Source organism: Sphaerospermopsis aphanizomenoides BCCUSP55 (assembly GCF_001586785.1).
Lineage (GTDB): Bacteria > Cyanobacteriota > Cyanobacteriia > Cyanobacteriales > Nostocaceae > Sphaerospermopsis_A > Sphaerospermopsis_A aphanizomenoides_A.
The window spans coordinates 1-57671 of the sequence record NZ_LUFH02000004.1 but is presented as its reverse complement, the minus strand read 5'-3'; the positions used below and the strand labels follow the sequence as shown (position 1 = coordinate 57671).

Sequence of the window (57671 nt, the reverse complement as noted above, 5' to 3'; positions counted from 1 at the left end):
ACTTTTAAAATTTTTTAGCAATATGATTAATTACATCAAATTCAAATCTGTATTTTGGGTCAGTTTCTCCATAAATATTAAATGTAACTGTTGGTTCTTTACTAATTGACTGCACATGATGTATTGTCTCCGGGGTAAAACTAATTAAGTCTCCGGGATATAAATCCAGTTCTCCTACTTTCTCAATTTGATCAGGATGTTCTGGTGTAGGATTTCTTCGCCAAAATGTATTTTTTTCCTGGCCTTTTAATATGGCAACTATTCCCCATGTTCCATGATTATGAATATTAGAAGTTGTCCCTGGTGCAAATGTGACTGTTTGCACAGTTAAGGGAAATCCTAATTCATCGTATAATAATAAAACTGATGTTCCGGTTTTTGGATCGGGTTGTAAAAATTGACTTTGTATCCAATAGGAATTGACAATTAATCGCCTAACTAAGATTCTCAGTTCTGGGAGACTTGTTGATTCATCCTCAACATGATTAAGGACATCTTCAACCTCGGTCAGAAACCGATATAGGCGATAATTATCACGTAATAAATCCCATTCTCTCGCTGATTTACAGACTTGATGCTGTCCATCTCCACCGACAAACCAATCCTTACCTTGCATAATTTCTACAGCGTAAATTTTGAATAGTTAGGTAAATAAAGGATAGGAGGATTGGTTTGAGGGTTTTTAGTTACAGGAGTTGAGGGAGTTTCAGGCAATCCGGGGAAGAGAATATTATTATTAGTGGATATTGACAAAGTGTAACCAGAAATTCGGGTAGAAAACCAATTGTTCATGATGATTAATTCGGTGATTAGGTAATAAAGAATAGTTTTTACGAATTACGAATTACGAATTACGAATTATTCGTCTTCTTCTGGTGGACGGGTTAAAATATCTAGAAGAATACCAGCACCAAAATCATTTTTGTTATCAATACCTTTAATTCTGGTACTGATTTCTTTAGCTTGTTCTATTTTTCCTAGTTTAGCTAACACTAAACCAGAAGCAGCATAAGCATTTAAGAACAATCTGATTTGGGTTTCTTGTTGTCGTTGAACTAAGATAGGTTTTAGTTCTTCCCACTTATCGGGTAATTTCTCGACTGCTCTAATTTTAGCAATTATTTTCTCTGCTGTTGTCAGTGCTAAACAATAATTATTTTTGTAATAAAAATATCTATAAGCCGCAACTAAAATATCTGTGTTATCTCCGGTTTTAGCTAAAGCTTGCTGCATATATTTTTCTGAAACTTCTGAATTTTCCCAGGTTTGTGCAGCTAATATTAATAATTCCTTGACATCATCGGATACGTCAAACCAGGAGAGTTTGTTTTGGTTAGTTTGCATAATCTTGAAACATGATAAATTGTCTGCATCAGGATTTACAAGATTTAAATATTTTCAGAATTTTGATTTTGTCAGAATCAGGATGTCCAGGATTTAAGGATTTACAGGATGTGATTGGATGATGTTTTAATAATTGTGAATGATGTATGAGAAGGTAAGAGGTAACAGATGCATAATTACCAATTACCAATTACCTATTACCAAATTAAAATGCGTTGAGGATGTAAACCAAAGTGAAGAGAACAATCCAAATGATATCAACAAAGTGCCAGTAAATTTCTGCCATTTCTATGCCAGTGTGTTTAGTAGCAGAATAATGACCACGACGGAAAGAACGCCATAACACACCCAAAATTAATAACAGTCCCACAAATACGTGCAACCCGTGGAAACCTGTCATTAAATAAAAGCAATTAGCGAAAAGATTGGTGGTTAATCCATAACCCAAATTCATGTATTCATAAACCTGGCCTGCTAAAAATACAGCACCCATAACTGCGGTAATAAAATACCAAAACCGCATCCAACCCACACTATTTCTTTTAATTGCCATATCACCAAAGTGAATGACAAAACTACTAGAAACAAGAATGATAGTGTTAATTGTGGGTACAAATAATTCTACCTCAGTTCCTTCTGGTGGCCAAACTGCAGTAGTACCTTTAAAAAACAAATAAGTGGCAAAAAATCCGCCAAACATCAAAGATTCAGAAACCAGAAAAGTCAACAGTCCCCAAACTCTTAAATCTGGATGATGTTCGTGTCCATCTTCGTGATGTTCACCTGTTGTAATTGCAGTCATTTCATTTACCTAATAAATTATTATTTCTCTTCCACAATCTCCGTCAGGAGAACCCGCAGGATAAGCGCAAAGGTAGAAAAAATAATCCTCAAAAACACTCCGCGTACCTCTGCGCTAACCTCCGCGTACCTCTGCGTTTTAAACAGCCTCAGTCACTGACGAAGATTGATCATGAATTTGACCATAGTCATAAGGACCATGAGTGACAACAGGTAAAACGTCCCAGTTTTCAATCATTGGAGGAGAACTAGTAGTCCATTCCAAAGTTAAACTTTCCCAAGGATTATCACCTGCAAATTCACCTTTTTTCCAGCTAGTAATAGCGTTCCAAGCAAAGGGAATTACAGAAATACCCAAAATGAATGCGCCAATGGTACAAAGCTGATTTAAGCTAATAAATTGGGGGTCATACATAGCAACTCGGCGAGGCATTCCTTGTAAACCCAATTCATGCATGGGTAGGAATGTTAAGTTAGTACCAATTAAAGTCAGGGCAAAGTGAACTCTTCCCCAGGTTTCGTTCATCATTCTGCCGGTCATTTTGGGGAACCAATGATAGATACCTGCGTAAATACCAAAGACGGAACCACCAAATAAAACGTAGTGGAAATGTGCGACTACATAATATGTGTCGTGGACATGAACATCAAAGGGTGCTGTTCCCATTGTTACGCCGCTTAAACCACCCATGACGAACATGGATAATAAGCCAATGGCAAATAACATGGCTGTGGTAAAACGGATTTTTCCACCCCAAAGGGTTGCAACCCAACCGAAGATTTTTACACCTGTGGGAACGGCTACTATTAATGTAGAAATGGTGAAAAACATCCGCATCCAACCGGGTGTACCACTGGTGAACATATGGTGTACCCAGACAAATAAACCAACGACGCAGATAGCGACACTGGAATAGGCGATCGCTTTATATCCAAAAATTGGTTTGCGTGCATGGGTGGGAATTACTTCTGACATGATCCCAAAAATTGGCAGAATCATTAAATAAACCGCCGGATGGGAATAAAACCAGAATAAATGTTGGTAAATAACGACGTTACCACCAGCATCTGGTTTGAAGAAGGAAGTGCCAAAGTTAATGTCAAATAACAGCAGAATTAAACCTGCTGCTAATACTGGTGTAGATAAAAGTGCGAGGATAGAAGTTGCTAAAATTGCCCAGCAAAATAAAGGAACTTGATCCCATTTCATACTGGGAACTTTCATCATCAAAATGGTGATGACAAAGTTTAATGAACCTAAAATTGAAGAAGTTCCTACCAACACAATCGCCAAAATCCACATCGTTTGCGCGGTGTTGGCAGTGATTAAACTTAAAGGTGGGTAAGCTGTCCAACCTGATTGAGAACCACCAAATATGAAACTACCTAATAATAGTAAACCTGCGGGTGGGTTTAACCAAAAGGCAATGGCATTTAATTTCGGGAACGCCATATCTCTAGCACCTACCATTAGGGGTACTAGATAATTACCAAATCCCCCAATTGCACTGGGAACAATCCATAAAAATATCATGATTGTTCCATGATTGGTCATGAAAGCGTTGTACAGATTTGGATCAATAAAATCTGCTTCTGGTGTGGCTAATTCGGTGCGGATAGCAATGGCCATCAACCCACCAATCAAATAAAATACAAACGCCGTCACCAAATATTGAATGCCAATAACTTTGTGGTCAATATTAAAGGTGAAATAGTCCTTCAGTTTCCAAGGTGCGAGACGTTGAGTATGAGCAACTACCACAGTTTTTTGTTGACTCTCTTCTGGTGGTGGATCTTGAGGAAATTCTATGTGTGTCATTCGATGTTGGATTTTAGATTTTAGATTCGGGATTGGGAATTTGGGATTTTCATTTATCAGTGGAAAAAGGCAAAAGTTTAATTTACCTATTCTCTATTCCCTATTCCCGATAACTAATGACGCAATATTTTCTTTACTCACTCCCATATCCTGAATGTATGGAGCAAGAAATTCAGAAGTAGATAAATTAGCAGGATTTACAGCCACAACTTGAGGTTGTCCTTGCTGTTGTGCAATCTGATTTTCTGTTATCCAAGCTTCAAAATCTTCTTGAGTGTGGACAACAACCTGCGATCGCATTGCACCATGATAACCACCACATAATTCCGCACAAACTACCGGATATGTACCTGGTTTTGTAGCCACAAAACGCAATTCAGTAGCGATACCAGGAAGCGCATCTTGTTTGAGTCGAAATTGGGGAACCCAGAAGGAATGAATGACATCATCTGCTGATAAATTCAACTGCACATCAGCACCAACTGGAACGTGCAGTTCTCCCGCAGCAATACCAGTTTCTGGATAGTTAAATAACCATGCAAATTGAATCCCTTTGACATCAACTACCAAATCTGCTGGTTTACCTTGAGTTTGGGGACTTCCACCAATACCAATATTGGGAGCAGTTAAAGATTGAGAACCATCATTCATACTAGCAGCCATCGCTGTACCGGAAACATGAGCGACATGGCCATGAGGATGACTACCTGGTTCTAAACCTCCCATTTGGTTATAAATATTGACGCTGTAAATACCCAAACCAACCACAATTACAGTGGGTACTGCTGTCCAAAAAATTTCTAAGGCTAAGTTACCTTCTATCGGTGTACCATCACTATTGTCACCGGGGCGACGACGATAGATAAACAAGAAAATTAAAATCGTTCCTTCTACTACTAAAAAAAGAGCGATCGCAATGGTAAACATGATATTAAAAAATCCGTCTACCAAAGGCGCTTGTTGCGATGCTTGTACTGGAAGTAGATGATGATTTTGACCAATCCAAATACTAATCGGGGAAATTATCATCCCCGCTAACAGCGTCCACAACGACACAGGAACTTTTTGCATACTACCTACTTTTTCTTAGTTATCAGTTACCAGTGATCAATAAGGTACAGGATCTAAATTCAACGCTGGACAAAAAGCCAGTTTTACTCCTGACTCCTGACTCCTGAACTCTGCTGTATTGTTCACTGATTTAGGAGATTGCATCCTGTTGTTGATATTTATCCCTAGCCAAAAATATCAAAAAATTTATTCATGGCTACTAGGTCTAACAATTTCAGCGGTGTTTTTGATTTCCACTTATTCAAGTTCTAACTTGTACATCACCAAAAATGGGGTAAACTTCCAGATTTTTTCATAACCTTTTTTCTGAAAATACTAATATTCCCGATTTTCTAAATAAATCAGGAATATGGTGGCATGATTGTGTTTAAAAATAACAATTGACGATTTATATTTTTGTTTACTATGAACTTTTACTTACTGATATTAAAAATAAAGTATTCCCCTCTAATCACTTCTTTCGTGTATTTACGGAATTAAACAATGTCGCTAATTCCCACAAGTATTAGTTGTCTAATGTTGTATGAGAATAACAGTTCTTGGGACAAATTCTCGAACAAGCTTCACAACCAATACAGTTTTCTGGATGTGCAACTGTCATGACTTTGCGTTCAATTTCTTCATCATCTTCATCTTCTACGAATTCACCTTCTTCATTCAATGCCATCAAGCCTAATACATTGTGACCACATACTTTAATACATCTGCCACAACCGATACATTTATCTTTGTCAATTTCTTGGGCAAATTTAGGTGTCCAAGTCTTACCGCCAAATGTTACGCCTGTCAATGTCGCCATGAATCTATCCTCAGCAATTTCGCTTATAAATTAGTTGGTGATTTAATCTTAATACTAGCCTAAGATTTGAATATTTTGATGACAAAAATTAACTTTTTTATCAAGTTTTGCTGACTTGCTAAATAATATCAATTGATAGGAATTTATCCAAAAGGATAACTGCTAATTATTATTAATAAATAGAATGGCTACACATCTTGCTATCCGGCTATATCTAAAGAATTAGATTGTTAATCAATTAAGCCAAGCAATAATTTATGTTTTGATATTATGTCGCAAATATAATCTGGAAAATATGAAGTGAAAATATCATACAACCGTATTTACAGATACAACATAAGTTTTAGTTACTTTATATGCAAACATCTATACAAATGCAATGAGAATAAAAGTTATATTTTTGCATTAACTAAGTTGATGCCAAAGAGTTTATTTATGATCAAAAATGTAATTTTTATAACCAGGCACAAATTTATATTAACTGTCAAGAAAATCAAAATACTAAATTAAAACAATTTGACCTTGGTGAAATGTTATCTGAAAACACTTTCAGTGAGGATTTCCAGTCAACAAACAACACAAATATTAAGAAATCTCCCTAAGCTCATTCTGAACAAACTTAGCGAAATCTTTATGAAATGTATAGTTAATAAAGAAGCAATGAAGCCCTAATTTCCAGGATCTAAAATCAGTGACAGAAAATACAACAGAATCGAGAAATCAGCAGTCAGTAAAGCAGGATACTCCCACGCAGAAGTAAGGAGAAAATAACTAATTATATAGCTGTAGACAAGGCGATTAGGACATTCTCAAAAGCTAAAAACTAGTGATAGATAACAAGGGTTTTACTTTTGCCTTTTGCCTCTTGCCTTCCGCTATCACTGACAACTGATGATAACTGATCACTGGTAACTGATAACTGATAACTGATAAGTGAGGCGAGAAAAACTTTTCTTGTCATGGAGATAATTTGGTAGCAAGTTATGAATCAAGAGGAGACATCGAGGGGAGACTTGAGCCAAACATCTCAGCAATTAGACTAGGAAGAAGCCTTATGCCTTATACTATTCCTAACAAAAATTGCTCTGGATGTGATAACTGCCGCCCCCAATGTCCTACGGGTGCAATCAAAATCGAAAATAATGAATATTGGATTGATCCTTGTCTGTGTAACAATTGTGAGGGTTATTATCCAGAACCACAATGTGTAATTGCTTGTCCAAAAAACGCTCCTATCCCTTGGCAAGCGAAAAAAGGCAGATGCAAAGTTGAAGCGCGAGAACCTACCAGTCCTGATTTGTTTTCCAATGGCAAGAATACCCCATTTGCTTCGGCAATAGTTATTTGGGAAGCTTGCAATCTACTAGCGCAACGTAAATCATTAAATTGGGAGACAGATGCAGGAGGTAATTTACATTATAGCCGACAAGTTAATCAAGGTCGGGGGGCAATTTCTTTTCACATCCAAGACCCATTTCAAGTTAACAATCTGGCTCAAGATTTACAAGCTGTCGAAAATCTCGATATTCGATCTGCTGGTATTCATCTGATTTTTGCTGCCCATGCTACAACTTTAGAGCAACCTTGGGAACAGGAGTTTGTCATTGATGAACGCCAAATTGAAAAATACTTGGGGTTAGAAAAACGCAAAGACCTAAATAAAGTTGCCAAGCTATGTTTAATTAAGAACATCGTTCAGCAAGCTTGCTCTTTGATTGTTTCTATTGACTGGCTGCCACGGGGTAAAGTTCCCGGATTTTCTGCCACAAATAGTCGCCTATGGCATTTAATAGATATTAAGCACCATTTTCAAGAAGATGAATTAGGGTGCAAATATCTGATTGGCCTAACATTTAAAATTAAAGCTGGCATCTGGGCGCAACATTTCTTAAATAAACAAGGCTGTAAAGAACGTACCGGATTCTATCAATATGGTAGTCTACCCAAAACGTTATTAACTACAGTTATGAGTCTTTGGCAGCAACATGAAGGTGCTGTTAGACTAATGTTATGGTTGTTATTTAAAACCAAAATGGGTAGAGAACAACGCATTACCGTTCCTACTTTACTGCGTGTTGCTTATGGTGAGGAAAAAATGAACCTCGCTTCCAGATTAAGAGATGAACGTAAGCGCCTATTACGAACATTTGAAAACGATTTGGAAGTTCTCAATCACTATGGCATCAAACCTGTTTTTGACCCAATTACCTACCCACCAGAAATTCAACCTTTGTGGGCGAAATTAGTTGATATTCCTGAAGATCCAGATGAGGCGTTGGAATTTTGGATTAATGATGGTGGTGGTGATCATCGTCTGACAGATAGTGGACCCCGTGGTAAGTGGAATTTACTGATGAATGCCAGGATTTTATCCTTTGAACTGCCTCTAGAATGGCAACAGCAAAATTCAGTAGTAGAGAAGAAAAAACGCCGTACCATTATTACAAATAAACGAATTCTCAAACCCACAGATGATTTATTAGCTGAACAAGTTCTGCAAGCACGTAAAAACCTGAATATTTCTCAAAGAGAACTAGCAAAACTCACGGGTAAAAGCCAAAGTTGGATTCGTGATGTCGAAAATGGTCGTCTCAAACCCAAAATAGAAGACCAGGCATTATTGCGGAAAGTTCTAAATATACTTTAATGGGTAATGGGTAATGGGTAATTGGTAATTGGTAATGGGTAATGGGTAATTGGTAATTGGTAATTGGTAATTGGTAATTGGTAATTGGTAATTGGTAATTGGTAAATTTTCTCCCCTCAACCCTACACCCTACACCCCTACACCCTACACCCCTAAACCCTGATACAAAGTATTTCGTTGCTGGTAAGGTCTGTTAAGGGAAGCGATCGCACTTTGTAGAGTTTCGACTTCCATGCACGTACCACCGATCGCTCCTGCCATTGTGGTAATGTGTTCTTCCATCAATGTGCCACCAATATCATTACAACCCCAAGTTAAAGCTTCTGTCGCACCCGCAAGACCCAATTTTACCCAACTGGGTTGATGGTTAGGTATGTAGTTTCCTAAGAATATCCGCGCTACCGCAGTTAATAAAAGCGCATCTGCTAACACTGGTTGATCTCTTCCTACCCGACGACGTAAAGATTTAGGCGCTTCTTGACCAACGAAGGGTAAGATGATAAATTCTGTTATTCTGGCTGGATATCCTTTTTCTAAGGCTGTTTGTTGGAGCGATCGCAATTTTTCTAAATGTGCAGTTTGCTGTTCTGGAGTTTCAATATGCCCAGATAACATTGTACTGGTGGTGGGTACACCTAGTTTGTGAGCCGTACTGACAATTTCTAACCAAGTTTCAGTATCAATTTTTTCGGGACACAATACCCTTCTGACTTCATCATCTAACACCTCGGCTGCTGTTCCCGGCATCGAACCCACACCTGCATCCCGCAAAGCTGCTATCACTTCAGTGTAGGAAATTCCGTCAAGTCTGGCAATAAATTGCACTTCCTGGGGAGAAAAAGCGTGTAAATGTAGCTGAGGAAACTCCTGTTTAATGGTTTCTACTAACTTTATGTAATAGGGTAAGGATTTACCGTTGATTTGCGCTTGTGGGTTTAATCCCCCTTGCATACAGATTTCTGTTGCACCTCTATGCACTGCATCTGTAGATTTTTCCAAAATTTGCGCCCAATCTAACCAGTAAGCATCCGTATCACCATCATCTCGTCTGAATGCACAAAAACTACAGTGCTGCTCACAAATGTTAGTAAAATTAATATTACGGTTTATTACGTAAGTTACGGTCTCACCAGCTTGTCTTTGTCGCAGTTGGTCAGCTGTAGCCCGAATAGCATTTACAGCTTGGGGGTCAGTTTGTTTTAATAAAACTACTGCCTCAGATGGTGATATATTAGACCCTAGCAAGGAACGATCAAGAATAGTATCCAAAGTTATATTAGTCACAGTCTATCAAATTTTTATTACCGTATGAATAAATTAAAAACCAATGCACCATTATTAATCATTTTATCAGGTGTGATTTTCTCTTTATATTTACTGTCACAAGTTCCAGATGATCTTTACTTTAGTGGTGATGGTGGACTCAAGGCATTGTTAGCTCAACAACTAAGTTCTGGCAATCTACACTTTGATTTAAATCTACAAGTACCGCCATGGGTAAAGACGATCTGGAATAGTGGATTATACCCTTTTGAGCCACCGTTTAGCTACAAAATTAATAACCTCTATTATATCACATTTCCGTTTACATTTCCCCTGGTTACGTCTCCATTTTATGGCATTTTTGGGTATAGAGGTTTTTATGTAGTTCCTTTAATTTCTACATGGCTAATTTGGTTAAGTTTTTATCGTTTATGTCAGTCTTTTAAAATCAATCAGTTAATCACCTCCATAGGTTTGATTACCCTAATTTTTGCTTCACCACTGACTATGTATAGTGCCATGTATTGGGAACATACACTGGCAGTATGTTTAGCCTTTACTGGTTTGGTGGTGATCTTCTCCAAGCAAGAAAATGACTTGAATAACAAAGAAGCTATTCTCAGTGGTATATTGATTGGTTTAGCCGTGTGGTTTAGACCAGAATTTCTAGCTTTAGTAGCTATTTTAATCATATTAATAATGGCCTCATATCTAACTAAATTAGATTTATTTACTATCATCAACAATAAACAAATAATATTTTCAGTGAGTTTAATAATTACAGTATTGTGTTTCTTCGCCTTGAATAAAATGATTTATAATCATCCCTTGGGCGCTCATGCATTCCAAGTTGTAGAAAATTTTTCTCTGTCTGAAAGATTATTAAAATCCTGGAAGTTTTTCAATGAACTCAAAGATAACTTATTAAAACATTTTCCAGTTATATACTTTGCCTTGGCGATTTGTGTAATTTCCATATTCAGAATAAATTTTAGAATCAACCCTGTTGCGATCCAAATCTTACTAATATCAATTTTATTTTTGTTGATAGTACCTATACTTATTCCTAGTGATGGTGGTAAACAGTGGGGTCCGCGGTTTTTATTAATTCTCATCCCATTAGTTAATATCATCGCCATATCGGGTTTAGATAAAACTTGGGAAATTAAGCAGTTTGGGATTAGATATATTAGCATGGCAATTTTAGCGGTGCTGTTTGTATGGGGATTTAATCTTAATATAATTGCAGGTACAAAAACTGCTTATCAAAAAGATAAACAAGAAAATGTAGAAGTTCTTGATTTTTTAAGGAAAGATAGCAATAAAATTGTAGCGGTAGCTAATCAGTATGTAGGTCAAAGTTTTGAAGCAACTTTCAATCAAAAAATATTTTTTCTGACCAAGAAACCTAATGATGTTAGTAAATTAGGATTGGCATTGCATGAACAAGGATATACAAAATTTCTGTATATATGTCCTGTATATGACAAATGCTTTGCATCTCCCCAAATACCTAATAAATTAAGAATATTTGCCAGCCCGAAAAAATTAACTATTCAGCTAAAAAACATCAAGGAAAATAAAAGATACAGAATAGAAGAAGCGACTATTGTTCAAGAATAAAACACAATCATATTCAACCTGATGAATAATAATGAAAACTAACTTAGCAAGTAATAACCTCAAACAACAGCTTTCCCTAGAAAAATTAGCATTGATAACAATAGCTATAGGAGTCATCCTCAGAATTATCAATCTCGGTACTAGAGAATTTTGGTATGACGAAGTTTTATCATTACTACTGTCTACCAGTAAAAATGGTATTTACAAAACTCCTGGAGATGTGCCGGTAGTATTGGCAGAATATACATCCTTATTAAGCTTACCCAAAGAAGCAAGTTTAGGGGATTTTTTCCAAACTATCATCGTGTTAATTAAAAGTCTTTTGGGTGGAGAACCTCATCCACCAATATTCTTTTTGAGTCAGCATTTTTGGTTACGTCTTTTTGGTAATAGCGAAGCAGGAACAAGGAGTTTAAACACCTTATTTAGCATTGCGGCTATGGGTGGTGCTTATGGTTTAGGTAAGTTATTTTTAGGACATCGTGGAGGACTATTATTTACAGCATTGGTGGCAGTTAGCCCATTTTATTTATTTCATTCTCTGAATGTACGAATGTATGCACCCCTGGTTTTGTGGGCAATTTTGAGTACATGGGCGCTACTATATATTATTGAACAAAAAAATTCCGACATTAGCCAAAGTCGTCGCAGTCAGTTGTTATGGAATGGACTTTTAATTATTTCTATTACTGCCGGTTTGATGACTTTTTATTTATATGCCTATTGGCTAATAGTTTTAGGAGTATTGGTACTTTATTTAGATAGAAGAAATTGGTTTCAACATGGCTTACGCTTAGGTACTGGCGTTTTATTAACCATGCCTTGGGTATTGTGGGGTACAATTAAACAACTGCGGAATGCTGACTTAGACCGTTTTGGTAAAGCCAAGTCTACATTACCTCCTTTTTTAAGACATTTACAGGATTTTACCAATACTTTGGGTACTGACATATTAATAGGAGACTGGGCAACTAGTTTAGATCCCATTGTCGTTACTTTAGCTGGTTGTTTAGTAATTTTGGCATTTTTAGGTTTTAGTATTCATTTGTGGAAACAAAATGAACATAAAAATTTAATTACTGTTTTAATATTAGGAATTTTACCTATATCACTAGCATTAATAGTAGACATTGCCACGAAAAAGTTTACCTTGGGTTTTGGCTTTGGCAGAACAATGATTATTATTCTCCCAGGCTGTTTATTATTAATAAGTTTGTGGTTAGAAAAAGCTGTTGCTAAAGAATGGCGTACCCTTGTAGCTGCTGGTATATTACTGATATATCTAACTATTAGTATCGGAGATTTTAGTCTCCGAAATCGTGTGGTTTTTCGATCAGTTGCAGAATTGATGGCTAAAGATGGAAATCAACCAACTTTAATTGCTATGAACTCTAAAGCTTGGGGTCATGTTATGCGTGTGGCTTATTATATTCCTAGTTCTTACCCTGTGATGCTTCTATCCCAAAAACCTTCAGAACTAGCAAATTCTTTAGAAAAGGTTCTCAAGGAAGAACCAGGTAGATATTCCCGAATTGTTTGGCTAAATAGTGCTAATCCTTTGTGGTCACGGTTGAAAACAGAAGCGGAAGTAAAGCAGCAAGAAGAGAAAATTCAACAAGTTTTGTCTTCTGGGTTTAAATTACAAGAAACTCAAAATCTTTCCGGGACAATGACCCTTGATAATTTTACGGCTAATCTTTACACACCCTGACCGGGAAATTAAATTGACAATTAGTGATTAAATGTAAAGTTACGATGAATTAAATGAAAATACTGACACCAAAAACTTTTTCAACACTTAACATTAAAACTACACAATTGCCAAGAGAATAAAATAAACATAGGAAACAGTAAAAAAAGTATATAGTATATCAAGATACCGCGCCATTAAAAGTAAAATTTTACACCTAGATACTGAAATTTTAATTTATGGATTTCCATTCCTCAAATTCCTTATTAGCAGTTCCCACTGGGGCATTAAAGATTTCTGAACATCCATCAGCAGATGAGTTTGGAGACAAGCCCATTCTTCTGTCTCTAGTGATTCCTACTTATAAAGAACGTGACAATATTGAGAAGATCGTCAATATCCTCAGTGGGTTACTGGATGAGGCTATTCCTGGTAATTATGAACTCATTGTAGTGGATGATGATAGTCCAGACTTGACTTGGCAAGTAGCACAATCTTTGATACCAGATTATCCTCAGTTGCGGGTAATGCGTCGTCAAGAGGAACGGGGACTTTCTTCAGCAGTGATTCGCGGTTGGCAAGCTGCCACAGGGCGGATTTTAGGTGTAATTGACGGAGATTTGCAGCACCCTCCAGAGGTATTGTTCCAACTGTTGCAGAAGATAGAACAGGGGGCAGATTTGGCTTTGGCCAGTCGTCACGTAGATGGTGGTGGTGTCAGTAGCTGGAGTGTGATTAGGCGCTTTTTGTCTCGTGGAGCGCAGGTCTTAGGGTTAATTATTTTACCAGGTGTACTAGGAAGAGTTACTGACCCGATGAGTGGTTATTTTATGGTGCGACGGAGTGCGATCGCAGGTGCAACCATGAATCCTGTAGGGTATAAAATTCTCCTGGAGGTAATCGGTCGTGGACAAGTGAGGGAAATCGCGGAAGCTGGTTATGTATTCCGTGAACGCACAGAAGGCGAAAGCAAGGTCACGTGGAAGCAATATGTAGAGTACATTCAACACTTAATCCGCTTACGGGTATCTACTGGACGGTTAGGAAAAATTAGCCGGAAGATTGATTTTCCCATTGGTAAATTTATCCGCTTTGGTTTGGTAGGACTAAGTGGGGTATTTGTAGATATGGCGGTACTGTATTTACTCAGTGATGATTCTACTTTAGGTTGGAATTTAACTCGCAGTAAAATCATTGCTGGTGAAGTTGCCATTTTCAATAATTTCCTGTGGAATGATGCTTGGACATTTGCAGATGTGTCTATGCAGCAAAAAGGATGGAGACAACGCATTAAAAGATTTCTCAAGTTTAATGTGGTTTGTTTAGCAGGGTTGGTAATTAATGTCTTGGTTTTGAATATTGTTTATAATTTCTTGATTCGTAATCAGTATATTGCTAACCTGATTGCGATCGCAGTTGCCACAATTTGGAATTTCTGGGTTAACCTGAAACTCAGTTGGCGGGTAACTGATGTGAAATAATCAGATTGGATGCAATCAAAAACCTGAGTTCAATTATTGATATTAGGTCTTTTTTTCTGATTAAATAATCCTGACATACTCATACCTGTCACCAGCAAACCAATCAGTCCAATGCCGTTCAAAATGGGGTAAATTGCCTGTAAATGGAAAATTTCCCCTGTATGAATTTTCAACATTAATCTAGATGAAAGTCCAATATTTATCGGCCATTCTTGGGCAACAGTTGCTAACATTCCCGTTAAGACTGTTAATAGAAGTGGTAAACAAATAATAATACCAATGATGCGGTGATACTTGCGGAATGCTTTTTTCATACTCATCCTCCAGAATAATTATTTAGTGTTACTGAATTTATGAGATGGCGTAAACACGAAACATCAAGCAATAATCCCCTAAACACCACTTGATAGCATAAAATAAACAAAGTAAAGAACTAGTAAAGAACCCTGACAGCTGAGAGAAATCGGTTTTATATTCACTCAAAAACTGGTAACTTCACCCGAAAACAACTACCCACACCAAGTTGACTCTTCACAGAAATTTCCCCACCATGAGCATGAGTAATAGCTTGAGCAATAGCTAAACCCAAACCAGAACCACCATGACGACGAGAACGAGCTTTGTCAGCACGCCAAAAGCGATTAAATACTAAAGGTAAATGTTCACTAGCAATACCAATACCAGTATCTGCCACTTCAATCATCACAAAATTATCCGATTTCATAATTTTTACCTTTACTAAACCACCTCCTGGGGTATATTGCAGGGCATTTTCTAGCAAATTTACGAATAGTCGCTGTATTTGATTTGCATTTCCCTTCACCCATACTTCATCAGTTTGAGGATTTTGGATTTTCCTTATATCTGAATTTAGTTGATAGACATGAGGGAAAAATTTGTTGTTTGGTTCGGAAAGCTGGAAACCATTTTGAGCTTTAGTAAAATCAGACTCCAGAGAAATTTCTAGGGTAATTTTATTTTCCTGTGCTTGCGGTTGTAAACTAGCTATTAAATCCCATAAAATTTCATCTATAGGTATAGGAATTGCAATTGTTGGCAAATTAACATCAGCAGAATCGTTTCTTGCTAATAACAGTAAATCTTCCACCAAGTGCGTCATTTGTCGCGTTGCACCTTCTATAATGGCAATTTTTTTGCTATCACTGGGATGGCGTTCTGGATGACTTTGCATCACTTCTACAGTTGTTTTAATCGCCGTCAGAGGACTGCGTAATTCATGGGACGCATCCGCAGTAAATTGTTGTAACTTCTGGAAACTCTGCTCAATAGGTTGCAAGGCTTTACTCGTCAACCACCAGCCTGTACCACCAATTAAAACCATTCCCAAAACACCGCCAAAACCTAAACCTATCAATAGTCTATTTAGTTCTTTTTGTACTTCTGTTGTCGATGCACTCACACGCACATAACCTAAAACTTGGCGATTTTTTTCGGAAAAATAAACTGGAATAGTTAATGTACGGATCTGATTTTTATGCCATGATTGAAAACTAGTCACAAATGGTACCTGCGGAAATTGTTTTCCCGCTTTTCCTAATAATTGCTTTTTGTGATCAAACCATTCTACACTTTGATTATATAGCCGCAAATCTTGCCAAGGAATATCTAAATCTCCATCATGATCCAAAATTCTGGGCATTTTCCGATGTACCGCTGTCCTATCTGCTTGAATAGACGATAAATTATGAGCCGCAGCATCTGCTAAAGTCAATAGCTGATGATCTAATTGTTGATACAAACTGTAAGCGAAAAAATGATAAACTCCCATTGATGATAGTCCCATCACTACTATCATCGCCAACAAATAAGATAACAATAGCCGCGAACTGGTAGCACGAAATTGGGAGTTAGATAAAATATTTCTCCACCGCCAAGGTACAATATATTTTCTGGATAAAAATCTGGTTTTGGTTCTAAAAGTTTTGGTTAAGCCGATACCCAAGCCCATAAACAGTTTCGATAAAATCATGTTTTGCTCCTGCGGCTTTGAGTTTTTGACGTATTCCCCGAATATGCACTTTGACTGTATCTTGTCCTGGTGTGTCAATAGATGACCACAGGTGGTCAAGTATTTGCTGACGACTGAGGACGTGACCATGATGACGAAGAAATAATTCTAATAATTGATATTCTTTTGGTGTTAATAATAATAATTGTTGTTGATAAGTAACGGTACAATTAGCAGGGTCAAGTTGCAGTTCTCCCCACTCTAAAAAGTTTGATACTGGCATACTTCCACGACGCAGCAAAGCCCGAATTCGTGCTAGTAATTCCTTTAAATCAAAAGGCTTGATGACGTAATCATCAGCACCAGCATCTAAACCTATGACTTTATCCGCACTGCTATCTTTCGCTGTCAACATCAGCACTGGCAGTCCATAACCATGTCGCCTTAATCTTTGACACAATTCTATACCATTCAATTTGGGTAACATCACATCCAGCAGAATTAAATCATAGCTGAATGCGGTAATGAAGTCCCATCCTTCTTCTCCGTCAATAGCTACATCAACGGCGTAATTGTTATCAGTTAGGGCTTCTGCAAGAGATGAAGCAATTCGTTCATCATCTTCTACTAATAAAAATTTCATCCAGTCATCACCCAGATAAATGTGTAATCTAAATTTGAATTATGACCTTCAAAAATTGGTCATAAATTAATCATGTCTGATTTTCAAGTCTTGGTAAGATAGTTTTGAATTCATCTTGGTTAAGAGTTGCCAAATAAAGCTCAACATCAATATCAGGATAGCGGTTGCGAATTAACCAATAAGCTCGATTTAAATAATCTGTATGTACTTGCAATTCTCGCTCTGGATCTTTGCTTAAATTAGGATCAATCATCATTGCATAAGCCCCACAATCTTGATGATCAATCACAATCACTTTCTGAATATGATGTAGTCGATAAGATATATCTAGTTGATCCCAAAATGCTTCCGCATCAGATGGGTGAGGAAAACCTGTTATAGCTAGAGAAGCACCTGCTAAAGCTGTCCAATCATATTCACCAAGAAGATGTTTATTCCTGAGAAAATAGCGTTCTGCTGTCAAAAACCGAAAATCAATACAACTAAGAACTAAAGCTTGAGGTTGATGAGTTTCGGCTTTAGCTGGTGCGGTTGATTGTAAGATACCAAATGCTACTGCTGCGGGCAGGAGAGATTTGAGAAAATGACGACGAGCAGTCAAAGGATGACAACAAAGACATTGAGTTACTTTTGATTGATTGGTAATATGATTCATCTTCTATTTTTCCGGCAAGTGATAATTGTGGTTGTTATCTTTATCTAATTGAATTTGAATTATTTCTAATATTCTACTAAATTATACTGTTTCCCTCTCCTAACTATGAAATTTATTTGGCACGACTACTTAATTGATGAGAAAACGTACTTCTGTAGATCAGTGCTACAAACAAATATTCTGACTCCTGACTACTGACTCCTGACTCCTGACCCCTGAATTCTTACACATATTTTGAATTTGGTCATGCATCTTTCCGAGTTCTTTACTTTTGCTGTTTTATTCTAGGAAACAATCAGGGTGCAAGTCATATATTTGCAGTTTTATCAACCAAGGAGTAGACAATGAAGCGTTTTCAGCCAATGTTAATTATTGCAGGTATCAGCTTACTGGCTTTAGTAGGTTGTACCAATGGCGAACAAGCCACTATCGAAACTACCCCTGCGGCAACTTCTAATAATACTTCTAATACTAATGTAGCAGGCAGTCCAGCATCAACAACCACACCAGGTAATGATGGTTTGTTAGCTGTAGTATCTAAAACTAAAACCGCAGTTACGTCTGGTGATTTTGTTCAAGCCAAAAAAGAATTTGATAAATTTGAGGATGTTTGGAAAGAAGTAGAAGACGGAATCAAAGCTAAATCTCGTGATAATTATGAAGCGATAGAAAAAAGCATGGATGACATCTCTGGAGAACTCAAAGCATCTAAACCCAAAAAAGACAAATTGTTAACAGAATTGCAGTCATTAGAAAAAACCATCAATGCCGTTTCTAAGTCTTAATTTTAATATTTATTTGATGGTAAATTGAGCGTGTAATTACTCTGAAGATTAACTGCTTTTTGTCATCTGCATATAACGGTAAATCGCTGCAATATTCCGGGCATCATCAATTCCCCTGTGATGTGTTCCTTGTAGTTCCATTCCCAATTTTTCAAGAGCTTGTGCCATACCAAATTTATGAGCTACACCCAAATATTCAGAAAATTCTTTTTTGATATTTCTGTGTTCTGATCCAAAGGGATATGGCACATGATGAAATTTACAATCTTGTAAAAATTGTGATTTGTCGTAATTTCCCCAAGAGCAAAAAATATAATTAGGAAATGAAGTCATCCATACTGTTAATTTGGACATGACTTCAGGAAAATGAGGTGCTGCATCAACTTGTTCCTGAGTAATGCTCGTTAAATTGGTGCAGAATTCTGTCAGGTGGGGATTTCTCACAGGTTTAATAAATTGTTGAAACTCAGAATCAATTTCCCACGTTTGGCGATTTAACATCACCGCACCAATTTCAATAATTTCCATTTCATGACGGGGAAAAGTACCTTTGTCACAGCAAGTAGCTTCTAAGTCAATGATGAGAAAATAGTGAGTCATAAATAATTCAAAATTCCGAGGAAAATGGTTTAACCCAACCCAGTAACATAGCTGTATCCAGCATAAGCGCCGCTACAGTAAACCACAAGACACTTTCCCCAGCTAATATCAAAAAAGGCAAAAGTGTGTGATGTATACGTAAGCCAAATTCTATTTGAGTTAATCCTCTCACTAAACCAAAAGCAAAGACAGCACCAGATTTAAGTTGCGGATTTTTATCTACGCGAATGATATAGCGATAGGTGACACCAAATAAGAAACCAGAAAAACCTGCAATACCAGCACTCAGCCAAAAATGTAAATCTAGGAAATTGTTTTCTTCCGTGGTGAGTATGGGAAGATACTTAGCCAGCAATAAATTATTGACAAGGCTGGTAATTAAACAAGCGAAACCAACTGACAAACCGCCAATTATAGCTGCTTTCAGTGATTCTAACCGTTCTACCATCATTTCCATCTTTTTGTTCATCCTCCTGTCAACACCATTGAGAAATCAACTGCCTTTCCCGGTATGATAAGTATTAGAGACGTTTTGCAATTATTTGAAAAGTAGAACTATGATTTTGACACTGGGTTGGGTATCACTTCTGGTTGTGTTCACTTGGTCGATTTCTATGGTAGTTTGGGGACGCAACGGACTGTAGAGGAATCGTGGAAAGTCCATACCTGAGTATTTTGGCTCTGGCTGCCCTAGTGCTGCTATTGGGAGTTACAGGTGGTGTAGTTTATTTAACCTTGGCAGACTGGCGCGATCGCCGTCGTCAAGAAGACGAAACCCGCGAACTTAAACGCAGCACTGCCAAACGACGCTGACTTTGACAGCACATCCCAAGCTGTTTCTGGGTTGAAAACCCTCTCATAGGGACACGATCTGATCGTGTCTCTATATATTCATATTATACAAATACCCTACATAAACCAATATTGAAGATTTCTTGTTACCTTATATAATAATTATAATTAAATACTGTGGTGGATGATACAGTCAACTTCCCAAACAGAATATCAACCAGGTATGATATTGTACCTAGATCAGAGTGAAAAACAAAAAGCTTTGTCTAGAGTAATTTCCCACATTCGAGAATCTCTGGATATAGACACCATCTTCAAAATAACAGTCACAGAAGTGCGTCAGTTACTCAACACTGACCGGGTTGGGGTGTTTAAATTTTATCCTGAGTTGGAATGGGAAGGCGAATTTATCTATGAAGACGTAGACACCCAATGGGTATCTATATTAACTACCAAATTGCATGACCACTGTTTTGCTGAAGAATTTGCCCAACTTGATCAGGAAGGGAGGATTCAGGCAATATCTGATATTTATCAAGATGTTGTCAGTGATTGTCACATGAAAATGTTGGAAAAATTCCAAGTCCGTGCTAACATTGCTGTCCCCCTCATGAAATGTAGAGACTTATGGGGATTACTTTGTATTCATCAATGTAGTGGCACTAGACAATGGGAAACCTCAGAAATTGAATTTGTGCAGTTAATTGCCGAACATCTGGGAGTTGCTTTACAGCAAGCAGATTATATAGAACAAATGAAACTACAATCTGCCCAACTTGCACAGGCAAAAGCCAGAGAAAAAGCCGCAGAATGGCAAAAAACCATAGCCAGAACCATTGAAAAAATTCGTCAGTCCCTAGATTTAGAAATTATTTTTCGTACCACCACGGAAGAAATTAGACAATTACTGAATAGCGATCGCGTTGCTATTTATCGTTTTAATCCCGATTGGAGTGGTGAATTTGTATTTGAATCTGTAGCCCCTGGTTGGGTTACACTCATGCAAGAACAGTTACAACGACCTGAATTAAGTGAAAATATCAGCGAATGTAAATTGAAAGAGATCATTGAACCACCCACAGATACATACTTACAAGATACAGGCGGTGGTCGTTTTGCTAAAGGTGAAGTATATCGTATTTGTAATAATATTTATAATGCAGGTTTTAACGAATGTTACATCAAAGTTTTAGAAAGCTATCAGGCCAGAGCCTATGTAATAGTTGCTATTCTTTTTAATCACAAAATTTGGGGTTTATTAGCAGTTTATCAAAACAAAGACACTCGTGATTGGCAAGAAGATGAAATTTATCTACTCACCCAAGTTAGTTCTCAATTAGGAGTAGCTTTACAGCAAGCAGAATATTTACAACAAATGCAAAAACAAGCAGCAGCAATTAGCAAAGCTGCGGAACGGCAAAGAGCATTAGTCAACACTGTAGATAAAATTCGTCAATCTTTAGATATTGATACCATTTTTAAAACCACCACTCAAGAAGTTCTCGGATTATTGGAAGTAGAAAGAGTGGCAATTTATCGCTTCTATCCAGACTGGAGTGGTGAATTTGTAGCTGATTCTATTATGGATGGTTGGACACCAATAGTTAAGCCCCAACCTGTCACCGAACGTTTGCTTTTACAAGGAACAAAAGCTGGGAAATATGCGCGGAATGAAGTTTTTGTTCCTATTTCTCAAGGTGAAAAACTGTGGGGATTATTAGTAGCTTATCAAAACTCCCAACCCCGTTATTGGCAAGATGAAGAAATTAATTTGTTAGCACAAGTTGGTGTGCAATTGGGTGTGGCATTACAACAAGCTGAGTCTTTAAAACAGGTACAAATCCAAGCCGAAAAACTCGCTCAAGCTGCCGAGAGAGAACGCAAAGCCGCAGAAAGAGAAAAAGCTTTAGCTGCAACTGTAGAAAAAATTCGCCAGTCTCTTGATCTCAATACTATTTTTGCCACCAGCACTCAAGAAGTCCTGCGACTATTGGAAGTTGATCGAGTGACAATTTATCGCTTCCGTTCAGATTGGAGTGGTGAATTTGTAGCCGAATCATTAGCTTATGGTTGGAAATCAATACAGGAACTTGTGCCTGTAATCGCAGATAATTATCTGCAAATAACTCAAAGAGAAGAAAATATTAAAGGGAACATTATTGTAGTTAAGGATACTTTGACTACAAATAATTCTACTCCCCATATTGCCCTCACTACACCGACAGAAATTAGAGCCTACCTGATTGTACCGATTTTTCAAGGAGAAAAACTTTGGGGATTATTGGCCGCTTATCAACATACCCAACCCCGTAATTGGCAAGGAGATGAGATAGATTTATTAGTACAGATTGGTTCGCAATTGGGAGTAGGACTCCAGCAAGCAGAATTGTTGGAACGTACCCAACATCAAAAAGAAGAAATCGCCCAAACTCTCAAAGAATTACAAGCAACTCAAAGCCAGCTAATTCAAAGTGAAAAAATGGCTGGTTTAGGACAGTTAGTGGCTGGATTAGCCCATGAAATTAACAACCCTATTAGTTTCATTTACGGTAATATTCCTTATGTGAAAAATCACACTGAAGATTTATTAAATTTGTTACTTCTTTACCAAGAACACTATCCTCAACCACAAGCAGAAATTAAACAGCAAGTAGCATCTCTGGATTTAGATTTTATTGCTGATGATTTACCAAAAATGCTCAATTCGATGATGATGGGTGCAAACAGAATTCGAGAATTGGTGCTTTCCTTACGGACTTTTGCTCGTTTGGATGAAGCTGAAAAGAAACCTGTTGATTTACATGAAGGAATAGATAGTACACTTTTAATTCTCCAAAATCGCTTACAACCACAGGGAGATTTTCCAGCTATTGAAATTGTGAAAGAATATGGAAATTTGCCTCCAGTATTTTGCTATGCAGCCCAGATGAATCAGGTGTTTATGAATATTATTAATAACGCCATTTGGGCTATAGAAAAATCCTTAGTAAAAGGGCTATTAACCGACAAACCTAAAATTTGGATTCGTACACAAGTGACAAATAGTAATTCTGTTTTGATTTGGATTGCAGATAATGGTTGTGGTATTCCCAAAGGCATGGAATCGCGTATTTTTGAACCTTTCTTTACAACTAAAGAACCAGGAGAAGGAACTGGTTTAGGGCTATCTATTAGCTATCAAATAATTGTGGAAAAACATGGAGGTCAAATTAACTGTGTTTCTGAACCAGGTCAGGGTTGTGAATTTTGGATTGAAATCCCCATGCAAGGGTTGTGTAGGGTGTAGAATCTAGGTTGTAGGGGATAAAATAATCAATTACAGATTACAAATGATAAGTATTCAGGATCGAGAATTTAGATATGAAACGTTATCTGCCTTTGATATTTATTGGCACTATCTTGTTTGTAGCAGGAGGGGATAAGGTATTTCCTGGTGCTATTGGCAAATTTAGCACTCAGACTCGTACATCTGTCAACAACTTTTTGATAGGTAGTTTTCCGGTTTGGAAACCAAAGACAAATCCATATCAACGCACAGAACGCGAACTCGAAGAAACAGATCAAAAAAAGTAGTTTTTGAGAGGATTTGTGCAACTTTGCATTGATGTCACTCGTCAAAGTTGGGAGAGTCTACAAAGGTAAGCATTCGTGCAATGTTTACCTAAAATACAGACAAATAACCCAAACAGATAAGGATGAATATGCGTTTACCACTAACTATTGCTGCGGGATTAGTAATTTCTCTGGCTTTTAATGTACCTGTGCTTTCTAATTCTCCTCTACCAACAGCACAAACACGACCTAATCAAGCAAAGATGATTCAGTTACAGGTCAATCGTCGGTTATGGCGGAAGCGGAATATATCCAACTATCGTTATACTCTAACTAGAAGTTGTTTCTGTACGCCTGAAGCTAGAGAACCAGTAGTGATTGAAGTCCGTAAAGGTGTCACAACTGCGGTTACTTCTGTGAAAACTAATCAGCCTGTGGATAGAGAATTATTTAAAAAGTATGATAATGTTCCCAAGCTTTTTAATGTGATTCAAGATGCAATTAATCGGAAGCCATCAAGTTTGATTGTGAAGTATGATCCCAAATTTGGTTATCCAACTCAAATTAATGTCGATTATAACAGTCAAATAGCTGATGAGGAACTATATTTGACTGTGGAAAAGTTTCAAGTTATTAAGTGATATCATGTCCGTTTGTTCGCGTAGCGTCTCGTCAGAGATATACTTATCATCAAAAAAGAGGGTGTAGGGTGTGGGGCTAGTAACTGAATCAAAATATCTATCTAAATCCACTCCATATCTGATTAAATAAGCACCTATCATCGAAGATATGAGTAGGTTTAACGGTTGAGAGGAAAAATAACCTTTTGTCACCTGTTACCAATCACCAAGTACCAATTTACCTCACAACTTCCTCACAAAATAGCTCTAGATTTGAGAATTACTCGAGTTATTGGGTTGATATCAACAGATTCTAGGCTAGGCTAGACAATGAGGTAGTTATGTGTACATTGCCATCATCCCAACAACCATTTTGTCCTTCTGTGTATGGGCCTGTAAATTCTTGGCGATTTGGGCGATCGCTTGGTATTGATCCGATTGGGTTAATATCTACTTGTTCTTTTAACTGTATATATTGTCAGTTAGGAAATATTCAAGAAATTACAACTAAACGACAAATTTTTATTCCTACTAGTCAAATTTTCTCAGAGTTACAAGCGATCGCACAAAGAGAAGTACCCATAGACGTGGTGACAGTCAGTGGTAGTGGTGAACCTACCCTAGCATTGAATTTAAAGGAAATTTTGGCAGCTACCAAAGAGATTTTCCCACAACCGAAAGTAGTATTAACTAATAGTACCTTGCTGAGACAGCAATCTGTTCGTGACGCTTTAGCATTAGCAGATATTGTTGCCGTGAAACTAGATGCTGTTTCGTCAAATCAACTACGGCTGATTAATCAGGCACAAGAGACAATAGATGTAGCAGATATTGTCAAAGGAATTGAACAATTTAGACAGGAATATCCGGGCAGGATGGCAATACAAACTATGATTTTGTCTGCTTGGACAGCAGAAACCCAAGCCCATTATATACACTTAATTAAGTGTCTCCAACCTGATGAAATTCAACTTAACATTCCTTCCCGTCCCCGCGTCTTAGTTAGTCAGCTAGAATCTAGAGGTAATGAGATTGTCGAATCTCGTTCTTATGCTTGTGATAATTTCAAACTTATCAATCCTGAAGAACTAGCTGCGTTAGCAGAAAAGATTCACAATATCACAAAAGTTCCTGTACGTTACGCTACACAGAAATAGTGTCAGAAGGCAAAAGGCAGTTGAGTTCCGAGTGCTGAGTAAGAATTTGCTTCCCCTGCTTCCCCTGCCTCTTCTTCCTCCACACCCCACACCTTACACCCTAGTTTCGATAATGAAGGAGTTAAACAAATGGAAACAAAGTCAACTGAAATTTTGTTAGCACTTAAAGAAATTCCTGCTGGCTATCTTAACATTATGGGTTATGTTGATAAGTCAGAAGTTAACGGACCTGGTTGTCGTGCAGTTGTGTGGGTGCAAGGCTGTCCTCGTGAGTGTGCTGGTTGCTTTAATCCCGACTCTTGGACATTTGAAATTAACCAATTAGTGGCTATTGATACTTTAGCCGCAGATATTCTTAAAAATCCCGATAATACAGGGGTAACTTTCTCTGGTGGTGAACCATTTTGGCAAGCATCTGGGTTAGCTACTTTAGCACGTAAAGTCAAAGCTGCTGGATTAAATGTGATGGCTTTTACTGGGTTTACCTTGAAGCAACTGCAATCTGAATCAGCACCTCCTGGTTCTCAAGAATTGTTAGAACAATTAGATATTTTAATTGATGGTCCTTTTGTCCAATCTCAAGCCATTAATTCTCCCACATCTCCGGTTTCTTCTAGAAATCAACAAGTTCATGTATTTAACCCAGAATTTAAAGATCAAATTAGCTGGGCTAGTGACCAAATAGAAGTTCATATTCTCAAAGATGGCGATCGCATTGTGACTGGTTATCAAGGTTGGTTAGAACTAACTTAAACCTGAGTCGGGGAAAGGGGAGCATTTTACTTTCCCTTTTAATCTTTAAATATGTTCTGGGAAATTGTGTCTATTTAATGATGATTGCATCCACTGGTAAGCTACAAAAATTAATAATAATCCAGTCAAAAATAAAAACACCATTAATGCGATTTGATACCACAGCACGAGAGGAAGTAGTAAATCTAAAATTAAGTGCATTAAATTCATAATTCCATAAAACACAGTCAAGCCAAAATGTATGACTCGATAGCGTTTATTTTCTGTGAACGCAGTACCAATAATTGCTAACATTGGCAACACAAAAAATACCAACATTAACCAAAAAATCCCCGAAACTTCATTGAGTGATGTAGCTTGTTGCGATTCCACTACATTTAAACCGTGAAATAATGGCATTAAACCTAGTTGAGTATGAAACAGTGTCCCTAATAGAAACACTGTCCACAAAGTTATGATTTTCTCTCGATAATTAATCGCCATATTTTTTCACCCTAGCTACATTTTATAACCAAAGCGACGCAGTAAATCTTGACGTGCTTTTATATCCTCAGCACCTTCTACACCTTTGGGTAAAAAACCATCAATAACACCAAGAATACCCCGACCTTGTTCAGTTTCTGCTAAAATTACTTGTACAGGATTAGCGGTAGCACAATAAATATTGCAGACTTCTGGACATTGTTTAATGGCATTGAGAAAGTTAATAGGATAAGCGTCTTTGAGTACAATGATAAAACTGTGACCTGCGGCAATTGCTTGAGCATTTTTAGTGGCTATTGCTTGTAAAATTTCGTCATTGCCAGCAATTCTAATTAAACAAGCGGCTGATGCTTCACAGAAGGCGATACCAAACTTTACCTGTGAGGATATCCCCACCATAATTTCATATAAATCTTCTACGGTTTTGATAAAGTGGGTTTGTCCCAATATCAGGTTACAACCGACGGGAATTTCTAAAGTAACGGTTTTGAGTTCCATATTTTATAGATAAAAAAAGTTGTTATGGAACTATTGTGATCTTGTTTAGAGTGTTGAGCCTCAGTAGTATGGATTTGAACATGTGTGATATTAGAAATTGAATGCGGAGAAGTTGAAGAACGGATGTATATATATAATTATCACATCATGCTAAAACAGGAGTAGAAAAAGCCATTGAAACCGACGAAACCACAGCCACCAATTGGATAAATGAACAACTTGCAGCCTTGGGTATTAATTCCCTGTAAATATTTGTCCAAACCCCATTAATTCTGAGATAATATAAATAGCCTAGGTATATCCTCTACCCTAACCACCTAAATAGTATCATCTTATGTCAGAGCAAATTTACAATATCACAGTAGAAAACCAAGACCTGATTATCAGGTTCAAAAAAGATATTATTTAGCTAGATACTCTCAAAAAGTTTTTAGATTATCTTGAGTTGGAGTCTTTGAGACAAAAAATCAGTATGACAACAGCACAAGCTGAAACTCTAGCGCAAGAAATAGATATTGATGTATGGTCAAATATCAAACATAAATTTGTTGGAGAGTAATTAGTGTCTAGCAACCAGCCAATTATTGTAAACCTAATAATTTTTTATTTTAAATTATAATGACTTCAACAAAATAAACTAACTTCAGTTAGATTGAAACCTTCCTGCGGAGGAAAATATCAATCAAGTATAATCAAATTAGCAAGTCTAAGTGAGTAACTGCTATGGTCTTACTTCAAGAACTATCAGAAATATTGCAAGCACAAGACCCAGAAGAACGGCAAATTATTACTGGTGTCAGTTGGGAAAGTTACGAAGCATTACTGAATGATTTAGGTGACAGCTTAGAATATAGAGTTACATATTTAGATGGAGTCATAGAATTAATGTCACCCAATCGTCGTCACGAAAAAAGAAAAACTGTTACTGGTTCTTTATTAGAAATTTACTTTCAAGAAAAACGCATTCCTTATTTTCCCCTTGGTTCTACAACTTTCCGTAAACAAGCAAACAAAGGAGGAGTAGAACCAGATGAGTCTTATTGTCTAGGTACAGAAAAAGAATTTCCTGATTTAGTAATTGAAATTGTTGTCAGTAGTGGAGGAATTGATAAATTAGAAGTTTATAAAAGATTAGGGGTACAAGAAGTTTGGTTTTTTACCAATAATCAATTTACAGTTTATTATCTAAATGGTGAAACTTATGAAGTTATGACAAAAAGTGAATTATTACCAGATTTAGATTTAAAGATTTTGGCAGAATATGTAGTTTTCGATTATCCTTTAGAAGCAGCATTAGCTTTTCGGGAGAAAATTCAATAGATAGTAATATTTTAGCTGGATAGTCCAAAATCAAGATAATTGGGAGTTGAAATATCATGATTATTGCACAAGAAAAACTCTGCTATTCACCCGAAGAATATTTAAAATTTGAAGTAAATTATCAATTGTCAATTGTCAATTATCAATTGATCAAATCAAATCCTTGATTTTTGTAAAGCAATATCCCTAAATTTACCTTGCAATTTTTCCCAAGTCATACCTGCTAAACTGGGTAAAACAATGTGAGCAGTTCCCACTCGTTCCGGTGGACCCATACCCACAGCCCACATCCCTGCGGCTAAAGCTGCATCAATACCTGCGGCTGCATCTTCAAACACTACACATTCCTGCGGTGGAAGTCCTAACTGCTGGGCTGCAAATAAAAATAAATCTGGTGCGGGTTTGGGTTTTTGGACACTATAACCATCGGCGATCGCATCAAATTTATCACTAATCCCCAATTTCTCCACCACTACACGCGCATTTTTACTTGCTGAACCAAGAGCTATTTTAATCCCCGCTTGTCGCAAATCATCTAACAAAGAAACTGCACCTGGTAATAAATCCTTGGGTGTGATATGTTGAATCAACTCTACATAGTAATCATTTTTGCGTTCCATCATCTCCTGTATTTGTACTTCTGAATATCGTCTATCACCAATAATTAACATCAACGAAGCACGGCGAGAAATTCCCCGCAAGGCTTCATTTGCTTGACGGTTAAAAGGTAGACCTTCTTCATCTGCTAACCGCTGCCAAGCTTGATAGTGATATTCAGCAGTATCTGTTAACACACCATCTAAATCAAAGATAATTCCCCGAATGTTAGGGAGGTGGGAAGGTGGGGAAGTGGGGCGTAAATCGAATTCATGCCATTTTCCATGCCAGTATAATTTAAACTGCAAGCGTGTCCAACCAGGAGGCAGATGGGGATTAGCTACGGGTTGATGATCTGTAAATTGGATACCTGCAAAACCAAAAACTACAGCTTGCCAAATTCCCCCAGCACTAGCGCCATGAATACCTTCATTAGTATTCCCCCGTCTATCTTCCAAATCTACCATAGCTGCTTGCATAAAGCGTTCATAAGCCTCCTGGGTTTTGCCTAAATCTGCGGCTAAAATTGCATGAATGGCAGGCCCTAGAGAAGAACCATAGGTGATATCGGTACGGGGTGCGTAGTAGTCCCAATTTACCTGCAAGGTGTTGTGTTTATAGAGACAAACCGCAGATTCCCGCATCAGATATAACAACATTAATACATCTGGCTGTTTAAGGACTTGGTGTTTGTTTGCTCCTTCAATACCTAAAATCGCCTGCATGGACTTGTGGCGTGGTTCATAATCAGCTAAGTTGATATCATCTAATTGCAAAAACCCTTCACATTGCTCAATTAGTCCTGTTTCTGGGTTGTAGGGAATCCAGATTTTAGCAATAATATCTTGCCAATGGGTTTTAATTTCGTCAGTCAGTTGCAATTTTGTCTCTATTTCCGTGGCTTTTTCCGGGAAATTACGGTGTAACCAATCATCAACTATACCAGCTTTTTCTAAATGCCATTGCACCATGCGATTAGTAAAGGCATTGTTATGGACTAACTCATGGTATTCATCCGCACCGATGACACTGCGAATTTCATAACGTTGATGTTGAGAATTAAACTCAACCCGACTATGCCAGAAAATTGCGGTATCGAGAATTATCTCCGCACCATAATCTCTCAGCCATTGATCATCACCAGTCACTCGCCAATAATACCATACAGCATAGGCGATATCTGCGCTAATATGAATTTCCCGATCGCGGCACCAAATCCGCACATCTTCGCCATAATAATCACTAGGTAGTGACCATCTGGGCGTGACTTCATCACCTGTCACCGCACTTTCCCAAGCATACATCGCCCCCTGATATCCATAATGAGTTGCTTTCCGTCGCGCCCCATCTAAAGTGTGATAACGATAACTGAGCAAATTACGAGCTATTTCTGGTTGAGTAAAAGTAAAAAATGGCAAAATAAAAATTTCCGTATCCCAAAAAATATGTCCGTGATAACCAAAGCCAGAGAGGGTTTTAGCAGGAATACTTACCCTCTGATCATGGGCAGCAGCGATTAATAACTGAAACAAATTATACCTAACAGCAAAAGCGGCTTTACTATCACCCTCAATGATAATGTCACTTTTTTCCCACACCTGGATCCATGCCTGTTCATGAGCATGATGGAGAGTGATATAATCTGTTACCTGGTCTAGTTTAGCTTGTGCAGACGATACTGGTTCTTCAACATCTCTAGAAGTAAAAACTGTGACAATTTTTTCTATGGTGACAGTCTGCTGTGGTTCAGAGAAGAAAGTTGCAATGATGCTGGGATAACCAGGTGCAGTATTAACTTGCATCGCTGCTTCAATTCCTGAGATGGTCATTTTTGCAGCCATACCGATATCAATGCGGGAGTAGCGGGTGCGACTGTGTAACCAAAAACCTTTGTCAATCTTCCCTTGGTCTAGTCCTTCCCAGTGATTGAAACCTTTATTTTCCGGATAGCCGTTGATACTAGCTTGGATTTCAACAAATCCATTAAAATCTACTGTTGTTAACTGGCAGCGTTGACCTAAAACATGATGATCCGCTAAACTGGCGAAGCGTTCAAAGCTGATATCTATGGTTTTGCCGGTGGGACTACGCCAACGCAGAGAACGACTGAGAAGTCCTTGATGTAAGTCTAATTTCCGGCTGTATTCTAAGATTTTACCTTGGTCGAGACGAAAGCGATCGCCATCTATCATCACTACCAATGGTAGCCAGTCTGGACAGTTGGCTAATTCGGTATAAACTACAGGCACATTGTCATAAACACCATTAATAAATGTAGCAGATAAGGCACGAGGATAGCTTTCTTCAAATGTTCCTCTGGTTGCTAAGTAACCGTTACCAATAGTGAATATTGTTTCTCTGGCTTGTAATTGGTCAGGGTGGATTTGGTTTTCTGTTAATATCCAGTCTGTGTAAATAAAATCGTTTTTTGTTTCCATGTTTATCATTAAATATTGCTTAGTGAATATAAATTTGTCTCACGCAAAGGCGCAAAGAGGAAGAAGAGGAAAATGAGTTTTAAATGGGAGCGTATCGTTTTTGATGTTGGGTGAGAATTTTTTCGGCTCTGGGTCTATAAATGAGATAAAATAATGTTTCCATATATCTATCTCTTGCATCGTTGTCTTCTGGGGCAATAAAGTTCCAAAAGCTGAAGGTTTTTGCTAACAATAATAATTGTTCTGTGTGTGATTTCCAGTTGTATTTATGGCGGATTCTTTCAATCATCCACTGGGATGTTTCTGTCCAATATTCTGGGTTGGCTTCACATCTATTTAAAAAGTTGATAATTGTTTTAGCTGTTCCTTCTAAATCCGTTGGGTTAAGATGAAATCCATTTTGCCAATTTTCGATAATTTCTAATGATCCTCCAAATTTAGTAGCGAAGGTTGGTAAACCGGAAATCATTGCTTCTAATATGCTACGTCCAAAGGCTTCATAAAGGGCAAAATGAATATAAATTCCTTGGTAATCAGCAATTATCCGATAAGCTTCACCGATTTTGCGACTGGGTAAGCGCATCCCTAACCAACGGATTTTTCCATACAGATGATATTCGTTAATTAGATTGTGCAGTTTTTGAATTTCTCTTGCTTCTTCTAAGTCTGTAGCTTCGTCTGCATACAATTTACTACTTAATAAAATTAGGTTACACCGAGTTTGTAATTCTTGATTTTTGCCAAAACATTCTGTTAATCCAGTCAGGTTTTTAATGGAAGTAATGGGAGCAACTGCAAAAATTGGTCTTTTCTGAACATCGTCTAAGTAGCCGAGAATATGATCATCTCGTTTTTGGAATAATAAATCTTGAATTTGTTGGCTTTCTTGAGGATTTCTCTGTTCTTTTTGACTGTAGGGGAAAAAGCAAGTTTCACTGACTCCCGGAGGCACCATATTAAATTTAGGGTTAAATAAATCAATGCCATCAATTACATGATAGAGTTGGGGCATGGTAAAACATTTGTAAGATTCATATTGTCCCATTGTGTCTGGTGTACCGATAATTTCTTGATAGGATGAAGCTACAATAAAATCTGCTGCATTCATGCTAATTAAGTCGGCAGTAAATTGGGCTGAGAAGTGATATTTATCTTCTAAATCCTGCCAATATAAGTTACTAAATAAGTGTTTGGGTTTTTCTAGGGAATGGGCAATATTGCATTGTGTGACTTTTAAGCTACGCGAGAGAAGAAATGCCACTAAGTTACCGTCTGTGTAATTACCAATGATTAAATTTGGTTTGCCTTGAAATTGTGCTAAAAGTTCTTTTTCGGCATCTTCGGCAAATCTTTCTAAATAAGGCCAAATTTCAAATTTAGAAATCCAGTTATTGGTAATTTCTGAGTCAAAATCTTGAAAGGGAACGCGCAAAATCCAAGCATTTTCTGTATTGTGAACTTTCTCTAACCGTAAGTCACAAAATGTACTCCCACAATTGGGAATCAGGCGAGTTAAAATAATTACATGAGGTTTAATGCCAAAAATGTCAAGACCAGCAAGTTTGATTTCTTCTTGGAGTTTGTTTTCTAAACTGCGTGCTTGTTCAAGGACATAGATAACTTGACCTAATGTTTCATCTCTTCCCAAAACGTCTTCTTGTGCTACCCAACCATGTATGGAAACGAGAACAACCCGAAAGACTGCGGGAATACGCGCGACAAAAGCTTCAAGAATAGCAGGTTGGGGTGTGTCGATGAGTCTTTGCAGCAGTTCTAGCGTTTCTCTAACTCGTGCTGCATTATTACCCCAACCAGCTTCTAGACCAAGTTCTTGCAGATGTAAGTGAAATTTTTCGTAGGGTGCATCAGGAGGTAATTCACTTAAAAATCTGATGGCTGGTTTAATTTGTTTAGCAAACTGGATACCTGAAGAGATGCGATCGCTAACTAACAGCCTCATGCCATTGTATTCTATGCCTTGTAATGCTTGAAATAATTGTTCTAGCCAATATTGAGGTGCGGTGACAAATTGATTGCATAGATAATGGTTGAGGAAAGTTAAACCTTGACCAATGTTCCTAGGGTCGGTAATTCTCGGAGATGCTTGGTAAAAGGGGTGGAGATCAATTTCTAAGATGTGCGGTTGGGAAAGGTTGACTAAGCGATCGCTTACATCTAAAAATTCTTTTGATGTCATTAAATCGCAACTAGTAAAATCTGCGGTTAGTCTCCACACTTCTTGACTAGCAATTCTCGGTCTGACAATGAACCAAGTATTGTCCTGTTCGAGAATTATTTCATGGGTGTAGTGTATGAGAGTACCTAACGAGGAAGAATGGTAAAAATAAGCAGGCTTTTGAGATTGATGACAATAATTTGCAAAAGCTTGTAAGATTTCATTTCTCAGCAAGTACCGTTGCTCAATATGATCTAAAGATAAAAGAAAATGACTTAGATCAGTTTTTTCCTCACTGGTTAAAACAGCTTGAAATAATTCATACATAGGGAATTACCAGACTATAGCTAGGTCATAACCTCATTTTTCTCTCTTCTAAAACCGTGGTTTGAGATGATTAATTGAGTGAGGTGTATATTTCCTTGATCGTAATTAAGTTGTAAAAATAAGCGCGTCTAGCTGAGGTGTGAAATCTAGGGGTAATTCTTTAGATATAGGATGAAAGTCAGAATTCAGGAGTTAGGAGTCAGAATTTTTGATGAAGAGTTAGATTATCAAATTTACATATCAAATTTAAGCTTTTTCTCTTTCTCCCTTCTCCTTTGCCCTTTAACTGGCAAGCATTTGCAGTTCTATTTTTGTGTCTTGATATTTCAATACCTGCTAGTTGGCATTTTGTAAACTGCTAGTGTGACAGTATTCAAATAGGCATTTAATGAATATGTAAAAATTATCTTAAGCTATCATTTTTTTGGATAAAATTTGCCAAATTGGCTAAACTGGCTCAAAAAAAATAGTATTCTGCATATCAGATGAATATCTGTGTTCCCTATTTTTTAAATCACAAAATTGACTGAGATACTCAAGTAAAGGACATCGGCTGATAATTTACATAAATGTAAGAAAATGTAAAGGGGAATGGGTAAAGTGAAAGTAAAAATTGATAAAATTTCTGATTTCCCGACTCAGAAATGCCAAAACAGAAACTGTCACATTAATCGGTTGTTCATGAGCCAAAAAGACCAAAATCAGAGATGAACTCAGCACTAGGTTGTAAATTCAATATGTGCTGCTATTAATTATTTCCACAAAAAAGTCACAGAAAATAATAGTGTTTTTATTTTGTTAAAAATGTAGTTGATATTAACAATAGTAGTGATGAATCTACTTAGCCTTGAATATCAACTATGTAATTTACGTCTGTGGCTAATGAGGAGGAATGTATTAATCTCCACTGTGGGAAAATCTTGGGTGGTGACAAGCAATCGCTAAATGCTTCTGAATTTTTAGCATTTATAAACATTGCTAATACAGGACATCATCTAGCACATCACTTATAGCAAGAGTCAGGAGTCAGGAGTCAGGAGTCAGGAATAAAATCCTCTTTTAGTGGGAGTTTCATTATCAATTGATATCCTGACCATCCTGTCCACGGCTGTAACTTAACATTCAACAATTGACAATGAAAAATGAACAATTACCTCTCCTGTCAAGGGTAGAGGATTGAAAGTAAGAACAGGTTTATCTGGCACTTTCTCTTGAAAAAGAGAAGTTTTAAACCAAATTAACCAATTGTCAATTATCAATTGTCCATTGATAAACCTTCAATTATACAAGTTGTATCAGGGCCAGTCATGAACTACCGAGTTTCTTCTTCTCAAACAGATGTTCAGAATCTTATTACTCCTGAAGAATTAAATCAAATCATTGAAGCTATTGCTGATGGTAGATATTCCTGGGCTTGTGTGCTGATTTTACGTTTTATTGGCTACAATCCACTACATTACATTCCCCAACGTACTTATAGTCGTTTAATGAAAGAAAATAGCCAAATGAACACGGCATCTATATCTACTAGTAAGCCAAAACTTCATGCTGTAAATAGTTCTCATTGTGTGACTTCATCTCAAATTTTCAGTCCCAATTAGTAGTTTGGGGTGTAGGGGTGTAGGGGAGAGATGAGTAATGAGTAGAAGACAAGTAAACCACTCGGTACTCGGTACTCGGTACTCAACTACCTCCTGCCTTCTACTTATATAGGAATCATATTTGATTCTTGAAAAACACTCCGTACACTTCCCCTGTTCCCTGTTAAGAGTTCCCTGTTCCCTCTCTACACAGATAATTTCAAAAATCAAATACCAGTCCTATAACAAGTTTAAACTAATAGCCTGTTGCCATACTTGCTCAAATTTAATGCCTTGTTTAGTAGAGATATATAATAATACTATAGCTGCCGAACGTTTTGAATTATCACAATGTATCAGCAGAGGTTTAGGTAGTTTGCTAATAGTTTGAAATATCTGAATTGCAGCTTGATGATTGAGATTTTCGATGTTTGTAGGCATATTGACATAACACAATCCCAAAATCTCAGTTTTTTCTTGTTCATTTATCCATAAACATGATTCATCTGGAAAACATAGGTTAAGGACAGATTTATAACCCTCATCAGCAAGTTTTTGTAGCTGTTCTGGTGTAATTTGTCCACTTATTGCTAATTCCTGATTAATTTTCCTGACAATATTTATTGGCAGCACATTGTCAATCATAGGTTTTGGGGGAAATAATGTTAAGTAAAAAGCAGCAGTAAAAACCTTTTCCTCAGCGGGTTGCTTTGGTGGGTATTTTACATTGAAGAAGCTTTTTGCATAAGTCGGGTAAAGCTGAAGAGAGAATTTTAAAAATATAAAATCAGCAGTATTGGTTAGTATCTTAATTACAAACCTATCCCAAGCTAAATATCACAATTACAACAGGTTGTGACTGTTAAGTTCACATCAACTTCATAACTTACTCCTGCAAATAAAATTTGCTAAAAATTTATTTATTTGGTTTTCCTACACCCTAAAGCTTTCTTTTTCACTTTTGACAGCCGCGTTTGCGTAGCTTCTCCAAGAGAAGTGATACTAATCTTCACTCTCATATTCACTCTAGAACAAGAATTTGAGGATCTTGTGAGGGAAGAATCCTTGTAGAGTACAGGACTTACGCACAAAATCTACCATCAGGGCTGGGTGTAGGGTGTAGGGTGTAGGGTGTAGGGTGTAGGGTGTAGGGTGTAGGGTTTTTTCCTTTCATTAACCTATCCTACAACAACCTTATTTTTCGTTATTTTGCGTAAGTTCTATTAATATTGACTTACTTGTAAACTTTAGAGTTATCCTCACAAGTTCCTCATGTTTTCATCTTAACCTTCAAAGTAGAAACCAGAAAGACACATACATGACACTTACACTTTACTCCTGCTGTTTTCTGGGGACTAGGTAAGAGTTTTATAAATTATTAATTCGCTAATTACCTAAAAGTTAAACAGTTTTAAAGGTTAAAAAAAGATGACAACTAAAAACTTTGCCACCATAGACGGTAATGAAGCAGTTGCCAAAGTCGTCTATCCACTCAATGAAGTTATTGCTATATATCCAATTACACCATCTTCACCGATGGCGGAATGGTCTGATGCTTGGATGAGTGAAAATAAACCTAATATCTGGGGAACTGTGCCTTCAGTAGTGCAGTTGCAGAGTGAAGGAGGAGTAGCTGGTGCTGTACATGGTGCTTTACAAACAGGTTCACTGACTACCACATTTACAGCATCGCAGGGATTAATGTTGATGCTGCCGAATATGTACAAAATTGCGGGTGAACTTACACCTACAGTATTTCATATTGCAGCGCGATCGCTGGCTGCCCAAGCTTTATCTATTTTCGGTGATCATAGCGATGTCATGGCCGCTAGAAGTACAGGTTTTGCCATGTTATGCGCTGCTTCTGTGCAAGAAGCCCAAGATTTTGCCCTCATTTCTACACGCGCAACTTTAGAATCACGCATACCTTTCCTACACTTTTTTGATGGTTTTCGCACCTCTCACGAAGTCGATAAAGTAGAAACATTAACAACAGAAGATTTACAAAAATTCATCCCCATAGAATTAGTAATAAATCATCGTTCACGGGCTTTAACACCTGATAGACCAGTATTAAGAGGAACAGCCCAAAACCCCGATGTTTACTTTCAAGCCAGGGAAACCGTTAACCCGTTTTATTTAGCTTGCCCAGATATCACTCAGAAGGTAATGGATGAATTCGCCCAAATGACAGGGCGAGAATATCAACTATTTGAATATCATGGAGATCCAACAGCAGAAAGAATAATTATCCTCATGGGTTCTGGTTGTGAAACAGTTCATGAAACCGTAGATTATCTTAATAAACAAGGGGAAAAAGTTGGTGTAGTTAAAGTTAGATTATATCGACCCTTTGACACCCAAAGATTTATTGATTCTTTACCAAAAACCACTCAAAGTATTGCAGTTTTAGACAGAACAAAAGAACCTGGTGCAATAGGTGAACCACTCTATACAGATGTTGTTACTGCCATTCAAGAAGCAAATCCAAAATCTAAAATCCAAAATCTAAAATTGATTGTGGGTGGAAGATATGGTTTATCATCTAAAGAATTTACACCTGCGATGGTAAAAGCTGTATTTGATAATTTGACTGTTGAAACACCAAAGAATCATTTTACAGTTGGTATTAACGATGATGTCACCCATACCAGCCTAGAATATGACCCGGAATTTAATATTGAACCAGATAGCATAGTTAGGGCGATTTTCTATGGTTTAGGTGCAGATGGTACAGTTGGGGCAAACAAAAACTCCATCAAAATTATCGGGGAAGAAACTGATAATTACGCCCAAGGTTACTTTGTTTACGACTCTAAGAAATCGGGTTCTGTTACCGTTTCTCACCTGCGCTTTGGTTCTCAACCAATTCGTTCTACCTATTTAATCACCAAAGCTAACTTTGTCGCTTGTCATCAATGGGAGTTTGTAGAAAAATTCCCAATGTTGAAAGATATTGTTCCTGGTGGCACATTCTTGCTTAATTCACCATACAACAAAGATGAAGTTTGGGAAAAATTGCCAGCTTCCATGCAGCAAGAGATAATTAACAAAAATCTCAAATTCTATGTTATCAACGGCTATAAAGTTGCCCGCGAAGCGGGAATGGGTGGACATATTAACACAGTCATGCAAGTTTGTTTCTTTGCCGTTTCCGGTGTTTTACCCAGAGAAGAAGCGATAGCAGAAATTAAAAAATCAATTCGTAAAACCTACGGTAAAAAAGGTGAAGAAATCGTCCAAATGAATATTCAAGCAGTTGATAAAACCTTGGATAATCTATTTGAAATAACCACTAAAGAACTGAAAACAGAACTGTCACCTGTCACCTGTCACCTGTCACCTATACCCGATTACGCACCTGCATTTGTTCGCAATGTTTTAGGCAAAATGATTGCCCGTGAAGGTGACGATTTACCTGTGAGTGCATTACCAATAGATGGTACATATCCCACCGGTACATCGAAATGGGAAAAACGCAATATTGCCCAAGAAATTCCTGTTTGGGACCCCAACGTTTGTATTCAATGCGGTAAATGCGTGATGGTATGTCCACACAGCGTTATCCGCAGTAAAGTTTATGAACCAGAACAATTAGAAAATGCCCCTACAACCTTCAAGAGTGCCAATTCTAAAGAAAATGATTGGCATGATTTGAAATTTACCATTCAAGTAGCCGCAGAAGATTGTACAGGTTGTGCTTTGTGCGTTGATGTATGTCCGGCTAAAAATAAAGCCGAACCACGCAAAAAAGCCATTAATATGGCAGAACAAAGACCAATCAGAGAACAAGAACGAGAAAACTGGGATTTCTTCTTAAGTTTACCAAATCCAGACCGACGGAATTTGAAGTTGAATCATATTAATCAACAACAAATGCAAGAACCATTATTTGAATTTTCTGGTGCTTGTGCTGGATGTGGAGAAACACCCTATATTAAACTAGTAACGCAATTATTTGGCGATCGCATGATAGTGGCCAACGCCACCGGTTGTTCATCTATCTACGGTGGTAACTTACCTACCACACCTTGGACAAAAAACGCTGATGGTAGAGGTCCAGCCTGGTCTAATAGTTTATTTGAAGATAACGCCGAATTTGGTTTAGGATTCCGCGTTTCCATAGATAAACAAGCCGAAACAGCAGCTTACTTACTCCAACAACTCGCACCCCAACTAGGAGACAATTTAGTTACTGCAATTCTCAATGCAGAACAAAAAGACGAAGCAGATATTTATGAACAAAGAGAACGGGTATCTATTCTCAAACAAAGATTAGATCAAATTCTTCTATCTGCAACAGAAACTCTGCAAAAATCTCAAATTCTCAATCTAAAATCCCTTGCTGATTATTTAGTGAAAAAGAGTGTTTGGATGATAGGCGGTGATGGTTGGGCCTATGATATCGGTTACGGTGGATTAGATCATGTAATTGCTAGTGGACGCAATATCAATATTTTGGTATTAGACACAGAAGTTTATTCTAACACTGGCGGTCAAATGTCCAAATCTACCCCCAAAGGTGCAGTAGCAAAATTTGCCGCAGGTGGTAAACCAGCAGCCAAAAAAGACCTAGGTTTAATAGCCATGACCTACGGTAACGTTTATGTTGCTAGTGTGGCTATGGGTGCAAGAGACGAACACACATTAAAAGCCTTCTTAGAAGCCGAAGCTTATGATGGACCATCATTAATTATTGCCTACAGTCATTGTATTGCTCATGGCATTAATATGAGTACAGCCATGCAAAATCAAAAAGCTGCTGTAGACTCTGGACGCTGGTTATTGTACCGCTATAACCCCGACCGTGTGCAACAAGGACAAAACCCATTACAACTTGATTCACGCACACCAAGAATACCAGTAGAAAATTCCATGTATATGGAAAACCGCTTCAAGATGTTGACCAAAATTAACCCAGAAACGGCTAAACAACTACTGCAAGAAGCCCAAGCAGATGTTAATACCCGTTGGCAAATGTATCAATATTTAGCCGCGAGAAAATTACAAGAAAATCAACATCAAGAACCAGAAACCAAACCAGTTGAAAATACTCCCAAACAACCAGAATCAAACAATAACCACAAAGGTGTAACAACCTCCAACCGTTAAAAAAGATGGGGAGATGGGGAGATGGGGAGAATATCTTTCTACCTATTCCCTATTCCCTGTTCCCTATTCCCTATTCCCTATTCCCTATTCCCTGTTCCCTATTCCCTATTCCCTATTCCCTATTCCCTATTCCCTAACAAACTTATGAATATAACAACAACATATCTCGGTTTAGAATTAAAATCTCCCCTTGTACCTTCAGCTTCTCCCCTTTCCCAAGAAGTTGACAACATTAAATTAATGGAAGATGCTGGTGCTGGTGCAGTAGTAATGCACTCATTATTTGAAGAACAATTAACTTTAGAAAAATACGAACTTCATCATCATCTCACCTACGGTACAGAGAGTTTTCCAGAAGCTTTAACTTATTTCCCTGAACCCACAACTTTCCGAGTCGGTCCAGAAGAATATTTAGAACATATCCGCAAAGCTAAAGAACAAGTAGAGATTCCTATTATTGCTAGTTTGAATGGTTGTTCTGTGGGAGGATGGACTAATTATGCCACTATGATGGAACAAGCAGGAGCATCAGCCTTAGAACTGAATATTTATTATGTTCCCACAGATTTAGACCTGACGAGCCATGAAATAGAAAACACATATATTGATATTCTCACCAGAGTTAAAGCCGCAGTTACTATTCCTGTAGCTGTAAAACTCAGCCCCTATTTTACGAATACTGCAAATATGGCTAAACGTTTAGACCAAGCTGGGGCTAATGGTTTGGTATTATTTAATCGTTTTTATCAACCAGATATTAATTTAGAACATTTAGAGGTAGAACCCCATGTACTATTAAGTACACCGCAAGATATTCGTTTACCTCTGCGCTGGATAGCTATTCTTTATGGTCATATTCAAGGAAGTCTAGCAGCAACTAGCGGTATTCATAATGCCCATGACGTGATCAAAATGTTGATGGTTGGGGCAAATGCAACCATGCTTTGTTCTGTGCTATTACGGCATGGCATTGATCATATTCGTTGTTTAGAAAAAGACCTGCGGGAATGGATGCTAAACCATGAATATGAATCTGTTAAACAAATGCAAGGTAGTATGAGTCAACTCAACTGTCCTGATCCTAGCGCCTTTGAACGCGCTCAATACATGAAAGCTTTGCAAAGTTACAAACCTGAGTGGGGTAGACAAGTACAGATGTCAACTCAAATTAGGTGACAGGTGACAGGTGAAGCAGCGCGGTCTTGGGGGTTTCCCCCATGTTGGCGTAAGCCTTCCCGTAAGGGTGCGACTGCTGAACCCGATAGCGCAGCGTGGCGTAAGCCATAGGGTGACAGGTGACAGTGAAGAGAAAGAAAGCAAAAGGCAAAAGTTTTTAAATTTTGATGTTTGAATTTATTTCTCTCCTGACTCCTACACCCCTACACCCCTACACCCCTACACCCCTTCTTATGAAAAAACGTATCGGTATTCTTACTAGTGGTGGTGACTGTCCTGGTCTAAATTGTGTGATTCGTGCTGCTGTAAGCCATGCGACACTCACATACAATTGGGAAGTCGTCGGTATTCCTTATGCCACTCAAGGGTTATTAGAACGGCAAACTGTGCCTTTAAATATGCACGGTTGGGACTTGCGCGGTATTGACCCTTTATTAAATATGGGGGGAACAATTTTAGGTAGTATCAATAAGGGGGATACTTTAGCTTCCGCTAGTGAAATTTTAGCTAGTTATGAAGCTCTGGGTTTAGATGCTTTAATTGCTGTAGGTGGAGATGGTAGTTTAAAGATTATTCATGAGTTGGCTACTTTGGGTAATTGGAATTTAGTCGGTATCCCCAAAACCATTGACCATGATGTAGCATTAACGGAACGTTCCATCGGTTTTGATACGGCAGTTAATACAATTGTGGATGCTATTAATCGTCTCACATTTACGGCTGCCAGTCATGACCGGGTGATGATTGTGGAAGTGATGGGACGCACTGCTGGGCATTTAGCACTTCACGCTGGTATTGCTGGAGGTGCAGATGTAATTTTAATTCCTGAACTTGCTTACAGTATTAAAGGTTTGTTTGATCATCTTACCCAATTGCGCGACCGCTGGCGGCGGAAATTTGCCATCATTGTCGTTGCTGAAGGTGCTTCTTCTTGTCTAGAAGATATAGAAAATGCTGCTAGTTGTACTGTTGCTAAATGTGGTCGAGGACAATACATTGCTGACCAAATTGCTAGTTGCAGTAATAACCAAATTGACACCAGAGTTTCGGTTTTAGGACATATTCAACGCGGTGGCATTCCTTCTGCTTTAGACCGTCTCACAGCCACAGTTTATGGTAAAACAGCAGTTGATTTAATTGCCCAAGAAAAATATGACCAAATGTTAGCATGGCAAAATGGACAAGTGATACCTATTCCCATCAACCAAGTTTTAGATCAAAGTCCATCACTTGTCAATACTCACAGTTATTTAATTGAAACTGCTCAAGCTTTAGGAATTTATGTAGGTAAGGTGACAGGTGACAGGTGACAGGTGACAGAAAGTAGAAGTTCAGGAGTATGGCTTACGCCACGCTGCGCTATCAGGAGTTCAGTAGTTCAGGAGTTCAGGAGTTCAGAAAGAAGAAGAAAGAAGTAATTTTTCCCCTGCCTCCCCTGCCTCCCCTGCCTCCCCTGCCTCTTACTTGTTCCCTATTCCCTATTCCCTATTCCCTTTTTCACAAATGATTTGATTCAAGTTTTGTAATAATTCATAGGCAGTGTAGGGTTTTAATAAAACTGCTTGTACTTCCATTTTTTCTGATTCGGGCATGACATCTTTGGTATTGAGTCCGCTACAAGCAATTACTTGCACCTTTGGGTTCATTTTTTGCATGGTGCGAATGGCAGTGACACCATCCATTTCTGGCATCATCATATCCATCAACACTGCACTGATATTTTTTTTGTGTTTGGCATAAAGAGCGATCGCTTCCATTCCATTACTAGCAGTTATAGTCTGGTAGTTGTGGTTCTCTAAAATAATTGTCGCTACATCACGAATTTGCGGTTCATCATCTACCACCAAAATCAACTCTCCTTTTCCCAGTGTTAATTTCGATTGATCTGGACTGGCGATTTGAGGACTTTCTATAGATGGTAGGAATACCTTGAATTTACTGCCTTTATCTACATGACTAGATACTGTGACAAAACCATTATGACTTTTAACAATTCCCAGCGCAGTTGACAAACCTAATCCTGTGCCACTACCAAATTCTTTGGTGGTGAAAAATGGCTCAAAAATTCTATCTAATGTTTCTGGAGTCATTCCCATACCTGTATCCGTGACAGTAATCACAATGTAATTTCCCACTTTGGACTCAAGATGCATCCGGGTATAGGCTTCATCAATATAAATATTGTCCGCAGTAATTTTGAGTTTGCCTCCTTCTGGCATGGCATCACGGGCATTAACTACCAGGTTCATCAATACTTGATGTAGTTGTGTGGTGTCTCCAGAAACAGTCCAAAGATTTTCTGGTATTTGGGTGGTAAATTCGATAGATTTGGGAAAAGTCTGTTTACCAATCTGCACAATTTCGGAAATTAGATGTCGCACTTGGACAATGCCACGTTCTCCTTTTAATCCTCGCGCAAAGGATAACACTTGTTTAACTAAAGCTGCACCGCGTTGGGCATTATTTTCAATGATTGTTAGTAGTTGGGGATGACGTTCTTCATCTTTGGCAAATCTACCTTTTAGTAATTGTGCTGCCCCTAAAATGGGTGTCAAGATATTGTTTAAGTCGTGGGCAATACCACCCGCTAAAGTACCAATACTTTCTAATCGCTGGGTGCGGAAAAATTGTTCTTCCAGTTGTTTTTTCTCTGTAATATCACTATCTACCACCAAGATAGATTTTGGTTGTCCATCGGCATCAAACATCAGTGTCCAACGACTTTCAACAATAATTTCTCTACCCAATTTGGTTTTTTTGCGTAACTCACCTTGCCAAGTTCCCGACTTAACTACAGTTCTGAGTGCAGTTGCTTCTTGTTGGAGTGAATGTTGAGAACAGAACAAATCCTTGAGGTTTTTACCCACAGCTTCATGTTTGTGCCAACCGTATATCCTCTCTGCACCTTGATTCCAAAATAAGATTTCTGTTTGGAAATCTCGCACAAAAATTGCATCGGTGGCGATATCTAATAATGCTGCTTGTTCAGATAGGGTTTGTTCTTTTTGCTTGCGATCAGATATATCTCTAGTTGTACCAATGATCCTGGTGGGTTGACCTTGTAAGTCTTGCTGGACTTTGCCAGTACCTCTTAACCAGTGCAGACTACCATCAGACCAAATCACCCGATATTCTACGGTAAATTCGCCGTTTTCCTCAATGGCGCGATTCACAGCCTGAATGCAAAGCTCACGGTCTTCAGGATAGATTAAGCTGAAGAACTCTTCATGGGATTCAGGACATAAAGTACCTCTTGTTAAACCGTAAAGTGGCCCCATGTTATCAGACCAGATACATTGATTAGTGGTAAGGTTGCGCTCCCATATACCCATATTGACTGTTTCTAAGGCTAAAGTCAGTCGTGCTTCACTGTCTCGCAGGGATTCTTCAGCTAGTTTACGTTCAGTGATATCTTCGGTAATGCCACCATAGTAAAACTTATCATCTTGTTCATTCTTCATGGGAAAGCATCTAGCCCAGAGCCAGCGAATTTCGCCGTTAGGATGGATGATGCGATACTCTAAACTAGTACCTTCACCTTTTTGATGTCGCTCTGCAATTTCTGTCAAGATGCGATCGCGGTCTTCTGGATGAATGGCTTCTCTCCATGATTGAGGATTTTCCCGCAGACTTTGGCAAGAACGACCCCACATTCTCTCATAAGCAGGATTTACATAGACAATTTCACTACAATCTTGAGAATAAATCCAGATGTGTGACTGGAGATTTTCTCCAAATTGCCGAAATTTCGCCTCACTTTCCTTCAATGCTGCTTCTATCTGCTGACGCTCAATGATTTCTTGTTCTAAAGCTTGATTAGCAACTATCAACTCTTTTGTTCTCTCTGCTACTCGTTTCTCCAATTCATCAGAACTTTGACGTAGTGCAATTTCTGCTTGCTTGCGATCGCTAATATCAGATAATAACCAACTCCAACCATGCCACTGACCTTGGCGATCATATACAGCCCTTAATCTCACACTGGCAGGAAAAGGCTTTCCTTCTCTCGGTTGCAGGTAAATTTCCCATTCTTGGAAGTGCTGGGAATTTCTGAGATGGGAGATAACAGCATGGCGGTCTGATGGAGCAATAAAAACCGTGATTGGTTTCCCTACCAGGTATTTTGGATGTACTAAAAGCAAGGATGATGCCGCATGATTAGCCTCTTGAATAATGCCCAATTTATCCGTTACTAAATAACCATCCGGTGTAAATTCAAATAAATCCTGATAACGTCGGCGCTCTAATTCTGCCATCTCACGAGCAGCAGCTAGTTGTTCGTTCTGTTTACGTATTTCTTCTTCAACTATTTGTAATTCTTCTAAGGTTTCCTGTAGTTTTTCCTGAATTTGTATTTCTTTGGCTATTCTCTCCTCTACCCATGTTTTTAACAGATTATCAGTTTTGTCGTTTCCTCCCTCTAGGTGCTGATTTTTTTCGGGACATTTGCTGATATTTTGTAAAGTCTCTTGTACAGCTTCTACAACACTAACTATTTTTACCAAATCCATCTCTTGTAACAAGCGAGATTCTGTAACTATGCCTACTAATTTTTCTTGATCATCAATAATTGGTAAATATTGAGTTTGATATTTCTGGAAGAGCGATAAAACATTAGTAAGATGAGGTAAATCTGATTGCTTGAATGTGATCAATGGTTGCGTCATCACTTCGGCCATTGTGGTTTTGGATAAATCCATTCCCAAGGCTGTTATTTTCAGTACATCTATAAGCGTAAATATTCCTAATAATCGCCCTTCTTGTAACACTAAAATATAGTTATTTGCTTTTTGCTGTTGGTTGCTGTACAGTAATGATGCTGATACATGATTGAGCAGTCCACAACTGGGACTTTTTCCTTGCATCATCAAGCTAATAGCTGCAACCACAGGACTATCAGGGCTAATCGTCAAGGGATAACGATCAATAACTTGATGTAAAGAAGGCAAATCAATTAGATGATCGTTGAATTGCATAGGTATATAGCTGATTTTAATTATCTTAAATTATTGACTGTGAATAAAGTTTTGCTTAGAGCTTCGGCACACAGACTACTTACCTTTCCACTACTCATTTTAGATTACTATATTTTTTTGAAAAATTTCTAGATCCTCAGAAATCCAAAATCATCCTCATGGTGATTTATCTAGTTTAGACAGAAAAAATAGGACGTTGGTAACTGATAATTGGTAAGATTATTCCCTATTGAGATTTTACCAAGTAGCAAGTGACTATCAGCTGTTTTAGCTATTCAATTTCAGCTTACTTGATTCAAAATATGATGATTTATAAGTTTTGTAGATTTTTATTTAAAATTCTTAATAAAATCTTAATTGACTTGATGTCCAAAAAATGCAGTACACTTACCTGTCTCAGGGAATAGGGAATAGGGAACAGGGAATAGGTAACAGAGAATAGGTAAGGAATACAGGCATTTTGGTTTTCTTCTGCCTCCTGCCTCCTGAAGCAAGGGTTTTGACAAAAGTGTAAAGTGATGGAAAAATCAAGGTCGAGCAGAGAAAAACCCCTACACCCTCAACTCTTTGCATTTTGAAAGGATACTATTGAAAATGAATCATGATGCTTTTATTGTCTCTCCAGGTGCTAAGATTTCTTTAAAAAATGATTATGACCCATCCTATAAGGCAGAATATCACGAAAAAGCTGATGCCAAAATAAAATTACAAGCAGGTATTAAACAATTAGCAAAGTATCAAGATATCCTCTATGCCCAAAATACTTATGCCTTACTAATTATTTTTCAAGCGATGGATGCTGCTGGTAAAGATAGCACTATCAAGCACGTCATGTCTGGTATAAACCCACAAGGATGTCAAGTATTTAGTTTTAAAACACCCAGTGAGGAAGAATTGGACCATGATTACCTATGGCGGACAATGAAGGCGTTACCAGAACGAGGTAGAATTGGTATCTTCAACCGTTCATATTATGAAGAATTGCTAGTAGTGCGCGTACATCCAGAAATTCTCGAAAGGCAGCAACTACATTATACTCCTCAAGGTAATCAAATCTGGCATCAGAGGTTTGAGGAAATCAATAATTTTGAAAAATACTTAGTTAACAATGGGATTATTATCCTCAAGTTTTTTCTTAATGTCTCGAAACAGGAACAAAAAAAACGCTTTTTAGCTAGAATTGAATCACCAGAGAAGCATTGGAAATTTTCAGCCAGTGATGTGCGGGAACGGGGGTTTTGGGATGATTACATGACTGCTTATGAAGAAGTTTTTAATCACACTAGTACAGAATATTCTCCCTGGTATATTATTCCTGCTGATCGCAAATGGTTTACAAGGTTAGTTGTTTCGGAAATTATTTGTACAAAATTAAAAGAATTAAATTTACAATATCCCCAAGTTTCAGAACTGCATCACCAGAAGCTTTTGGAAGCTAAGAAAATTTTAGAGAGTGAAGATTAAGAGGTAAGTATTCAGCCGTCAGTTGTCAGCCGTCAGCTATGTACCTGGAATATTGAAATACAAAGAATCAAAAGAAACAGATGCTCTCTAACATACCTGAAATTAAAACTTCTGAATTTTTCCTATTACTGCTATTGGCTGTAAAGCCTGAAGGGCATAGCTGCGCTTACCGCCTAGCGTGGCGTAGTCACTTACTGATTACTTAAGCTAGGAATACTTACGAATACAGACATTTTTGTTTTCAATCAATATGTGCAATTAATTTTGCTTAGGTACTTACTTCATCATCCATAAGGAATATATTGCTGCATACTTGGTAATTTTGATAATAGTTATTGGTTACAATACGGGTAATTTTAGTTATGATGAACAAAGTCTACAGCATTAACCCAGACTAAACCTCGATACACTTTGAGTAACCCTATGACTTCCGAAGGAAAAAACCCCGATTTTGAAAATTTATTGCTTTACATTAGACAAAGTAGGGGTTTTGATTTTACAGGCTATAAAAGATCAACTTTAATGCGTCGCATAGACAAGCGGATGCAGTCAGTAAATATTGAAAGCTGTACAGATTATATAGACTATCTCCAAGTTCATCCAGAAGAATTTCATTATTTATTCAATACTATTTTAATTAATGTCACTGAATTTTTTCGAGATAATTCTGCTTGGGAACACCTAGCAACACAAATTATCCCCAATATTGTGAAATCTAAAAGTAGTGGTGAACAGATTCGCATTTGGTCTGCTGGTTGTGCTTCTGGAGAAGAAGCTTATACTCTAGCTATTCTCATAGCGGAAATATTGGGAATAGAGGATTTTCGTCAACGGGTGAAAATCTATGCTACAGATATTGATGAAGAAGCTCTTCAGCAAGCTCGTCAAGCTGTGTATTTAGTTAAAGATATGCAGATTATTTCACCAGAATTGCGGGATAAATATTTTGATTTAGTTGCTCACAAATATGTATTTCGCCAAGACTTGCGCCGTTGTGTCATTTTTGGTCGTCATAATTTAATTCAGGATGCACCGATTTCCCGGTTAGATTTGCTAGTATGTCGCAATACGATCATGTATTTCAATTGTGAGACCCAAGGACAGATTCTGGCACGGTTTCATTTTGCATTGAATGATGGGGGTTATCTATTTTTGGGTAAAGCAGAAATGTTGTTGATGCATTCTAATTTGTTCACACCTATAGACTTGAAGAACCGAATATTTACTAAAGTAACCTCTACTAATATACGAGATCGCTTGTTGGTCATGACAAATGCCACTGAAGATGAATATAATGACAGATTATCTAAATATATCAAACTCCGAGAATTAGTTTTTAATACAGCACAAATTGCCGAAATAGTCATTGATATCAATGGTTTATTAGTGATGATGAATGAGCAAGCACGCTCTTTGTTTAGTTTGTCACCAAGAGATTTAGAGCGTCCTTTTCAGGATTTAGAACTTTCCTATCGACCAATAGAGTTGCGCTCGCTGATTGAAAGAGCCTATAACGAACGTCGTCCTATTACTTTAACAAATGTCGAGCGGTATTTGTCTAATTCCGAAAAACAATATTTAGATGTACGAATTACACCTCTGCAAGATCATGATTTGAACTTATTAGGTGTCACTATTGCCTTTAATGATGTCAGTCGCTATATTAAACTTCAAGAAGCACTACAACGTTCTCAGCAAGATTTAGAAACCACTAATGAAGAACTCCAATCTACTAACGAGGAATTAGAAACCACTAACGAAGAACTTCAATCTACTAACGAAGAATTAGAAACCATTAACGAGGAACTTCAGTCTACTAATCAAGAACTGGAAACCATGAATGAAGAACTCCAATCTGCTAATGAGGAATTACAAACCATTAATTATGAATTAAGTCAGCGTACCTTAGAACTTAACCGTAATAATGTTTTTATCATTTCTATTCTCAAAAGTCTGCAAACGGGAATGGTAGTAATTGACAAAAGCTTTAATATTTTAATTTGGAATCATTTATTAGAAGATTTATGGGGATTACGAACTGAAGAAGTGATTAATAAATCCCTCTTTAGCTTAGATATTGGTTTACCATTAGAAAAGTTGCGCTCGCCTATCCGCGATTCTTTATTTGGGAAAACAAAATTTCAAGAAATGATTTTAGATGCAACTAATCGCCGGGGTAAACTCATCAAATGTTATATTGCTATCACTCCCCTCATCGACAAAGAAATTGAAGGTGTTGTTTTAATGATGGTAGATGTGGAGAAAATAAAAAGTATGATTTCTGCTCAAGAAATTGAAGCCAGACGACAGCAGCAACAATAAGGTTAAATACTTTTCAGCAAAGAGATTCATATTCCAACAGCAAGCAAAATATCTCACCTAGCAACGTAGACGCGCACGGGATTTTGAATTTAACTGCCCTCTGGCAGAAAGTATTATCTGGGCAAAACTGCACAAGCCGGATACTTTTCTGCAAAATTAAACTCGTTGTCATGCAAATCACATAACCCAAAGGGTGCTAAATTATTTAACACTGTTGATGGATAAATTTGTGATTGTTGACATCTTTACCGAAATTTTTGATAAATTTAAAGTAGAGGCAAAAAAAAATTTGTTTTTGTTTCTTAATTCCTTGATAAATAACGAGGTAACAAGCTATGGATACTGCTATCAAATACGACATCGAGGTTATCAAGGAAGAAGCAAGTCAACTTGCTAGAAAAGGACTTGTTAACCGTCAACAGCCAATTTATACCCTTTGTAAATTTATTCCTGATCGTGAATGGGCTGATTTTGAACATGAACTGGAAAAAAACGAATATTTACTCAGAGATCGAATTATTGACCTGCTTGGGTCGGAAATATGGACAGAAGATTAAAACAACATTGACTTAAGTCAGTAATTAGCAACGCCCAACATTAATTGTCCAAGCAATAGGTTACTAACTATCTCTTGAGAGAACATCGCGGATATGAATCAGCATCTTGAATTTTTCTGGGTACTTTAGCTAAAATAGTTTCTGGTAAGGAACTGGAAAGATTAAGCGTAATTACTGGCATTTCTTGCCAACAAGTACGGCAAAACCAGTAAGTTTCAGATCTGCGTATATGTTTTAAAAGGGAATCGGAGCAACAAGGACAGTAATTATTCATGCTGATTAAATCCTTTCATAAAAAGTGTTTGCCGTATCTAGAAGTCAATTAACCAGGCAATCTGATTGAAAAAATTTTTTTTTATTTATATATAGCCGTAGACAAGGCGGTTAGGACATTAACAGATGATAAAACGTAGACAATAAAAGCCTTTTAACTAAAGTCCCTCGATTTTGGATTGACGATTACCCTTCGGGAAGCCGAAGAAAGCGTCTATGGATTTTGGATTGACTCCACCCTCAAGTGTAGAGCTTGAAAATTTGGGATTTGGGATTGACGTTAGCGAAGCGTAAGCAGCGCAGCGAGTATTTTTCCGTCCTGAAGGACTCCAGACCCATACCAAATTTTTTTAATCTAAAATCTAAAATCTAAAATCTAAAATCTAAAATCTAAAATTCTCGTTTACCTGCTAAGAGTCACCTGTCACCTGCTATATCTAAAGTTTAACTGATAAATGTGAGAAAGTCGTGAGGATTGTTTTCATCTCAACATATACCTTAATATTGCTAAATAAATAAGGAGGTATTTACTCTAACTATATCTAAACATAATTTAATATCTTAGTTTCATCCTCCTTTGATACCCTGCCTACCTGAATGTGCAAGTTAAAAGAATGCAGAATTTAGAATTTAGAATTTAGAATTACGTTTTGCAACGGGGATTTTACGCCGACGCAAAACCCGCTGCTTGTAGAAGCAGGGGATTTTCACCCCCAAAGGTAAGTTAAAGATTTAACAGCTAATGTACTTGAAGTTTTTTAAAGTTAAATCCTCACAAGTTCCTCAAAATTTCTGTTGTATAAAAATAATTATGAAAACCAGAAGCAGAGAGATTTACTAAAAGCTTCTTGATCTAAATATTGATATAATTTAAAGGATTCTAAAATATGCTGGAAATACAAAGCAATCAACAAACCAATAGCCCAGCCTCCAAAGAACAAGCACTAGTCCTACCTTTTAATGCCGTTGGCATTGCAGATATTCCCTTTGTCGGGGGCAAAAATGCTTCCTTGGGAGAGATGATTCAGCAGTTGCGACCGCAAGGAGTAATGGTTCCGACTGGGTTTGCGACCACAGCTTATGCTTATAGATATTTCATCACCACAGCAGGTTTAGAAACCAAACTGAGAAAGATTTTTGCTAATTTAGATGTAGAAGATGTAGACAATTTGCGCCAATGTGGACAACAAGCGCGATCGCTCATGCTAGAAACCCCATTTCCGATGGATCTGCAAGAAGCGATCGCCCGATCCTATCAAACCCTCTGCCAAGAATACGGTCATGATACCGACGTTGCAGTCCGTTCTAGCGCCACCGCAGAAGACCTACCCGATGCTAGTTTTGCCGGACAACAGGAAACTTACCTCAACGTTCACGGACTCAAAAGCGTACTCGAATCCTGCCATAAATGCTTTGCATCCATTTTTACCGACCGTGCCATCTCCTACCGACAACTGAGAGGTTTCGATCATTTTGAAGTGGCACTGTCAGTAGGTGTCCAAAAAATGGTACGTTCTGATTTGGCTAGTTCTGGTGTCATGTTCTCCATTGATACCGAAACCGGGTTCAAAGATGCGGCATTAATTACAGCAGCTTACGGTTTAGGTGAAAACGTCGTTCAAGGTGCCGTTAACCCAGATGAATATTTAGTATTCAAACCCACCTTAAAACAAGGATATAAACCCATTCTGCAAAAACGTCTGGGAACAAAAGAAATTAAAATGGTTTATGATGTGGGCGGCACAAAATTAACTAAAAACGTCTCCGTCCTGCCCTCAGACCGCAACCAATTTGCTCTCAATAATGACGAGATTATACAACTAGCAAACTGGGCTTGCATCATTGAAGACCATTATTCCCAAGTCCGTGGTATAGACACACCAATGGATATTGAATGGGCAAAAGATGGTATCACTAATGAATTATTTATTGTCCAAGCTAGACCAGAAACAGTCCAATCTCAAAAAGCGAAAAACGTCCTCCGCACCTATCAATTAAAAGAAAAAGGTGAAGTTCTCCTCACAGGTCGTAGCGTTGGTGAAATGATTGGTCAAGGTAAAGCAAAAGTTATTTTTGACCCAACTCAAATTAACCTCTTCCAAGCCGGAGATGTGTTAGTAACCAACCGCACAGATCCAGATTGGGAACCAATCATGAAAAAAGCCAGTGCCATTGTCACTAACTCTGGTGGTAGGACTTGTTTTGATGGAGAGACGAAAATTCTCACCAATCAAGGTTTTATGACCATTCAGCAAATTTATGAACAAGGATATCAAGGATTATCAACTTTAGCCCTGAACACTAAAACCCATCAGATGGAATGGAAACCAATTATAGATGCAATGAAACGTACATCTCAAATAATTGGTGTGAGTGTATCTCAAACTGGGAAAGTTAGAGATAATTTCCTGCGGTTAACTCCTGATCATAAAATGGTCAATCTTAGGAATGGTGAATATACCAAAACTGAGATTCAAGAAATGTTAGATAATCAAGAAATGTTGCTTGTATCTCAGAATATTCCCACATTAGGTGATAGCAAAAATCAAGAAGCAGATTTAGCTTATCTTCTAGGAGGAATTGTCACAGACGGTTCAATTTACACCAGTCGCACTCATGGAGAAGTCCAGTTTATCCAAAAATGTTTACCAGAAAAACAAGCATTCATCGCTACTATGAATGAAAAAATGAATGCTATTTATGGTAAATCTTTTGCTGCTTGTGAGAAAGAAGTATCTTCAGGTTACATCCGAGGAAAACAGGTAAAAGGACAAGCTACAGCTTATCGTATTTATTCTAAGGCTATCGCCTATGACTTAAAAGAAAAAGAACAACAAATTACTCAAATTCTCTTAGAAAATACTCCAGAAGTTTCCTATCACTTTTTAGGAGGTGTAATTGATGGTGATGGTTGCTATGCTAACAACCGCATTAACATCTATATTTCTGAAGAGAACTTGCTACAAGCTGTGATTATTGCTTGTTTGAAAATCAATACTGTTCCTCAAGTTACTAAAAATCGCCATATCTACAATGTCCAAATTGTAGAAAAATTAGAGCAGATTTTACAATATACCCAACGAGTCAAAGGAGATGTTACTCCACGAACTATTCAAACCAGATTTTTTGCCGCTAACCAACTATTTAGTGACAATGTAACAGGTAAAATCAAATTAAGAAAAGATAAAAACTTACTTGTTTCCGATAAACAACTGAGTGAAATAAATCAATTTGCAGACCTTTTAAAAGGTGATATTCGGATGCAACGAGTTGTTCAAGTTGCAGATGCAGTAGACGCTGAAGTTTATAATATTACTGTTGCCGATCATCATAATTATCTGGTGTTTACGGATAAATATACTCCTGTAGTTGTTTGTAACTGTCACGCGGCGATAATTGCCAGAGAAATGGGAATTCCTGCCATTGTTGGCTGTGGAAATGCCACGACAATATTACAAACTGGCCAAGAAATTACCGTTAGTTGTGCTGAAGGTGAAACAGGCAAAGTTTATGCAGGTTTATTAAATTTTGAAGTCCAAGAATTACCTTTAGAAAACTTGCCTCGTACTCGTACTAAAATTATGATGAACGTGGGCAACCCAGAAGAAGCATTAGGTTTAACAGCAATTCCTAATGATGGTGTAGGTTTAGCACGGATGGAATTTATTATTGCTAACCACATCAAAGCCCATCCTTTAGCATTACTTCACTTTGATCAATTAGAAGACGAACTAGCACAATATAAGATTGCTGAGTTAACTTCTCAATACGAAAATAAAGCCGAATTCTTTATTGCTCAATTGGCACAAGGTATTGGTACAATTGCCGCAGCATTCTATCCCAAACCTGTAATTGTGCGTTTGTCTGACTTCAAGAGTAATGAATATGCAAACCTCTTGGGTGGTAGACAATTTGAACCCAAAGAAGAAAACCCAATGATTGGTTGGCGTGGTGCTTCCCGCTATTATGATCCTCGTTACCGTGAAGGTTTCGCCCTAGAATGTGAAGCCATGAAACGAGTACGAGAGGAAATGGGTTTAACCAACATGATTTTGATGGTTCCCTTCTGCCGCACTCCCGAAGAAGGAAGACGGGTACTTGCAGAGATGGCAAAAAATGGCTTGGTCAAAGGTGAAAACGGACTGCAAGTCTACGTTATGTGCGAATTACCCAGTAATGTGGTACTAGCAGACGAATTTAGCCAAGTCTTTGACGGCTTCTCCATTGGTTCTAACGACTTGACACAATTAACTTTAGGCTTGGATAGAGATTCTGAGTTAGTTGCCCATCTGTTTGACGAACGCAACGAAGCTGTAAAACGGACAATTGCTAAAGCGATCGCCACAGTCAAACAATTTAATCGCAAAATCGGTATCTGCGGTCAAGCACCAAGCGATTATCCAGAATTCGCCCGCTTCCTAGTTGAAGAAGGCATAGATTCAATCAGCCTCAACCCAGACTCTGTACTCAAAACTTTGTTGGAAATAGCTAAAGCAGAACAAGGTCAATAAATGACTGTGGGGTGTGGGGTGTAGGGTGTAGGGTGTAGGGCAAAATCAAGTCAAAAGTCAAAAGTCAAAAGTCAAAATTAAATAACTTTTTTCTCCCTGCCCCTCTGCCTCCCCTGCCTCCCCTGCCTCCCCTGCCTCCCCTGCCTCTTACCTGTTCCCTATTCCCCGTTCCCTTTATTACAAATTACGAATATGCAGTTATCTAATCTACAAACCAAAGATTTAGCAGGAATGAATCTTCATAATCCTGCTAATTTACTGAGAACATTAGAACAACTCCGTCAGTCTGTTGATGAAGAAGGTAGGGAAATATTTAATCAGTGGCGATCGCGCATTCAACGTCCAGCATTCATTAATAGTAGTCTTAACCTGGCCTATTACATGGCATTGCGAAGACATGATTTACGACCCATCCAAGCAGCATTGATGCCTTGGGGTTTGTCGTCTTTAGGGAGAATTGAAGCAAAAGTTTTACCGAATTTAGATGCTGTAATTGCCACTTTAGCAGCAGTTTGTGGACAAGAAACCAATCATCCTCCCATTGAGGCATTTTTTGAAGGCGATCGCTTACTTCAACAACACACAGAAGATTTGTTTGGCCAGACTCTGCACAACCGCCGGGTCAGAATTATGGTGACACTACCCAGTCAAGCCGCCAGCAATTATGAGTTTGTGCGGGATCTCATTTGCCAAGGTACTAACTGTGTGCGGATTAACTGCGCCCATGATACCGCACAAGAATGGTCAGCAATGATTGCTAATGTCCGCATGGCAGAAAAAGAAACAGGACATTCCTGTCGAATTCTCATGGATTTAAGCGGACCCAAACCCCGGATTCAATTTGCAGTCGCCCCCCATCCTAAAAAACGCATCTTTAAAGGGGAATCTCTGCTTTTGACCTACAATGCACCAACTACTATTGGTTCTACCTGTTTTCAAGCCAGTTGTAGTTTACCCCAAGTCCTCAAAGAACTAAAAATTGGTACAACCGTATGGATTGATGATGGTCATATAGGTGCGAGTGTAGAATCAATTACGCCAGAGGGGGTACATTTACGAATCACTCACACCCGCCTTAAAGGTGAAAAACTACTACCAGATAAAGGCATTAACTTTCCTTACACTGACTTACACTTAAGTTCTCTGACTGAGAAAGACAAACAAGATTTAGATTTTATTACTGCCCACGCCGATATGATTGACATCATCGGCTATTCTTATGTGCAGACACCAGAAGATATTGAACTTTTGCAAACAGAATTAGCAGCAAGATTACCAGAAAATTATCCTATCCCAGCCATAGTTGCCAAAATAGAAACTCCTTTAGCCGTCAGCAATTTGCCAGAGTTAATTGTCCAAGCAGCCGGTAAACAACCCTTGGGAATTATGATCGCTAGAGGAGATTTAGCCATTGAAATTGGTTATCAAAGATTGGCAGAAATTCAAGAAGAAATACTGTGGTTATGTGAAGCTGCCCACATACCCGTAATTTGGGCAACTCAAGTATTAGAAAATCTCGTCAAACAGGGAATGCCATCACGGGCAGAAATGACCGATGCCGCAATGGCAGAAAGGGCAGAATGTGTGATGTTAAATAAAGGACCCCATATTGTCGAAGCAGTGGGAATTTTGGATGATGTCCTCACCAGAATGCAAGCCCATCAAATGAAGAAAACTCCTCAATTGCGGGCTTTACATTCTTGGTAACGGAAGGAGGCAGGGGAGCGGGGGAGCAGGGGAGCAGGGGGCAGGGAGCAGGGGAGCAGAGGAGCATGGGAGCAGGGGCAGGGGGCAGGG

42 protein-coding genes are annotated in these 57671 nt (G+C 38.0%); 23 read left to right on the top strand and 19 right to left on the bottom strand.

Annotated elements, in window-relative coordinates; translation table 11 throughout:
• Positions 1 to 4 precede the first annotated feature (4 nt).
• From A0J48_RS01780 to fdxB, 6 genes are all read right to left on the bottom strand, one after another.
• The gene (locus tag A0J48_RS01780; protein WP_200319759.1) at positions 5 to 616 is read right to left on the bottom strand and encodes a cysteine dioxygenase family protein; all 612 of its coding nucleotides are present in this window, start codon (positions 614 to 616) and stop codon (positions 5 to 7) included.
• Positions 617 to 858: 242 nt separating this feature from the next.
• Entirely contained in the window at positions 859 to 1344 is a 486-nt protein-coding gene (locus tag A0J48_RS01775) for a hypothetical protein (protein WP_200319758.1), read from the bottom strand.
• A gap of 205 nt (positions 1345 to 1549) precedes the next feature.
• On the bottom strand, positions 1550 to 2146 hold the full coding sequence (locus tag A0J48_RS01770; RefSeq protein WP_200319756.1) for a cytochrome c oxidase subunit 3: 597 nt from the start codon (positions 2144 to 2146) through the stop codon (positions 1550 to 1552).
• Positions 2147 to 2284: 138 nt separating this feature from the next.
• Complete coding sequence (ctaD, locus tag A0J48_RS01765) at positions 2285 to 3964, bottom strand: cytochrome c oxidase subunit I (protein WP_200319754.1); 1680 nt, start codon at positions 3962 to 3964, stop codon at positions 2285 to 2287.
• 93 nt (positions 3965 to 4057) lie between these two features.
• Entirely contained in the window at positions 4058 to 5035 is a 978-nt protein-coding gene (locus A0J48_RS01760; protein ID WP_200319752.1) for a cytochrome c oxidase subunit II, read from the bottom strand.
• A 505-nt stretch (positions 5036 to 5540) separates the two neighbouring features.
• A complete protein-coding gene (fdxB, locus tag A0J48_RS01755) occupies positions 5541 to 5834 on the bottom strand; it encodes a ferredoxin III, nif-specific (RefSeq protein ID WP_200319750.1) in 294 nt (97 codons plus the stop codon).
• Positions 5835 to 6888: 1054 nt separating this feature from the next.
• Between fdxB and A0J48_RS01750 the strand changes: the two genes are divergently transcribed.
• Positions 6889 to 8481 carry a helix-turn-helix domain-containing protein gene (locus tag A0J48_RS01750; protein WP_200319748.1) on the top strand — a complete coding sequence of 531 codons (1593 nt, stop codon included), beginning with the start codon at positions 6889 to 6891 and terminating at the stop codon, positions 8479 to 8481.
• Between the two features lie 144 nt (positions 8482 to 8625).
• Here the strand turns inward: A0J48_RS01750 and cofH are convergent, their stop codons facing one another.
• Complete coding sequence (gene cofH, locus A0J48_RS01745; RefSeq protein ID WP_200319746.1) at positions 8626 to 9765, bottom strand: 7,8-didemethyl-8-hydroxy-5-deazariboflavin synthase subunit CofH; 1140 nt, start codon at positions 9763 to 9765, stop codon at positions 8626 to 8628.
• 24 nt (positions 9766 to 9789) lie between these two features.
• Between cofH and A0J48_RS01740 the strand changes: the two genes are divergently transcribed.
• The 3 genes from A0J48_RS01740 to A0J48_RS01730 all read left to right on the top strand — a co-directional run bounded on the left by A0J48_RS01740 (position 9790) and on the right by A0J48_RS01730 (position 14538).
• Positions 9790 to 11367: an LA_3751/LA_3752 family putative glycosyltransferase gene (locus tag A0J48_RS01740; protein ID WP_200319744.1), complete on the top strand. Its 1578-nt coding sequence runs from the start codon at positions 9790 to 9792 to the stop codon at positions 11365 to 11367.
• A 31-nt stretch (positions 11368 to 11398) separates the two neighbouring features.
• Complete coding sequence (locus tag A0J48_RS01735; RefSeq protein WP_200319742.1) at positions 11399 to 13078, top strand: glycosyltransferase family 39 protein; 1680 nt, start codon at positions 11399 to 11401, stop codon at positions 13076 to 13078.
• A 218-nt stretch (positions 13079 to 13296) separates the two neighbouring features.
• Complete coding sequence (locus A0J48_RS01730; RefSeq protein ID WP_200319740.1) at positions 13297 to 14538, top strand: glycosyltransferase; 1242 nt, start codon at positions 13297 to 13299, stop codon at positions 14536 to 14538.
• Positions 14539 to 14567: 29 nt separating this feature from the next.
• Here A0J48_RS01730 and A0J48_RS01725 read toward each other — a convergent pair whose 3' ends face one another.
• The 4 genes from A0J48_RS01725 to A0J48_RS01710 form a co-directional block, all read right to left on the bottom strand.
• A complete protein-coding gene (locus A0J48_RS01725) occupies positions 14568 to 14852 on the bottom strand; it encodes a peptidase (RefSeq protein WP_200319739.1) in 285 nt (94 codons plus the stop codon).
• 161 nt (positions 14853 to 15013) lie between these two features.
• Positions 15014 to 16528, bottom strand: coding sequence for a sensor histidine kinase (locus tag A0J48_RS01720; protein ID WP_200319737.1), 1515 nt, complete (start codon positions 16526 to 16528; stop codon positions 15014 to 15016).
• Positions 16473 to 17150, bottom strand: a complete 678-nt coding sequence (locus tag A0J48_RS01715; protein ID WP_200319735.1) for a response regulator transcription factor — start codon at positions 17148 to 17150, stop codon at positions 16473 to 16475. The genes A0J48_RS01720 and A0J48_RS01715 overlap by 56 nt, the downstream gene beginning before the upstream one ends.
• A 70-nt stretch (positions 17151 to 17220) precedes the next feature.
• Positions 17221 to 17805: a carbonic anhydrase gene (locus A0J48_RS01710; protein ID WP_200319733.1), complete on the bottom strand. Its 585-nt coding sequence runs from the start codon at positions 17803 to 17805 to the stop codon at positions 17221 to 17223.
• A 344-nt stretch (positions 17806 to 18149) separates the two neighbouring features.
• Between A0J48_RS01710 and A0J48_RS01705 the strand changes: the two genes are divergently transcribed.
• Entirely contained in the window at positions 18150 to 18590 is a 441-nt protein-coding gene (locus A0J48_RS01705) for a DUF4363 domain-containing protein (RefSeq protein ID WP_200319731.1), read from the top strand.
• Positions 18591 to 18638: 48 nt separating this feature from the next.
• Here A0J48_RS01705 and A0J48_RS01700 read toward each other — a convergent pair whose 3' ends face one another.
• Positions 18639 to 19190, bottom strand: coding sequence for a 3'-5' exonuclease (locus A0J48_RS01700; RefSeq protein WP_200319729.1), 552 nt, complete (start codon positions 19188 to 19190; stop codon positions 18639 to 18641).
• 7 nt (positions 19191 to 19197) lie between these two features.
• Positions 19198 to 19659 carry a hypothetical protein gene (locus A0J48_RS01695; RefSeq protein WP_234300664.1) on the bottom strand — a complete coding sequence of 154 codons (462 nt, stop codon included), beginning with the start codon at positions 19657 to 19659 and terminating at the stop codon, positions 19198 to 19200.
• 88 nt (positions 19660 to 19747) lie between these two features.
• Here A0J48_RS01695 and petN point away from each other — a divergent pair, with 88 nt between their 5' ends.
• From petN to A0J48_RS01660, 7 genes are all read left to right on the top strand, one after another.
• Positions 19748 to 19834 carry a cytochrome b6-f complex subunit PetN gene (gene petN, locus A0J48_RS01690; RefSeq protein ID WP_013189847.1) on the top strand — a complete coding sequence of 29 codons (87 nt, stop codon included), beginning with the start codon at positions 19748 to 19750 and terminating at the stop codon, positions 19832 to 19834.
• 7 nt (positions 19835 to 19841) lie between these two features.
• Positions 19842 to 20003 (top strand): hypothetical protein, encoded by a 162-nt coding sequence (locus tag A0J48_RS01685; RefSeq protein ID WP_200319727.1) that lies wholly within the window; start codon positions 19842 to 19844, stop codon positions 20001 to 20003.
• 163 nt (positions 20004 to 20166) lie between these two features.
• Positions 20167 to 23268 carry a GAF domain-containing protein gene (locus tag A0J48_RS01680; protein ID WP_200319725.1) on the top strand — a complete coding sequence of 1034 codons (3102 nt, stop codon included), beginning with the start codon at positions 20167 to 20169 and terminating at the stop codon, positions 23266 to 23268.
• 74 nt (positions 23269 to 23342) lie between these two features.
• Positions 23343 to 23555 (top strand): hypothetical protein, encoded by a 213-nt coding sequence (locus A0J48_RS01675; RefSeq protein ID WP_200319723.1) that lies wholly within the window; start codon positions 23343 to 23345, stop codon positions 23553 to 23555.
• A 128-nt stretch (positions 23556 to 23683) separates the two neighbouring features.
• A complete protein-coding gene (locus A0J48_RS01670; protein WP_200319721.1) occupies positions 23684 to 24175 on the top strand; it encodes a DUF6174 domain-containing protein in 492 nt (163 codons plus the stop codon).
• Positions 24176 to 24495: 320 nt separating this feature from the next.
• Positions 24496 to 25311, top strand: a complete 816-nt coding sequence (locus A0J48_RS01665; RefSeq protein WP_200319719.1) for a radical SAM protein — start codon at positions 24496 to 24498, stop codon at positions 25309 to 25311.
• A 129-nt stretch (positions 25312 to 25440) separates the two neighbouring features.
• Positions 25441 to 26064, top strand: coding sequence for a 4Fe-4S single cluster domain-containing protein (locus A0J48_RS01660; RefSeq protein ID WP_200319717.1), 624 nt, complete (start codon positions 25441 to 25443; stop codon positions 26062 to 26064).
• Positions 26065 to 26109: 45 nt separating this feature from the next.
• Here A0J48_RS01660 and A0J48_RS01655 read toward each other — a convergent pair whose 3' ends face one another.
• Together A0J48_RS01655 and A0J48_RS01650 are read right to left on the bottom strand one after the other, a co-directional pair.
• Entirely contained in the window at positions 26110 to 26547 is a 438-nt protein-coding gene (locus A0J48_RS01655; RefSeq protein WP_200319715.1) for a hypothetical protein, read from the bottom strand.
• Between the two features lie 15 nt (positions 26548 to 26562).
• Positions 26563 to 27045, bottom strand: coding sequence for an adenosine-specific kinase (locus A0J48_RS01650; protein ID WP_200319714.1), 483 nt, complete (start codon positions 27043 to 27045; stop codon positions 26563 to 26565).
• 723 nt (positions 27046 to 27768) lie between these two features.
• Between A0J48_RS01650 and A0J48_RS01645 the strand changes: the two genes are divergently transcribed.
• Positions 27769 to 28365 (top strand): Uma2 family endonuclease, encoded by a 597-nt coding sequence (locus tag A0J48_RS01645; protein WP_200319712.1) that lies wholly within the window; start codon positions 27769 to 27771, stop codon positions 28363 to 28365.
• A 155-nt stretch (positions 28366 to 28520) separates the two neighbouring features.
• Here A0J48_RS01645 and pgmB read toward each other — a convergent pair whose 3' ends face one another.
• Complete coding sequence (pgmB, locus tag A0J48_RS01640) at positions 28521 to 31400, bottom strand: beta-phosphoglucomutase (protein WP_200319710.1); 2880 nt, start codon at positions 31398 to 31400, stop codon at positions 28521 to 28523.
• A gap of 79 nt (positions 31401 to 31479) precedes the next feature.
• The gene (locus tag A0J48_RS01635; protein WP_200319708.1) at positions 31480 to 33903 is read right to left on the bottom strand and encodes a sucrose synthase; all 2424 of its coding nucleotides are present in this window, start codon (positions 33901 to 33903) and stop codon (positions 31480 to 31482) included.
• A gap of 875 nt (positions 33904 to 34778) precedes the next feature.
• Between A0J48_RS01635 and A0J48_RS01630 the strand changes: the two genes are divergently transcribed.
• Both A0J48_RS01630 and A0J48_RS01625 read left to right on the top strand, forming a co-directional pair.
• A complete protein-coding gene (locus A0J48_RS01630; RefSeq protein WP_200319706.1) occupies positions 34779 to 34916 on the top strand; it encodes a hypothetical protein in 138 nt (45 codons plus the stop codon).
• 294 nt (positions 34917 to 35210) lie between these two features.
• Complete coding sequence (locus tag A0J48_RS01625) at positions 35211 to 35504, top strand: HetP family heterocyst commitment protein (protein WP_200319704.1); 294 nt, start codon at positions 35211 to 35213, stop codon at positions 35502 to 35504.
• 219 nt (positions 35505 to 35723) lie between these two features.
• Here A0J48_RS01625 and A0J48_RS01620 read toward each other — a convergent pair whose 3' ends face one another.
• Positions 35724 to 36128 carry a protein tyrosine phosphatase family protein gene (locus A0J48_RS01620; protein ID WP_234300663.1) on the bottom strand — a complete coding sequence of 135 codons (405 nt, stop codon included), beginning with the start codon at positions 36126 to 36128 and terminating at the stop codon, positions 35724 to 35726.
• A gap of 783 nt (positions 36129 to 36911) precedes the next feature.
• On the opposite strand from A0J48_RS01620, the gene nifJ reads away from it, so the two are divergent.
• From nifJ to A0J48_RS01605, 3 genes are all read left to right on the top strand, one after another.
• Entirely contained in the window at positions 36912 to 40595 is a 3684-nt protein-coding gene (gene nifJ / locus A0J48_RS01615) for a pyruvate:ferredoxin (flavodoxin) oxidoreductase (protein ID WP_200319702.1), read from the top strand.
• A gap of 144 nt (positions 40596 to 40739) precedes the next feature.
• Positions 40740 to 41771: a dihydroorotate dehydrogenase-like protein gene (locus tag A0J48_RS01610; protein WP_200319700.1), complete on the top strand. Its 1032-nt coding sequence runs from the start codon at positions 40740 to 40742 to the stop codon at positions 41769 to 41771.
• A gap of 233 nt (positions 41772 to 42004) precedes the next feature.
• Positions 42005 to 43081 carry an ATP-dependent 6-phosphofructokinase gene (locus A0J48_RS01605; RefSeq protein WP_200319698.1) on the top strand — a complete coding sequence of 359 codons (1077 nt, stop codon included), beginning with the start codon at positions 42005 to 42007 and terminating at the stop codon, positions 43079 to 43081.
• Positions 43082 to 43249: 168 nt separating this feature from the next.
• On the opposite strand, the gene A0J48_RS01600 is transcribed toward A0J48_RS01605, so the two are convergent.
• Positions 43250 to 46747: a PAS domain S-box protein gene (locus tag A0J48_RS01600; RefSeq protein WP_200319696.1), complete on the bottom strand. Its 3498-nt coding sequence runs from the start codon at positions 46745 to 46747 to the stop codon at positions 43250 to 43252.
• 594 nt (positions 46748 to 47341) lie between these two features.
• Between A0J48_RS01600 and A0J48_RS01595 the strand changes: the two genes are divergently transcribed.
• The 5 genes from A0J48_RS01595 to A0J48_RS01570 all read left to right on the top strand — a co-directional run bounded on the left by A0J48_RS01595 (position 47342) and on the right by A0J48_RS01570 (position 57581).
• On the top strand, positions 47342 to 48211 hold the full coding sequence (locus A0J48_RS01595; RefSeq protein ID WP_200319694.1) for a polyphosphate kinase 2 family protein: 870 nt from the start codon (positions 47342 to 47344) through the stop codon (positions 48209 to 48211).
• Between the two features lie 423 nt (positions 48212 to 48634).
• Positions 48635 to 50533, top strand: a complete 1899-nt coding sequence (locus A0J48_RS01590; RefSeq protein ID WP_200319692.1) for a CheR family methyltransferase — start codon at positions 48635 to 48637, stop codon at positions 50531 to 50533.
• 335 nt (positions 50534 to 50868) lie between these two features.
• A complete protein-coding gene (locus A0J48_RS01585; protein WP_200319690.1) occupies positions 50869 to 51090 on the top strand; it encodes a DUF4327 family protein in 222 nt (73 codons plus the stop codon).
• 1160 nt (positions 51091 to 52250) lie between these two features.
• Positions 52251 to 55874: a phosphoenolpyruvate synthase gene (gene ppsA, locus A0J48_RS01575; RefSeq protein WP_200319686.1), complete on the top strand. Its 3624-nt coding sequence runs from the start codon at positions 52251 to 52253 to the stop codon at positions 55872 to 55874.
• Between the two features lie 192 nt (positions 55875 to 56066).
• Positions 56067 to 57581: a pyruvate kinase gene (locus A0J48_RS01570; RefSeq protein ID WP_200319685.1), complete on the top strand. Its 1515-nt coding sequence runs from the start codon at positions 56067 to 56069 to the stop codon at positions 57579 to 57581.
• Positions 57582 to 57671: the final 90 nt, after the last annotated feature.

Coding starts and splice junctions, on each gene's coding strand:
- A0J48_RS01715 (WP_200319735.1), bottom strand. CDS start 17,150: ATGAAATTTTTATTAGTAGAAGATGATGAACGAATTGCTTCATCTCTT.
- fdxB (WP_200319750.1), bottom strand. CDS start 5,834: ATGGCGACATTGACAGGCGTAACATTTGGCGGTAAGACTTGGACACCT.
- A0J48_RS01660 (WP_200319717.1), top strand. CDS start 25,441: ATGGAAACAAAGTCAACTGAAATTTTGTTAGCACTTAAAGAAATTCCT.
- A0J48_RS01590 (WP_200319692.1), top strand. CDS start 48,635: ATGACTTCCGAAGGAAAAAACCCCGATTTTGAAAATTTATTGCTTTAC.
- A0J48_RS01720 (WP_200319737.1), bottom strand. CDS start 16,528: ATGATTTTATCGAAACTGTTTATGGGCTTGGGTATCGGCTTAACCAAA.
- A0J48_RS01730 (WP_200319740.1), top strand. CDS start 13,297: ATGGATTTCCATTCCTCAAATTCCTTATTAGCAGTTCCCACTGGGGCA.
- A0J48_RS01595 (WP_200319694.1), top strand. CDS start 47,342: ATGAATCATGATGCTTTTATTGTCTCTCCAGGTGCTAAGATTTCTTTA.
- A0J48_RS01710 (WP_200319733.1), bottom strand. CDS start 17,805: ATGAATCATATTACCAATCAATCAAAAGTAACTCAATGTCTTTGTTGT.
- A0J48_RS01650 (WP_200319714.1), bottom strand. CDS start 27,045: ATGGAACTCAAAACCGTTACTTTAGAAATTCCCGTCGGTTGTAACCTG.
- A0J48_RS01695 (WP_234300664.1), bottom strand. CDS start 19,659: ATGAACAAAAAGATGGAAATGATGGTAGAACGGTTAGAATCACTGAAA.
- A0J48_RS01770 (WP_200319756.1), bottom strand. CDS start 2,146: ATGACTGCAATTACAACAGGTGAACATCACGAAGATGGACACGAACAT.
- A0J48_RS01740 (WP_200319744.1), top strand. CDS start 9,790: ATGAATAAATTAAAAACCAATGCACCATTATTAATCATTTTATCAGGT.
- A0J48_RS01570 (WP_200319685.1), top strand. CDS start 56,067: ATGCAGTTATCTAATCTACAAACCAAAGATTTAGCAGGAATGAATCTT.
- A0J48_RS01705 (WP_200319731.1), top strand. CDS start 18,150: ATGAAGCGTTTTCAGCCAATGTTAATTATTGCAGGTATCAGCTTACTG.
- A0J48_RS01735 (WP_200319742.1), top strand. CDS start 11,399: ATGAAAACTAACTTAGCAAGTAATAACCTCAAACAACAGCTTTCCCTA.
- ppsA (WP_200319686.1), top strand. CDS start 52,251: ATGCTGGAAATACAAAGCAATCAACAAACCAATAGCCCAGCCTCCAAA.
- A0J48_RS01780 (WP_200319759.1), bottom strand. CDS start 616: ATGCAAGGTAAGGATTGGTTTGTCGGTGGAGATGGACAGCATCAAGTC.
- pgmB (WP_200319710.1), bottom strand. CDS start 31,400: ATGGAAACAAAAAACGATTTTATTTACACAGACTGGATATTAACAGAA.
- A0J48_RS01750 (WP_200319748.1), top strand. CDS start 6,889: ATGCCTTATACTATTCCTAACAAAAATTGCTCTGGATGTGATAACTGC.
- nifJ (WP_200319702.1), top strand. CDS start 36,912: ATGACAACTAAAAACTTTGCCACCATAGACGGTAATGAAGCAGTTGCC.
- A0J48_RS01665 (WP_200319719.1), top strand. CDS start 24,496: ATGTGTACATTGCCATCATCCCAACAACCATTTTGTCCTTCTGTGTAT.
- A0J48_RS01620 (WP_234300663.1), bottom strand. CDS start 36,128: ATGATTGACAATGTGCTGCCAATAAATATTGTCAGGAAAATTAATCAG.
- A0J48_RS01645 (WP_200319712.1), top strand. CDS start 27,769: ATGGTCTTACTTCAAGAACTATCAGAAATATTGCAAGCACAAGACCCA.
- A0J48_RS01675 (WP_200319723.1), top strand. CDS start 23,343: ATGAAACGTTATCTGCCTTTGATATTTATTGGCACTATCTTGTTTGTA.
- A0J48_RS01670 (WP_200319721.1), top strand. CDS start 23,684: ATGCGTTTACCACTAACTATTGCTGCGGGATTAGTAATTTCTCTGGCT.
- A0J48_RS01655 (WP_200319715.1), bottom strand. CDS start 26,547: ATGGCGATTAATTATCGAGAGAAAATCATAACTTTGTGGACAGTGTTT.
- A0J48_RS01775 (WP_200319758.1), bottom strand. CDS start 1,344: ATGCAAACTAACCAAAACAAACTCTCCTGGTTTGACGTATCCGATGAT.
- A0J48_RS01585 (WP_200319690.1), top strand. CDS start 50,869: ATGGATACTGCTATCAAATACGACATCGAGGTTATCAAGGAAGAAGCA.
- A0J48_RS01605 (WP_200319698.1), top strand. CDS start 42,005: ATGAAAAAACGTATCGGTATTCTTACTAGTGGTGGTGACTGTCCTGGT.
- A0J48_RS01600 (WP_200319696.1), bottom strand. CDS start 46,747: ATGCAATTCAACGATCATCTAATTGATTTGCCTTCTTTACATCAAGTT.
- petN (WP_013189847.1), top strand. CDS start 19,748: ATGATTTTGACACTGGGTTGGGTATCACTTCTGGTTGTGTTCACTTGG.
- A0J48_RS01700 (WP_200319729.1), bottom strand. CDS start 19,190: ATGACTCACTATTTTCTCATCATTGACTTAGAAGCTACTTGCTGTGAC.
- ctaD (WP_200319754.1), bottom strand. CDS start 3,964: ATGACACACATAGAATTTCCTCAAGATCCACCACCAGAAGAGAGTCAA.
- A0J48_RS01760 (WP_200319752.1), bottom strand. CDS start 5,035: ATGCAAAAAGTTCCTGTGTCGTTGTGGACGCTGTTAGCGGGGATGATA.
- A0J48_RS01635 (WP_200319708.1), bottom strand. CDS start 33,903: ATGTATGAATTATTTCAAGCTGTTTTAACCAGTGAGGAAAAAACTGAT.
- A0J48_RS01610 (WP_200319700.1), top strand. CDS start 40,740: ATGAATATAACAACAACATATCTCGGTTTAGAATTAAAATCTCCCCTT.
- A0J48_RS01625 (WP_200319704.1), top strand. CDS start 35,211: ATGAACTACCGAGTTTCTTCTTCTCAAACAGATGTTCAGAATCTTATT.
- A0J48_RS01680 (WP_200319725.1), top strand. CDS start 20,167: ATGATACAGTCAACTTCCCAAACAGAATATCAACCAGGTATGATATTG.
- A0J48_RS01725 (WP_200319739.1), bottom strand. CDS start 14,852: ATGAAAAAAGCATTCCGCAAGTATCACCGCATCATTGGTATTATTATT.